This is a genomic window from Streptomyces sp. NPDC031445 (genome assembly GCF_055581365.1).
The window spans coordinates 1-55453 of sequence record NZ_JBVIJO010000016.1 but is presented as its reverse complement, the minus strand read 5'-3'; the positions used below and the strand labels follow the sequence as shown (position 1 = coordinate 55453).

The 55453-nt window shown below is 73.7% G+C and carries 51 protein-coding genes and 1 pseudogene (1 of these 52 cut by a window edge); 21 read left to right on the top strand and 31 right to left on the bottom strand.

Going from position 1 to position 55453, the window contains the following annotated elements:
* From ACZ5DC_RS33940 to ACZ5DC_RS33920, 5 genes are all read left to right on the top strand, one after another.
* Positions 1 to 677: the 3' portion of an FAD-dependent monooxygenase gene (locus ACZ5DC_RS33940; RefSeq protein ID WP_468659214.1), read on the top strand. 526 nt of this gene lie to the left of the window's left edge; only the last 677 of its 1203 coding nucleotides appear in the window; the start codon falls outside the window, past its left edge; the stop codon is at positions 675 to 677.
* 137 nt (positions 678 to 814) lie between these two features.
* Positions 815 to 2287 carry an MFS transporter gene (locus ACZ5DC_RS33935; protein ID WP_468659212.1) on the top strand — a complete coding sequence of 491 codons (1473 nt, stop codon included), beginning with the start codon at positions 815 to 817 and terminating at the stop codon, positions 2285 to 2287.
* A complete protein-coding gene (locus ACZ5DC_RS33930; protein ID WP_468659210.1) occupies positions 2284 to 2910 on the top strand; it encodes a TetR/AcrR family transcriptional regulator in 627 nt (208 codons plus the stop codon). Before ACZ5DC_RS33935 ends, ACZ5DC_RS33930 begins: the two co-directional genes overlap by 4 nt.
* Before the next feature lie 12 nt (positions 2911 to 2922).
* Complete coding sequence (locus tag ACZ5DC_RS33925) at positions 2923 to 3906, top strand: aldo/keto reductase (protein ID WP_366752999.1); 984 nt, start codon at positions 2923 to 2925, stop codon at positions 3904 to 3906.
* Positions 3907 to 3959: 53 nt separating this feature from the next.
* Positions 3960 to 4460, top strand: a complete 501-nt coding sequence (locus tag ACZ5DC_RS33920; RefSeq protein ID WP_468659207.1) for a DUF6328 family protein — start codon at positions 3960 to 3962, stop codon at positions 4458 to 4460.
* Here the strand turns inward: ACZ5DC_RS33920 and ACZ5DC_RS33915 are convergent.
* From ACZ5DC_RS33915 to ACZ5DC_RS33870, 10 genes are all read right to left on the bottom strand, one after another.
* Complete coding sequence (locus tag ACZ5DC_RS33915) at positions 4457 to 5065, bottom strand: DUF2238 domain-containing protein (RefSeq protein WP_468659518.1); 609 nt, start codon at positions 5063 to 5065, stop codon at positions 4457 to 4459. The two genes, ACZ5DC_RS33920 and ACZ5DC_RS33915, sit on opposite strands and share 4 nt — an antisense overlap.
* A 125-nt stretch (positions 5066 to 5190) precedes the next feature.
* Positions 5191 to 5619, bottom strand: coding sequence for an SsgA family sporulation/cell division regulator (locus ACZ5DC_RS33910; protein WP_468659205.1), 429 nt, complete (start codon positions 5617 to 5619; stop codon positions 5191 to 5193).
* A 171-nt stretch (positions 5620 to 5790) separates the two neighbouring features.
* Positions 5791 to 6762 (bottom strand): LLM class F420-dependent oxidoreductase, encoded by a 972-nt coding sequence (locus ACZ5DC_RS33905; RefSeq protein WP_468659203.1) that lies wholly within the window; start codon positions 6760 to 6762, stop codon positions 5791 to 5793.
* Between the two features lie 50 nt (positions 6763 to 6812).
* Entirely contained in the window at positions 6813 to 8393 is a 1581-nt protein-coding gene (locus ACZ5DC_RS33900; protein WP_468659201.1) for a serine/threonine-protein kinase, read from the bottom strand.
* A 137-nt stretch (positions 8394 to 8530) separates the two neighbouring features.
* Positions 8531 to 9490: a threonine/serine dehydratase gene (locus ACZ5DC_RS33895; protein ID WP_468659199.1), complete on the bottom strand. Its 960-nt coding sequence runs from the start codon at positions 9488 to 9490 to the stop codon at positions 8531 to 8533.
* 91 nt (positions 9491 to 9581) lie between these two features.
* A complete protein-coding gene (locus ACZ5DC_RS33890) occupies positions 9582 to 10607 on the bottom strand; it encodes a polyprenyl synthetase family protein (RefSeq protein ID WP_468659197.1) in 1026 nt (341 codons plus the stop codon).
* Positions 10604 to 11644, bottom strand: a complete 1041-nt coding sequence (locus ACZ5DC_RS33885; protein ID WP_468659195.1) for a tetratricopeptide repeat protein — start codon at positions 11642 to 11644, stop codon at positions 10604 to 10606. Before ACZ5DC_RS33885 ends, ACZ5DC_RS33890 begins: the two co-directional genes overlap by 4 nt.
* 164 nt (positions 11645 to 11808) lie before the next feature.
* The gene (locus ACZ5DC_RS33880) at positions 11809 to 12483 is read right to left on the bottom strand and encodes an AIM24 family protein (RefSeq protein ID WP_366753007.1); all 675 of its coding nucleotides are present in this window, start codon (positions 12481 to 12483) and stop codon (positions 11809 to 11811) included.
* Positions 12484 to 12605: 122 nt separating this feature from the next.
* Positions 12606 to 13451, bottom strand: coding sequence for a dioxygenase family protein (locus ACZ5DC_RS33875; RefSeq protein ID WP_468659193.1), 846 nt, complete (start codon positions 13449 to 13451; stop codon positions 12606 to 12608).
* 36 nt (positions 13452 to 13487) lie between these two features.
* Positions 13488 to 14426, bottom strand: a complete 939-nt coding sequence (locus ACZ5DC_RS33870) for a helix-turn-helix domain-containing protein (RefSeq protein ID WP_468659191.1) — start codon at positions 14424 to 14426, stop codon at positions 13488 to 13490.
* 126 nt (positions 14427 to 14552) lie between these two features.
* Between ACZ5DC_RS33870 and ACZ5DC_RS33865 the strand changes: the two genes are divergently transcribed.
* Together ACZ5DC_RS33865 and ACZ5DC_RS33860 are read left to right on the top strand one after the other, a co-directional pair.
* Complete coding sequence (locus tag ACZ5DC_RS33865; RefSeq protein ID WP_468659189.1) at positions 14553 to 15569, top strand: LysR family transcriptional regulator; 1017 nt, start codon at positions 14553 to 14555, stop codon at positions 15567 to 15569.
* Positions 15570 to 15661: 92 nt separating this feature from the next.
* A complete protein-coding gene (locus ACZ5DC_RS33860; RefSeq protein WP_468659186.1) occupies positions 15662 to 17029 on the top strand; it encodes a carbohydrate-binding protein in 1368 nt (455 codons plus the stop codon).
* A gap of 105 nt (positions 17030 to 17134) precedes the next feature.
* Here the strand turns inward: ACZ5DC_RS33860 and ACZ5DC_RS33855 are convergent, their stop codons facing one another.
* Entirely contained in the window at positions 17135 to 18301 is a 1167-nt protein-coding gene (locus ACZ5DC_RS33855; protein WP_468659184.1) for a serine hydrolase domain-containing protein, read from the bottom strand.
* Positions 18302 to 18635: 334 nt separating this feature from the next.
* On the opposite strand from ACZ5DC_RS33855, the gene ACZ5DC_RS33850 reads away from it, so the two are divergent.
* On the top strand, positions 18636 to 20432 hold the full coding sequence (locus tag ACZ5DC_RS33850) for a M4 family metallopeptidase (protein ID WP_468659182.1): 1797 nt from the start codon (positions 18636 to 18638) through the stop codon (positions 20430 to 20432).
* 81 nt (positions 20433 to 20513) lie between these two features.
* Here ACZ5DC_RS33850 and ACZ5DC_RS33845 read toward each other — a convergent pair whose 3' ends face one another.
* From ACZ5DC_RS33845 to ACZ5DC_RS33835, 3 genes are read right to left on the bottom strand one after another with little or no spacing between them, the layout of a single operon-like run.
* Positions 20514 to 20864: a UBP-type zinc finger domain-containing protein gene (locus tag ACZ5DC_RS33845; RefSeq protein WP_468659180.1), complete on the bottom strand. Its 351-nt coding sequence runs from the start codon at positions 20862 to 20864 to the stop codon at positions 20514 to 20516.
* Positions 20861 to 22312 (bottom strand): ATP-binding protein, encoded by a 1452-nt coding sequence (locus ACZ5DC_RS33840; RefSeq protein WP_468659178.1) that lies wholly within the window; start codon positions 22310 to 22312, stop codon positions 20861 to 20863. Before ACZ5DC_RS33840 ends, ACZ5DC_RS33845 begins: the two co-directional genes overlap by 4 nt.
* Positions 22309 to 23985, bottom strand: a complete 1677-nt coding sequence (locus tag ACZ5DC_RS33835) for an NAD(P)/FAD-dependent oxidoreductase (RefSeq protein ID WP_468659176.1) — start codon at positions 23983 to 23985, stop codon at positions 22309 to 22311. Before ACZ5DC_RS33835 ends, ACZ5DC_RS33840 begins: the two co-directional genes overlap by 4 nt.
* Positions 23986 to 24246: 261 nt before the next feature.
* Between ACZ5DC_RS33835 and ACZ5DC_RS33830 the strand changes: the two genes are divergently transcribed.
* Positions 24247 to 25110, top strand: coding sequence for a universal stress protein (locus ACZ5DC_RS33830; RefSeq protein ID WP_468659174.1), 864 nt, complete (start codon positions 24247 to 24249; stop codon positions 25108 to 25110).
* Between the two features lies 1 nt (position 25111).
* On the opposite strand, the gene ACZ5DC_RS33825 is transcribed toward ACZ5DC_RS33830, so the two are convergent.
* From ACZ5DC_RS33825 to ACZ5DC_RS33815, 3 genes are all read right to left on the bottom strand, one after another.
* Positions 25112 to 26350, bottom strand: coding sequence for a DUF4032 domain-containing protein (locus tag ACZ5DC_RS33825; protein WP_468659172.1), 1239 nt, complete (start codon positions 26348 to 26350; stop codon positions 25112 to 25114).
* A gap of 667 nt (positions 26351 to 27017) precedes the next feature.
* Positions 27018 to 27764: an MBL fold metallo-hydrolase gene (locus tag ACZ5DC_RS33820; RefSeq protein ID WP_468659170.1), complete on the bottom strand. Its 747-nt coding sequence runs from the start codon at positions 27762 to 27764 to the stop codon at positions 27018 to 27020.
* Between the two features lie 81 nt (positions 27765 to 27845).
* Positions 27846 to 28475, bottom strand: coding sequence for an alpha-ketoglutarate-dependent dioxygenase AlkB (locus ACZ5DC_RS33815; protein ID WP_468659168.1), 630 nt, complete (start codon positions 28473 to 28475; stop codon positions 27846 to 27848).
* Between the two features lie 135 nt (positions 28476 to 28610).
* Here ACZ5DC_RS33815 and ACZ5DC_RS33810 point away from each other — a divergent pair, with 135 nt between their 5' ends.
* Both ACZ5DC_RS33810 and ACZ5DC_RS33805 read left to right on the top strand, forming a co-directional pair.
* The gene (locus tag ACZ5DC_RS33810; RefSeq protein ID WP_468659167.1) at positions 28611 to 29231 is read left to right on the top strand and encodes a TetR/AcrR family transcriptional regulator; all 621 of its coding nucleotides are present in this window, start codon (positions 28611 to 28613) and stop codon (positions 29229 to 29231) included.
* 102 nt (positions 29232 to 29333) lie between these two features.
* Positions 29334 to 31007 (top strand): FAD-binding dehydrogenase, encoded by a 1674-nt coding sequence (locus tag ACZ5DC_RS33805; protein ID WP_468659165.1) that lies wholly within the window; start codon positions 29334 to 29336, stop codon positions 31005 to 31007.
* Positions 31008 to 31009: 2 nt separating this feature from the next.
* Here the strand turns inward: ACZ5DC_RS33805 and ACZ5DC_RS33800 are convergent, their stop codons facing one another.
* On the bottom strand, positions 31010 to 31357 hold the full coding sequence (locus ACZ5DC_RS33800; RefSeq protein ID WP_468659164.1) for a DUF488 domain-containing protein: 348 nt from the start codon (positions 31355 to 31357) through the stop codon (positions 31010 to 31012).
* A gap of 166 nt (positions 31358 to 31523) precedes the next feature.
* Between ACZ5DC_RS33800 and ACZ5DC_RS33795 the strand changes: the two genes are divergently transcribed.
* The 5 genes and pseudogenes from ACZ5DC_RS33795 to ACZ5DC_RS33775 all read left to right on the top strand — a co-directional run bounded on the left by ACZ5DC_RS33795 (position 31524) and on the right by ACZ5DC_RS33775 (position 36757).
* A complete protein-coding gene (locus ACZ5DC_RS33795; RefSeq protein WP_468659162.1) occupies positions 31524 to 32933 on the top strand; it encodes a M1 family metallopeptidase in 1410 nt (469 codons plus the stop codon).
* 69 nt (positions 32934 to 33002) lie between these two features.
* Positions 33003 to 33737 carry a L,D-transpeptidase family protein gene (locus tag ACZ5DC_RS33790; protein ID WP_468659160.1) on the top strand — a complete coding sequence of 245 codons (735 nt, stop codon included), beginning with the start codon at positions 33003 to 33005 and terminating at the stop codon, positions 33735 to 33737.
* A 20-nt stretch (positions 33738 to 33757) separates the two neighbouring features.
* The gene (locus ACZ5DC_RS33785) at positions 33758 to 34465 is read left to right on the top strand and encodes a response regulator transcription factor (protein WP_468659158.1); all 708 of its coding nucleotides are present in this window, start codon (positions 33758 to 33760) and stop codon (positions 34463 to 34465) included.
* Positions 34462 to 36297, top strand: coding sequence for a sensor histidine kinase (locus ACZ5DC_RS33780; protein ID WP_468659156.1), 1836 nt, complete (start codon positions 34462 to 34464; stop codon positions 36295 to 36297). Before ACZ5DC_RS33785 ends, ACZ5DC_RS33780 begins: the two co-directional genes overlap by 4 nt.
* Before the next feature lie 29 nt (positions 36298 to 36326).
* A pseudogene (locus tag ACZ5DC_RS33775) lies at positions 36327 to 36757 on the top strand (DUF6098 family protein).
* Positions 36758 to 36777: 20 nt separating this feature from the next.
* Here ACZ5DC_RS33775 and ACZ5DC_RS33770 read toward each other — a convergent pair.
* The gene (locus ACZ5DC_RS33770; protein WP_171160258.1) at positions 36778 to 37029 is read right to left on the bottom strand and encodes a WhiB family transcriptional regulator; all 252 of its coding nucleotides are present in this window, start codon (positions 37027 to 37029) and stop codon (positions 36778 to 36780) included.
* Positions 37030 to 37358: 329 nt separating this feature from the next.
* The gene (locus tag ACZ5DC_RS33765) at positions 37359 to 38246 is read right to left on the bottom strand and encodes a LysR family transcriptional regulator ArgP (RefSeq protein ID WP_468659154.1); all 888 of its coding nucleotides are present in this window, start codon (positions 38244 to 38246) and stop codon (positions 37359 to 37361) included.
* 66 nt (positions 38247 to 38312) lie between these two features.
* Between ACZ5DC_RS33765 and ACZ5DC_RS33760 the strand changes: the two genes are divergently transcribed.
* Both ACZ5DC_RS33760 and ACZ5DC_RS33755 read left to right on the top strand, forming a co-directional pair.
* Complete coding sequence (locus ACZ5DC_RS33760) at positions 38313 to 38927, top strand: LysE/ArgO family amino acid transporter (RefSeq protein ID WP_468659152.1); 615 nt, start codon at positions 38313 to 38315, stop codon at positions 38925 to 38927.
* Positions 38928 to 39009: 82 nt separating this feature from the next.
* Positions 39010 to 40329, top strand: a complete 1320-nt coding sequence (locus ACZ5DC_RS33755) for an MFS transporter (protein ID WP_468659150.1) — start codon at positions 39010 to 39012, stop codon at positions 40327 to 40329.
* Positions 40330 to 40406: 77 nt separating this feature from the next.
* Here the strand turns inward: ACZ5DC_RS33755 and ACZ5DC_RS33750 are convergent, their stop codons facing one another.
* Complete coding sequence (locus tag ACZ5DC_RS33750) at positions 40407 to 40865, bottom strand: cyclic nucleotide-binding domain-containing protein (RefSeq protein WP_366753032.1); 459 nt, start codon at positions 40863 to 40865, stop codon at positions 40407 to 40409.
* 276 nt (positions 40866 to 41141) lie between these two features.
* Positions 41142 to 41384: a hypothetical protein gene (locus ACZ5DC_RS33745; protein WP_468659147.1), complete on the bottom strand. Its 243-nt coding sequence runs from the start codon at positions 41382 to 41384 to the stop codon at positions 41142 to 41144.
* Between the two features lie 134 nt (positions 41385 to 41518).
* Here ACZ5DC_RS33745 and ACZ5DC_RS33740 point away from each other — a divergent pair, with 134 nt between their 5' ends.
* Together ACZ5DC_RS33740 and ACZ5DC_RS33735 are read left to right on the top strand one after the other, a co-directional pair.
* Complete coding sequence (locus ACZ5DC_RS33740; RefSeq protein WP_468659145.1) at positions 41519 to 41953, top strand: ATP-binding protein; 435 nt, start codon at positions 41519 to 41521, stop codon at positions 41951 to 41953.
* Positions 41954 to 42184: 231 nt separating this feature from the next.
* Positions 42185 to 43051, top strand: coding sequence for an RNA polymerase sigma factor SigF (locus tag ACZ5DC_RS33735; protein WP_468659143.1), 867 nt, complete (start codon positions 42185 to 42187; stop codon positions 43049 to 43051).
* Between the two features lie 7 nt (positions 43052 to 43058).
* On the opposite strand, the gene ACZ5DC_RS33730 is transcribed toward ACZ5DC_RS33735, so the two are convergent.
* The 5 genes from ACZ5DC_RS33730 to ACZ5DC_RS33710 form a co-directional block, all read right to left on the bottom strand.
* Complete coding sequence (locus tag ACZ5DC_RS33730) at positions 43059 to 45281, bottom strand: FUSC family protein (RefSeq protein WP_468659516.1); 2223 nt, start codon at positions 45279 to 45281, stop codon at positions 43059 to 43061.
* A gap of 96 nt (positions 45282 to 45377) precedes the next feature.
* A complete protein-coding gene (locus tag ACZ5DC_RS33725) occupies positions 45378 to 45587 on the bottom strand; it encodes a DUF4287 domain-containing protein (protein WP_468659141.1) in 210 nt (69 codons plus the stop codon).
* Between the two features lie 94 nt (positions 45588 to 45681).
* Positions 45682 to 47058 carry an NAD(P)/FAD-dependent oxidoreductase gene (locus ACZ5DC_RS33720; RefSeq protein WP_468659139.1) on the bottom strand — a complete coding sequence of 459 codons (1377 nt, stop codon included), beginning with the start codon at positions 47056 to 47058 and terminating at the stop codon, positions 45682 to 45684.
* A 196-nt stretch (positions 47059 to 47254) separates the two neighbouring features.
* Entirely contained in the window at positions 47255 to 47689 is a 435-nt protein-coding gene (locus ACZ5DC_RS33715) for an ATP-binding protein (RefSeq protein ID WP_468659137.1), read from the bottom strand.
* A 162-nt stretch (positions 47690 to 47851) separates the two neighbouring features.
* Positions 47852 to 49747, bottom strand: coding sequence for an AMP-dependent synthetase/ligase (locus tag ACZ5DC_RS33710; protein ID WP_468659135.1), 1896 nt, complete (start codon positions 49745 to 49747; stop codon positions 47852 to 47854).
* Between the two features lie 149 nt (positions 49748 to 49896).
* Here ACZ5DC_RS33710 and ACZ5DC_RS33705 point away from each other — a divergent pair, with 149 nt between their 5' ends.
* Positions 49897 to 50130 carry a DUF6480 family protein gene (locus ACZ5DC_RS33705; RefSeq protein WP_366753039.1) on the top strand — a complete coding sequence of 78 codons (234 nt, stop codon included), beginning with the start codon at positions 49897 to 49899 and terminating at the stop codon, positions 50128 to 50130.
* Between the two features lie 9 nt (positions 50131 to 50139).
* Here the strand turns inward: ACZ5DC_RS33705 and ACZ5DC_RS33700 are convergent, their stop codons facing one another.
* The 4 genes from ACZ5DC_RS33700 to ACZ5DC_RS33685 all read right to left on the bottom strand — a co-directional run.
* Positions 50140 to 51228 carry a glutamate--cysteine ligase 2 gene (locus ACZ5DC_RS33700; protein ID WP_468659133.1) on the bottom strand — a complete coding sequence of 363 codons (1089 nt, stop codon included), beginning with the start codon at positions 51226 to 51228 and terminating at the stop codon, positions 50140 to 50142.
* A gap of 91 nt (positions 51229 to 51319) precedes the next feature.
* Positions 51320 to 53521 carry a 1,4-alpha-glucan branching enzyme gene (gene glgB / locus ACZ5DC_RS33695; RefSeq protein WP_468659131.1) on the bottom strand — a complete coding sequence of 734 codons (2202 nt, stop codon included), beginning with the start codon at positions 53519 to 53521 and terminating at the stop codon, positions 51320 to 51322.
* Between the two features lie 3 nt (positions 53522 to 53524).
* Positions 53525 to 54889, bottom strand: a complete 1365-nt coding sequence (locus ACZ5DC_RS33690; RefSeq protein ID WP_468659129.1) for a maltokinase N-terminal cap-like domain-containing protein — start codon at positions 54887 to 54889, stop codon at positions 53525 to 53527.
* Between the two features lie 31 nt (positions 54890 to 54920).
* Positions 54921 to 55453 (bottom strand): alpha-glucosidase C-terminal domain-containing protein (locus ACZ5DC_RS33685; protein ID WP_452991532.1); only part of this gene is annotated, 533 nt, incomplete at its 5' end.

Genomic DNA, 55453 nt, shown 5'->3' with positions numbered 1-55453 from the left:
CCTTCACCGAGACCGAGCACGGCTGGATCTGGGCCTACGGCTACGGCTACAGCGGCGAGCGCAGCACCTGTGTCGTCGAGTGCTCCCCACAGACCTTCACCGGCCTCGGACTGGACCGGGCCGACGCGGACCAGGGCACCGCAGTGCTGGAGAAGCTCTTCGCCGGTGTCCTGGACGGCCACCCCCTGACCGCACGCCCCGGCGCCTCCTGGCTGACCTTCCGCACCGTGACCAACGAGACCTGGCACGACGGCAACCTGGTCCTGCTCGGCGACGCGGCCCACACCACCCACTACTCCATCGGCGCCGGCACCACCCTCGCCCTGGAGGACGCCATGTGCCTCGCCGGCGCCCTGGGCGCACACGCCGCCCTGCCCGACGCCCTCGCCGCGTACCAGCGCCGGCGCCAGGCCGAACTGCTGTCCGTGCAGAGCGCGGCCCGCCACAGCGCCCAGTGGTACGAGAACCTGCCCCGCTACATCCACCTGCCACCGCACCGGATGTTCGCCCTGCTCGGCCAGCGGCACTCGCCCCTGCTGCCGTACGTCCCGCCCCAGCTCTACTACGGCCTGGACAAGGCGGCCGGACGACTGGAGGCGCTGCGCCGGCTCAAGCGCTGGCTGGGCCCGCGCGCCGCCCGCGCCCTGCACGCCCGCGCCACGGCCCGCCGTGACTAGGGCCTCTCGTCCGGATCACGCGCGTCCGAACGAAAGACCTCAGCCCCGTTCGGGTCAGGAGGCGTTGGTGAATGCCTATTCACTCGATAAGGTGAATGCGTATTCACCCCGTCACCGTGCCGCCCGCAGGAGCGCCGATGGACCAGCCCGCCCCGATATCCCCGCAGCCCCGGCTGCGCGACCGGCTCACCATTCCCGTGCTGGCGTCCGGCGGCATCCTCATGGCGGTCATGCAGACCGTGGTCGTCCCGCTCCTGCCCGACCTGCCCCGGCTCACCGGCGCGTCGGCCGCCGCCGTCTCCTGGACGGTCACCGCGACCCTGCTCTCCGGCGCCGTCCTCACCCCCGTCCTCGGCCGGGCCGGCGACATGTACGGCAAGCGCCGGGTGCTCACCGCCGCGCTCGCCCTGATGACCGTCGGCTCCGTGATGTGCGCGCTCTCCTCCGACATCGGCGTCCTCATCGCCGCCCGCGCCCTCCAGGGCGCCGCCGCCTCCGTGGTCCCGCTGTCCATCAGCATCCTGCGCGACGAACTCCCGCCGGAACGCCGGGGCTCGGCGGTGGCGCTGATGAGTTCCACCGTCGGCATCGGCGCCGCGCTCGGCCTGCCGCTCGCCGCGCTGGTCGTGCAGTACGCCGACTGGCACACCATGTTCTGGCTGACCAGCGCCCTCGGCGCGGCGGGCGTCACGGCGACCTGGTGGGCGGTCAAGGAGTCGCCGGTGCGCGAACCCGGCCGGTTCGACGTCCCCGGCGCCCTCGGCCTCGCCGCCGGCCTGGTCTGCCTGCTGCTGGGCGTCTCCCAGGGCGGCACCTGGGGCTGGGGGAGCGCACGGGTCCTCGGACTGTTCCTCGCGGCGGCCGTCGTGCTCGCCCTGTGGTGCCTGCAGCAACTGCGCACCGCCCGGCCCCTGGTGGACCTGCGGCTGGTCGGCCGGCCGCGGGTGGGCCTGTCCCATGTGGCGGCCCTGCTGACCGGGTTCGCCTTCTACGCCAACTCCCTGGTCACCGCCCAGCTGGTGCAGGCGCCGAAGGCCAGCGGCTACGGCCTCGGCCTGTCCATCGTCGCCACCGGCCTCTGCCTGCTGCCCGGCGGCGTCACCATGCTGCTGTTCTCCCCGCTGTCGGCCCGCATCTCGGCCGCGCGCGGCCCCCGGATCACGCTGGCGCTGGGCGCCGCCGTCATCGCCTGCGGGTACGCGCTGCGCATCGCCGACAGCCGCGACCTGTGGATGATCATCCTGGGCGCCACCGTGGTGGCGACCGGCACCACCCTCGCCTACTCCGCGCTGCCGACCCTCATCCTGCGCGCCGTGCCGGCCGCCCAGACCGCCTCCGCCAACGGCGTCAACGTCCTCATGCGGACCATCGGCCAGGCCGTCTCCAGCGCCGCCGTCGCCGCCGTCCTCGTCCACCACAGCAGCCCCCTCGGCGGCGTCCCGGTACCCAGCCTCCACGGCTACGAGCTCGCCTTCGCCATGGCGGGCGCCGTCGCCCTCGCGGCCTGCGCGGCGGCCCTGTCCATCCCCGGCGACGGCCCCGCGCCCGGCGCCCGGCGGGCCCGCAGCGCCACCCGGGGCGCCCGCGACGAGGCGATGGAGGGAGCATGAGGACCATGACCACGCCGTCCGGTGAGGCGCCCGCACCCGCACGCCGGGACGCGGAGGCCACCAAGGCCGCCATCCTGAGAGCCGCGCGCCACCTCCTGGCCCGGCACCCGCACGCCGACATCACCCTCAAGGCCGTCGCCGAGCGCGCCGGGGTGAGCCCGCCGCTGATCCTGAAGTACTTCGGCAACAAGGACGCCCTGTTCGCCCGCGTGATGTCCTTCGACACCGACGCCGACGCCCTGCTGGACGCGCCGCTGGACGCGCTCGGCCGGCACATGGTCCGGCACGTCGTGTCCAGTCAGCGCGAGCGGGGCGCCGACCCGCTGCTGCGCATCGTCTTCGCCCCGCTGCACGGCGACCACGGCGACGTCCTGCGCGCCAACTTCCGCGCCCAGGTCACCGAACGCCTCGCCGCCCGGCTCACCGGCGCCGACGCGGGCCTGCGCGCCGAACTCGCCGTCGCCGCCCTGGTCGGCCTCGGCGTGATGTACGGCATCGCCCGCGGCCCCCACCTGCGCGGGACCGACGCCGACGACCTCGCCGAGCGCTACGGGCCCGCCGTCCAGGCCCAGCTGACGCCCGGCGCCGGGGCGGCCGCCGACGCGGGCCCGCCGGCCGGATGACAGACTGACGCCATGGACGAACGCGTAATCGGCAGGTCGGGTCAGTGGGCATCGGTGGTCGGGCTCGGCACATGGCAGCTGGGCGCCGACTGGGGCGAGGTGGACGACAAGGAGGCGCTGTCCGTCCTGGAGGCGGCGGCCGAGGCCGGGGTGACCTTCTTCGACACGGCCGATGTGTACGGCGACGGGCGCAGCGAGGCCACCATCTCCGCGTTCCTGCGCGGCCGGCCCGATCTGCACGTGCTGGTGGCCACCAAGATGGGCCGCCGGGTCGAACAGGTCCCGGAGAACTACGTCCTGGACAACTTCCGCGCCTGGAACGACCGTTCGCGCCGCAACCTCGGCGTCGACCGCATCGACCTGGTGCAGCTGCACTGCCCGCCCACCCCGGTCTACTCCTCGGACGCGGTGTTCGACGCCCTTGACACCCTGGTCGAGGAGGAGCGGATCGCCGCCTACGGCGTGAGCGTGGAGACCTGCGCCGAGGCGCTCACCGCCATCGCCCGGCCGAACGTGGCGAGCGTGCAGATCATCCTCAACCCCTTCCGGATGAAGCCCCTGTACGAGGTGCTGCCCGCCGCCCGCGCGGCCGGCGTCGGCATCATCGCGCGGGTGCCCCTCGCCTCCGGGCTGCTGTCCGGCAAGTACACGAAGGACACCGTGTTCGCGGCCGACGACCACCGCACCTACAACCGGCACGGCGAGGCCTTCGACCAGGGCGAGACCTTCTCCGGCGTCGACTACGCGACCGGCGTCGAGGCCGCCGCCGAGTTCGCCGCCCTCGCCCCGGAGGGATACACCCCGGCCCAGCTGGCGCTGCGCTGGATCATCGAGCAGGACGGCGTGACCACGGTGATCCCGGGCGCCCGCAACCCCGGGCAGGCCCGCGCCAACGCCGCCGCGGCGAAGCTGCCGCCGCTGCCGGCGCAGACGTCGGCCGCGATCCGCGAGCTGTACGAACGCCGGATCAAGGACCAGGTCGAGCACCGCTGGTAGCCGCGGGCACGCGGACCGTTTGAAGGGACGACCGGGCGGTTACACGCAACCGCATGACGGAGGCGGCACGGCGCAGAGGACGCAATGAGACCGAGGAGGAGCGGGCCGACCGGATGTGGGGCGAGCTCATCCAGGAGGTCCGGGTGGCGCAGACGGGCGTACAGATCCTGTTCGGCTTCCTGCTGACGGTCGTCTTCCAGCCGAAGTACGGCAAGCTCGCCACCGCCGACCAGGTGATCTACATCGTGACCGTCGTCCTGGGCGCCTGCGCGACCGGCGCCCTCATCGGCCCGGTCTCCCTGCACCGCCTGGTCTCCGGCCGCCGGGTCAAGCCGCAGGCGGTACGGCTGGCGTCCCGGATGACCTTCGTCGGCCTGGTGCTGCTGCTCGCCACGATGACCTCGTCCCTGCTGCTGATCCTCCGGGTGGCCACCCACGACGGCTACGTTCCGTACCTCGTGGCGGCCGTCGTCGCCTGGTACCTGCTGTGCTGGTACGCCCTGCCGCTGTGGGCCCGCCGCCGCCACACGTCCGGGACGGACGAGACGCCCTAGGACCGGCGGGCGGCCAGGGCCCTGAGGTGCCGGTCGTGCGTCCTGCCGAGCAGCAGTACGGAGAGCACCGCCCCGATCAGGGCGCAGAACATGTCCCACTGGGTGTCCCACACATCGCCCTGCGTCGCGAGGAACGCGTCCGCGCCGTGCCCGCCGATCTCGGCCGCCAGCCACTCCAGCAGCTCGAAGCAGGCGCTGAACGCCAGGCAGGCGCACACGGTGAGCGGCGCCAGCCAGCGGCTGCCGCGCAACGGCGAGGTGCGGCTGAGCAGTTCGCGGACCAGCACGGCCGGGACGAAGCCCTGCACCAGGTGGCCGAACCGGTCGTACGGGTTGCGCTCCAGGCCGAAGGCGTCGCGCACCCAGTCGCCCGCCGGGACCTGCGCGTAGGTGTAGTGGCCGCCGACCGCGAGGACCAGCGCGTGGGCGGTCAGCAGTCCGCACAGCAGCCCGGTCAGGGGGAAGCGCCGCCAGAGCAGCACCACCAGGGGCAGCCCGGCCAGCGCCCACACCGTCTCCAGGAACCAGGTGGTGCGGTCGCGCGCGCCCCACGCCGACACGGCCAGCCCGACGGCCACCACGCCGGCGAAGAGGGCGGGCGGCACGCGGCGCGGCGTGCGGAGCGGGGCGGGGTGCACTGCGGTCACGGCGGACTCCTTGCCCGGGGGCGGCCTGCGGATCGTAGGAGGCCCATGGTGGCGCCCGGCCGGAGCCGCCGGCATGAGTACGGCTACTCAGCCGCGGAGAGGATCTCCGCCAGCAGCTCGTCCACCGCCACGCGCTCTTGGCCCGGCGGGACGATCTGGTAGGTCTCGCGCAGGAACGCGGCGACGGCGGGCGCCCAGACGAAGACCACCGCGTGGTGCCGGCTGCCGTCCGGCCGGGTGTCCCCGAGGAACTCCAGGCGAAGCTCGTGCCACGGGCCGGTGGCCTCCGGGCGCATCCGCACGTCGCCGACGCCGACCGGCCCGGCCAGTCCGTCGGCGAGCATCTGCCGGTCCAGCCGCCAGCAGGCCAGCGCCCGGCCGTCGTGGGCGAAGACGGCGCTGACGGCGAACGGGTCGTCGGCGTCGTAGCTGAGGTGGGCCAGCACCGGACACCTGCCGGTGCCCTGCGCGAGGAGCTGCACCACCAGGGTCTTGTGCACGAACGAGTTCACGCGGGGGCCTCCGGGACGATGGGCGTAGAGACCTCTAGTACCCCCGCAGCGCCCGGAATGCTCACCCGGGTGACCGAATCCGAAAGAGGGCGCTCCGCACGGCCGGGCGGCAGCCGGGGCCGCCCGGCCCGAGAGCGCAGGCAGGAGGCGCGCCGCGCGGCGGGTACGCCGTCAGGCGAAGGCCTCCCGCAGCGCCGGCAGCAGGGTCTTGGCCGACCAGTCCAGGAACTCGGGCTGCGAGTCACCGCCGATCTGGACCAGGGCGACCTCCCCGAACCCGGCCTCCGCGTAGGGCCGTACGGCCTCCACGAAGGCGTCGGGGTCGTCACCGCACGGGATGGAGGAGGCGACGTCGTCCTCGGTCACGAACTGGGTCGCGGACTCGAAGGAGTCCGGGTGCGGCAGTTCGGCGTTCACCTTCCAGCCGAGCCCGAACCAGCGGAACTGGGAGTGGGCGCGCTTGATCGCCGTGTCCCGGTCGGGGTCGTAGCACACCGGCAACTGGCCGACCCGGGGCTTGCCGGTGCCGCCGTGCCGGTCGAACGCCTCCAGCAGGCCCGCCTTCGGCTCGGTCGCGATCACCAGGTCGGCGAGGTGGCCGGCCAGCTTGCAGGACTGGTCGCCGGAGACGGCGATGCCGATCGGCGGCGCCTGCTCCGGCAGGTCCCACAGCCGTGCCGACTCCACGTCGTAGTGCTCCCCGTGATGCGTGACATGGCCGCCCTCGAACAGCGCCCGGATGATCCGCACCGCCTCTTCGAGCATCTCGTGGCGCACGTCCACCGGTGGCCAGCCGCCGCCCACGACATGCTCGTTCAGGTTCTCCCCGGCGCCCAGGCCGAGCCGGAACCTGCCCTCCGACAGCAACTGCACGGTCGCCGCCTTCTGCGCCACGATCGCCGGGTGGTAGCGCAGGATGGGGCAGGTCACGTACGTCATCAGGGGGATGCGCGACGTGGCCTGGGCGGCGGCGCCCAGCACGCTCCACGCGTACGAGGCGTGCCCCTGCGAACGCAGCCACGGGAAGTAGTGGTCCGAGATCACCGAGAAGTCGAAACCCGCCTCCTCGGCCTTCACCACGTGGTCCACCAGGTCCCGGGGACCTGCCTGCTCGGTCATCATCGTGTATCCGATTCGCACCATAGGGGCCGAGTCCCCGGCTCGGCGCCCGGAAAACGGCCCACGCGCGCGGGTCACCCCTCCGGCGTGCGGAACGTCTTGAGGAACGTCTTCAGCGCCAGCCGGTTGGCCGCGTCGTCCCAGGCCGCGGCCGGGGTGGTGAAGCGCAGCGAGAAGCCCCGCCCCCCGCCCAGCAGCAAGCCCCGCCCGAAGGTGTGCACCCGGGCGCCCCCCAAGCCCGTCAGCCACTCCAGGTCGGCGGCGCTGCGGCCCTGGTACGTGGTGGCCCGCACGGCGCCGACACGGGCGTACCCGGTGAGCCTCCGCAGCCCGGGCTCGACGTCGTCCCGCCAGACGGCGACCGGGTCGGAGCCGACGCGCTCGCTGTAGGTCACGGCGAGCGTGGGGGAGCCGCCGCCCCGGCCGAAGGTGACGCGGTAGGCCAGGCCGGACACCCGGGAGGTGGTCAGCCGCCGCCAGCCGCCGGGCAGCGCCACCGAGAAGCCCTCCGGCGCGGTGTACCGGCGGTAACCGGCCGGCAGGGCGGCAGTCGGCTTCGAGGAGGGGGCCGGGGCGGGCGCGGAGGCGGGCGGGGCGCCGCCGCCCGGCTGCCGGGCCGCGGGGCCGGTCGGGGTGGCCCGCGGCGGCGCCCCCGCCGTGTCCGTGCCTTGGGACAGCGCGCCGGACGCGGCCAGCGCCGCCACGGCCACGGTGACCACGGCCAGCGCGGTACCGGCGATCAGGGCCCGGCCGCCCCGCAGCGGTCCCGTGGGGCGCACGGCCCGGTACGCGCCGCGCAGCCGGGGCTCGGGGGCCGGTGGCCGCTCCGCGTCCGTGTCCTCGCGCAGCGCCCGGGTCAGCGCCTCGCGCACCACCGGCCGGGTCAGCCGCTCCCGTGCGTTCTTGCGCAGCAGACCCTGCACGGCCTGGGTGAGCGGCCCGGCGCGCAGCGGGGTGCGCAACGGCAGCCGGTCCACCGCCTTCAGCGTGGCGTCGGGCCGGCCGCGGTCCCGGAACGGCGGCCGGCCCTCCACCATCGTGTAGAGCAGCGCGCCCAGCGCCCACAGGTCGGCGGCCGGGCCGATGCGCTCGTCGCGGGCCTGCTCCGGGGAGGCGTACGACGGTGCCGTCAGCCGGGGCACGAGCGTCGCGCCCGCCAGCCCGAACCCGGTGACCACGACCGGGCCGCCGTCCCGCACGAAGACCTGGCCGGGGCTCAGCTCGCCGTGGGTGACGCCCTCGTCGTGCGCGGCCTCCAGCACGTCCAGCAGCTCCAGGCCGAGCCGGGCCGCCCGCACCGGGTGGAACGAGCCCTCCCGCGCGAGGAGTTCGCCCAGGGGCGTGCCGTCGACCCACTCGGTGACCGTCCACAGGGCGCCCGCCTCCACCACGGCGTCGACGACCGCCGCCACCCGGCCGGGGCGCAGCAGCCGCATGGTTTCCGAGGTGCGGACGACCCGTGCCGTGACGCGGCGCGCGGCGTCCCGGCCGGCGGGCTCCGGCAGGGCCGTCTGCGCCACCAGGCGGGGCTGCCGCGACGCCACGTCCTCGGCGTACCACCACAGGCGGTTCGTCTCGCGGGAGAAGACTTCCAGGAGCCGGTACCGTCCGGCGACCAACCCGTGTGCGGAGACGTGCGCCTTGGCCGTGGTCATCCCTCGCTGCACCCCCTGCCTCGTCCTTCCCAGAGGTACGCGGGGCGGGCGGGGGTGCGTTCAGGGGTGCGCCCAAAAGCTGTGACGGCGCGGTCCCGGCGCGCGGCGCCGGCGGCGGAGCCGGGACAGCGGCGCCGTCACAGCAGTCCGAAGCGGCCGGCCCAGTCGGTGACTTCCCGGGGTGTCGTGTTGCCCCCGCACACCACGAGCCCGATCCGCGCCCCGTCGCCGACCCGCTCCAGCACCTTCCGGGCCGCCGGCAGCAGACAGCCCGCGGCCGGCTCGGCCCACACCTTGGCGTGCTCGGCGAGGTCCAGACAGCCCCGCACCGCGTCCCGGTCCGGTACCACCAGCACCTCCTCGACGAGCGCGGCCACATGGTCGTACGTCAGCGGTGACACCGAGGGCGCGCTCAACGTGGTGACCAGGGAGGAGAGCGGGACCGGCACCGGGCCGCCGGCCTCCAGCGCGGCGGACATCGCCTCCGCGCCACCGGTCTCCACGCCCCACACGCGCACCCCCGGCCGCCGGGCGCGCAGGGCCGCCGCCACCCCGGCGATCAGACCGCCGCCGCCCACGCTGACCACGACGTCCGTCAGCTCCCCTGCGTCCTCGGCCAGCTCAAGCCCCACGGTGCCCTGTCCGGCGATCACGACCGGGTCGTCGAACGGGTGGACCAGGGTCAGGCCCTCGTCCCGCAGCCGCGTCACCAGTTCGAAGGCGCTGTCCATGCCGTCGGTCAGCCGCACCACCGCCCCGGCCTCCTCGGCGAGCGCCAGGGAACGCGCGGGCGCGGTGCGCGGCATGACCACGGTCGCCTTCACGTCGAGGGCCGCCGCCATCACCGCGAGCGCGATCCCGTGGTTGCCTCCGCTCACCGCGACCACGCCCGCCGCCCGCTCGGCCTCGCTCAGCGACAGCAGCTTCGCCGTGGCCCCGCGGGCCTTGAACGAGCCGGTGCGCTGGAGCAGTTCGAGCTTGGCGGTGACGGGCACGCCGAGCAGCGTGCCGAGGCCGGGGCTCGGTACCGTCGGCGTGCGGACGACGTGCCCGGCGATCCGCCGGGCGGCGGTTTCGATGTCCGAGATCTCGATCACGGTGCTCCACCCTTCCGGCGCGGATCGGGACCGCGCCGCTCGCACCTTCACCCGCCGGGGGGCCGGAGGTCAACGCCCTTCCGGATCATGGCTACAGCGCCCGGCCCACCAGGGACTCCAGCAGCTCCGTCAGCTCCCGCGCGGCCCCGGCGGCCAGCGGCGCGGCGGTGAGCAGCTCCCGTGCCGCGGCCGTCTGGGCGCGGGCCTCGGCCAGGGCCGCCGTCCGGCCCCCCGCCGCCTCGATCAGCGCGGCGGCCTGCTCGGCGTGCCCGTCCGGGCCGAGCAGCGCGGGCAGTTTGCGGGCCGCCGGGGAGCCGAGCGCGGCCAGCACCGGGAACGTCTTCTTCCGCTCCCGCAGGTCGCCGCCCACGGGCTTGCCGGTGACGGCCGGATCGCCCCAGATGCCGAGCACGTCGTCCACCAGCTGGAAGGCGATCCCGAGGTGGCGGCCGGCCCGGTCGAGCGCGTCGGCCGTGTCCCGGGGCGCCCCGCCGAGCGTGGCGCCCAGTGCCGCGGCGCAGCCCAGCAGCGCGCCGGTCTTGCCCTCCGCCATCGTCCGGTACTCCTCGGGCGTCACCCGCTCCGGGCCGGTCCAGGGCCGGGTGGCGAACAGCAGGTCGTCGGCCTGTCCGCGGACCAGGTCGGCGAGGGCGCGGGAGAGGAGCCGCACCGCGCCGGGGCCCCCGGGCGCGGCGGCCAGGGTGTCGACCGCCAGCGCGAACAGCGCGTCCCCGGCCAGTACGGCCGGACCCGTGCCGTAGGCCTGCCAGACGGCGGGGCGGCGCCGCCGGGTCGCGTCGCGGTCCATGATGTCGTCGTGCAGCAGCGAGAAGGCGTGCACCAGCTCCACCGCGACCGCCGCGGGGATCCCGGCCCGGCCGCCGGCGCCCGCCGCCTCGGCCCCGAGGACGGCCAGTGCCTGCCGTACGCCCTTGCCTCCCGGCGCGGTGGCGGGCGCCCCGCCGACCTCGCACCAGCCGAAGGAGTACGCGGCCATCTCGGCGACCCACGGGTGCAGCCGCCCCACCGCGTCCCGCAGGTGCGGCCGCACCAGCTCGCGGCTGCGGGCGAGGACGTGCCGGGCGGACTCCCGCACCGGCGTGACGGGCGCCGTCATCGCACGGCCTCCGCGTCGAGACCGAACTCCCGCTGGGCACGGGCCACCATCTCCCGCGCGTGCCGCAGCCCGCTGCGCTCCAGGGTCCGGGCCAGGTCGGCGAGTTCGGCGGCGGTCTCGGCACGGTCGCGGCCGAGCCGGGCGAGCGACTTGGCGAGGCCCAGCCGGGACAGCGCCTCGCCGCGCGGTTCGCTCATCGCCCGGAACTCGCTCAGCGCCAGCTCGTAGGCCGCGCGGGCCTCGGCGTGCCGGCCCGCGCGGTACAGGACGTTGCCCCGCATCTTGTGGTTGTAGGCGAGCGCGCTGGAGAGGTTCATCTCCCGGCAGGTCTCCTCCGCCTCGGCCAGCAGCTCCAGCGCCCGCTCGGTGGCGCCGTCGCGCACCGAGAGGATGTCCGCGAGTCCGCGCAGCGCCCAGGCGTGCCCGCGCCGGTCCTCGGCCCGTTCCGCTATCTGCGCCGCCTCCTCGAACAGGGCGTACGCCCTGTCGTAGTCCCCGGTGTTGCGGTGCATCTGGGCGATGCCCTCCAGGGCCCACACCGTGTGCCGGGCCTCGCCCCGCTCACGGGCCTCGGCCAGCAGCCGCTCGTGCAGCCGGCCGACGGCCGCGTAGTCGCCCTGGATGCGGCCGGTCTCGGCGAGGCCGGCCAGCGAGTAGCCGCGCACGACGACGTCCCCGCCGCGCTCGCCGAGTCCGGCCGCGAGCCCCAGCAGCCGCCAGGCCAGCGGGAAGGCCCCGCGCTGCCGGGCGAGCGTGCCCCCGCTCCACAGCGCCCAGGCCATCGCGGCCCTGTCGCCGGCCTCCCGGGCGGCGCGGTAACTCGCCTTCCAGGCGCGGTCGGCCTCCCGTACCTGGCCGAGCCGCCGGTGTGCCTCGGCGACGGCGAGTCCGCAGCGCGCCGCCTCGCCGGGGCGTCCGGCGCGCTCGGCCTCGCGCAGCCGCTCGGTGCCCGCGGCCAGCACGTCGAACAGCGAGGAGTTCACGGACAGGGTGGTCAGGGTGCCCTGGTACTCCGGGGCGAAAGCCTTGCCGTACATGCGTACCTTTCTACACACGGAGTGTATACACAGAGTGTATACATGGCGTGTATAGCGTCTCGGGAAAATGCCCCGGCCCGAGGGCCGGGGCTCGGTCTGTCGACGATCAAGACGCCGGTACGGCGGCGCGGGTTGCCCGCCCGTCCAGGATCACCCGTGGGGGTTCAGTGCTGGTCCTTCTGGGGCGTCACCTCGCTGGGCCGCACCACGACGAAGCCCTCACCCTGGAGCATCAGCTGCACGGCCTCGCCCGAACCGCCGCGCAGCATCGAGCCGATGGACTGCGAGCGGTGCAGCGAGGTCTCCAGGTGCGCGGTCCAGCCGACCACGGCGTCCGTGTCGACGTACACCGGCGCCTGCGCCGACACCGGGATGACCAGCGGGTTGCCCTCGCAGACCAGACCGAGCCGGCCCTGCCCGCTGAAGACGCTGTTGAACAGGCCGCCGCCGGCGATGCCGGAGCCTTTCACCGTCTTGATCTCGTACGAGAGCGAGGCGTCGAAACACAGCACGTTGCGGCCGTTGACGGTGAACCGGTCACCGGCCTCGACCTCCACGATGAAGCAGTTCTGCGCCTCGTGCGCGAACCACGCCTCGCCCTGTCCGCGCACCGCCATGAGGGGCAGTCCCTCACCGGTGACCGCGCGCTTGAGCATGCCGCCGACGCCCTGCCCCTTGCGCTCGAACTTGAGGCCGCCGCGGTAGGCCACCATCGCGCCCTGCCGGGCGTACATCTCGCCGTTCACCGTGTACTTGATGCACTTGGCGTTCTCGACGGACATTCCCGGCTCCACGGCCGGCTGCACCACGTGCTGACTGGAAAAGAGATCACCCTTCATGCGGGGCATGGTGTCCCGGAGGATGCCGTTCCGCCAAGATCACGGAACATACCGGTTCTTCCGGGGCAGGCGCCCGCCCGTGCCGGCGCGCGTCGTCCGGCACGGGCGGGCCCCCCTCCCCGTCAGGCGGCCTGCCACAGCGCCGGAACCGCCGGGGGCTCCCAGCCCGGCTGGGACGTGTGCGGCTGGAGGCAGACGTACGCGCGCGCCGCGTACGTGACCCAGTCACCCGTCCGGTAAGCGGTCCCCGGTATCCAGGTGTTCTCCGGCGAGGAGGGACCGGGACCCGGGCCGGGGTCCTGCGGGACGTCGAGGACGAAGTCGAACGCCGCCTCCCGGCCGCCGCTCCCGTCGCGCACCGCCATCAGCAGGCGGGAGTCGAAGATGGTGTCGGTGTTGTTGCGCGGTTCGTTCGGGAAGTACAGCTGCGTGGTCAGCACGGGACGGTGCGGTGCCTGCACCTTGACGTGGAGGTGGCGGGTCCGGCCCGGATACAGGCCCGGCACGATCGTCGTCAGCGCGAAGGAGCCGCGGGAGTCGGTGAACTGGTGACCGCGCAGCCGGAAACCGGTGCCATCGTACGCGCCGTTGGTGTCGGCCTGCCAGAAGTCCAGCAGGACGCCGGACAGGGGGAGGCAGGCCCGGCCGAAGACGTAGCCGGTCACGGTGAGCCGGGTGCCCGGCAGGCCCGGCTCCAGCAGACTCGTGCGCTCCGGCGAGTTGGGTTTGAAGTAGGGGCCCTCGATCTGCTCCGGAGTGGGGTGGTCGCCGTCGTCGCACGACGGGGTGAGCCCGGGCGCCGTGCCGCCCGCGACGAACGTGCGGGCGAGCGCCGGACCGCCGATCAGGGCGACGGGCACCGCGGCGGTGGCGGCGAGCGCCGCGCGCAGCACCGTCTTGCGGGGGACGAGCCGTCCGGACCCCGGCTGCTCCTGCGCCCCGGCGCCGTCCCTGCCTGCTCCGTCCATGTCTCCTCCTCGTGGGGGGTCGGATGCGGAACGAAACTAGGGGCGCGCGGGCGGCACTTCGATGGACTGGTCGCGGTGGCTGTGGTGTTTTCGGAAGTCACCGGGGCTGCTGCCCGTCTCCCGCCGGAAGAACCGGCTGAAGTAGGCCGGGTCGGTGAAGCCGGTGCGGGCGGCCACCTGCCGCACCGACAGCCGGGTGTGGGCGAGCAGTTGCTGCGCCTGGTACACCCGGGCCTCGATGAGCAGCCGTCCCGGCGGACGGCCGGTGGCGGCCCGTACCGCCTGGGTGAGGTAGCCGGGCGTCACGCCGAGGCGGCTCGCACACTCCCGCACCGTCCACCCGGCCGCCTCCGGGCGCGCGATCAGCCGCGTGAAGCCCTCGGACACGGCGGCCGGCCGGCCCAGCACCCGTGCGTCGCGGTCGCGCTCGCCGGCCCGCGGCAGGCGGGCGGCGCGTACGACGAGCACATGGAGCAGCGAGCGCAGGACGCTCTCGTGACCCGGGGCGCGTTGCCGGTGCTCCGCGACGAGTTCGGCCATCAACCGCCCCACGGACCTGTCGTGTTCGGGGTCCAGCGCGAACCAGCCCCGCTCCCCGAGCCGCCGCAGCACCTCGCGGTCGCCGGGATGGTCGACCAGGAAGTCGTCGGTGAACAGCGCCAGCGTCCCCTCCGGGCCGCGGCCGCCTTCCCAGTGGTGCACCTGCCCGGGCAGGACCACGGCCAGCCGGGGCGGCCGGACCGGCCACCGCGCCAGGTCGACGACGTGGGTGCCGGAACCGGAGCTGACGTGGATGATCTCGTAGAAGGTGTGCCGGTGCGGACGGCCCCACCGGGACAGCGGCCCCACCGCGTCGAAGGAGCCGGCGGCGAACGGCGGGGCCCCCGGCCCGGCCACCTCCAGCCGGTGCAGGGGCACGTCCCCGGCGGCTGTCGGCAGACCGGGCGCTCCCGGTGGGACGGTGGTGCCGCGCATGGCTCGTGCTCCCCTCCTCCAGGCGGGCCGCTCGGCTCGCCGTTCCTCACGGGCAGGGATCACCTACCGCACTATGGTCTGTACCAACCCCTTGCCCCGTGCCCCACGGCGTCGCAAGCTCCCCTCATGGAGTTGGAGTTGCGGCATCTCAGGACCCTTCGGACCATCGCGGAGGCAGGCAGTCTGACCAGGGCGGCGACGGCGCTCGGGCTCGCGCAGCCCGCACTCAGCGCGCAGCTCAGGCGCATCGAGCGGACCCTGGGCGGCACCCTGTTCGAACGGGGGCGGAACGGGGTGCGGGCCACCGCGCTCGGCGAACTGGTCCTGGAACGCACCCGCATAGTGCTTCCCGCGGTCAGCGAACTGCAGCAGGAGGCGGCAGAGTTCGCCCGCGGGCGCGGGGAGGAGGAGCGGCTGCGGCTCGGCGGCACCCACGGGCCGCTGCTCGGCGCGCTGGTGGACCGGCTCGCCGACGCGGCCCCCGGCACCAGCCTGACCACCCGCGCCTCCTGGTCGGAACGGGAACTGGCCGGTCTGCTCGCCGAGGGGCGCCTGGACTTCGCCCTCGCCGGCACCTGCGGATCCGCGCCCCCGCCCGACGGCACGCACCTGGTCTGGGAGGAGATCGCCGTCGACCCGGTCTTCGTCATGCTCGCCGACACCCATCCGCTCGCCCGCGGGCGGGAGATCGGCCTGGCCGCGCTCGCGGACGAGGCGTGGGCGTGCGTCCCGGGCGACGGCTGTTTCGGCGACTGCTTCACCGCGGCCTGCGCCCGGGCCGGCTTCACCCCCCGCCGCATGTACGAGACGGACACGGCGTCCTGCGTCCACCTGGTGCAGGTCGGCCGGGCCGTGGGCCTGTGCCGGGCCACTTTCCCGTCGACGCCCGGCCTCACCACCCGCCCGCTCGCCGGCACCCCGCTGGTCTGGCGGCACCTGCTCGGCTGGCGCCCGGCCGGCCAGCGGCCGGGCACGGCGGCCACGGTGCTCGCGCAGAGCCGCAAGGCGCACGAGGACGCGGCGGCGCGCAGCGACGGCTACGCCCGCTGGCTCGCCCACCGCGGGGAACCGGCGGCCACGGCGCACCGCCGGACCGGGCGCGTGCCCTTGACGGCACGGGGGCGGGACGCGCGGCTGCCATAACACCGGGGCAGGGGGTCGGTTGACGTCTTACGGCAACGGGCGGGCGCTCCGTACGGTTTCCGGCACTCCACCGAATCCGAGGAGACCTCCCCATGCTCCAACGACCCCTCACAGCCGCGTGCGCCGCCGCCGCGGCGGCGGGTGCCCTGCTCGTGGCCGGGCTCAGCGGCTCCGCGAGCGCCCGTCCGTCCGGCCTGCCGGCCGCGCCCACGGCGGCCGAGACGCTGCGCACCGAAGCGGCCCCACCCGCCCTCCTGCGGGCGCTGCAAAGGGACTTGGGCCTGAACCGGCAGCAGGCCGAACGCCGCCTGGGCAACGAGGCGGAGGCGGGCGCCGCCTCCGGCCGTCTGCGGGCCGCACTGGGCGCGCACTACGCGGGCGCCTGGGTGCGCGGCGCGGAGTCGGACACGCTGACCGTCGCCACCACGGACCCGGCCGACGTGCCGGCGATCCGGGCCCAGGGCGCCGTCGCGCGCGTGGTGGACCACTCCCTGACCGCGCTCGACGCGGCCAAGGCACGCCTGGACCGGGTCGCCGCCCGGCGCGCCACCACCGACACCCCGGTCTGGTACGTCGACGTCCCGACCAACACGCTGGTGGTACGGGCGGTACGCGCGGACGCCGCCCGTTCCCTGCTCGCCGCGGCCCGCGTCGACGCCTCCCTCGCCCGCATAGTGAAGTCCGCCGAGCACCCCCGCCCGCTCTACGACCTGCGCGGCGGCGACGCCTACTACATCGACGGCAGCACCCGCTGCTCGATCGGCTTCCCGGTGACCCGCGGCACCCAGCAGGGCTTCGCCACGGCCGGCCACTGCGGCCGGGCCGGCAGCACCACCACCGGCGCCAATCAGGTCGCGCAGGGCACTTTCCAGGCGTCCGTCTTCCCCGGCAACGACATGGCGTGGGTCGCCGCGAACGCCAGCTGGACGGCGACGCCGTACGTCAACGGTTCCAGCGCGCAGGTCACCGGTTCCACCCAGGCCACGGTGGGCTCCTCCGTGTGCCGTTCCGGTTCGACGACGGGCTGGCACTGCGGGACGGTGCAGCAGCTGAACAGCAGCGTCACCTACCAGGAGGGCACCGTCACCGGGGTCACCCGCACCTCGGTGTGCGCCGAACCGGGCGACTCGGGCGGCTCGTTCATCTCCGGCAGCCAGGCACAGGGCGTCACCTCGGGCGGCACGGGCAACTGCACCAGCGGCGGCACGACGTACTTCCAGCCGGTCAACCCGATCCTCCAGTCGTACGGCCTGACGCTGAAGACGACCGCGAGCGGCCCGGGCGACCCGGGCGATCCCGGTGATCCGGGCAACCCGGGCGGCACCTGGTCGGCCGGCACCGTCTACCAGGCGGGCGCCACGGTCACCTACGGCGGCGCCACGTACCGTTGTCTGCAGACCCACCAGGCCCAGCAGGGCTGGGAGCCGCCGAACACCCCGGCGCTGTGGCAGCGGCAGTGAGCGGCTGATCCCGGACACCGCCGTCCGCCCGAACACTCCGGATGTCCCGAGCACTCGGGACGTCACGACCGGAGCGTCCCGGCGGACGGCACCGTCGCGCGCCGGCTAGCCCCCGGCCGTTGCCGGCTTGCCGCAGAACGCCGATTCCAGGGCACCCGCCAGCGTGTCCAGCACCCTGGCGTTGTTGGACGTGTTGGCCACGGCCGTCAGACTGCGCCCCCCGTCCTTCGTGCTGAACGCGTACGTGTAGTACCCCTGCACCGCCCCCGTGTGCCCGTACACCCGCACCCCGCAGGACAGCTCCCGCCGCCGCAGCCCGAGTCCGTACGCGGTCGTGCCGGTCACCCGGGTGAACCGCTCCATCTCGGCGAGCCGCGCGGCGGACATCAGCTTCCCCCCGAGCAGCGCGCCGTAGAAGACGTCGAGGTCCCGCGCGCTGGAGATGACCGCCCCGGCGCTCTGCGCCCAGGACACGGTCTGCGCGGTCGCGTCGACCAGCGGGGCGCCCGCCGTGTCCGGTGTCAGGTACCCGCGGGCGTACCGGCCCGGGATCGCGGTGTCCGGATGGACGTAGAAGGTGTCCTTGAGCTTCAGCGGCCCGATGACGCGCTTCTCGTACGCCGTCCGCACGGACTGCCCGGTGAGCTTCTCGATGAGCAGCCCGGCGACGACGAAGTTGGTGTTGGAGTAGGAGTACGCGGCGCCCGGCGCGTTGGTGCGCGGCTTCTTCAGGGACAGGGCGACGAGCTGCCGGTAGGTGAAGACCTTCTTCCGGACCGCCTCGAAGCCGGAGACACTGCTCGCGAACATGTCGTCGGTGTAGTCGTACAGTCCGCTGCGGTGGCCGAGCACATGACGGACCGTGATCCGGTCGTCCGGCAGCAGGTCCGGCAGATAGCGGTTGACCGGCGCGTCGAGCGAGAGCCGGTGCTCGTCCACGAGCTGGAGCAGCACGACGGCCGAGAAGGTCTTGGTGACGCTGCCGATCCGGAACCGGTCGTCGGTGCTGATGGGCCGCCGGGTGGCGCGGTCGGCGACGCCCCGGGTGACCCGGTACGTCCTGCCCCGGTCGTCGATCCGGGCCAGCGCCCCCGGCGCGCCCTGCGCCACCGCCGACCGCAGCACCGCGGCCAGGCCCGCGGTGTCGGGTGCCGGCAGTGCCGCCGGCGCCGGTGTGCCCGGGCCCCCGGCCGCCGCCCGCGCCGGGACCGCGAGCAGGGACAGCGCGACCGTCGCGAGGACCGCTCCCCGCCCCACCGTTGCTGAGACCATGCCCTGCCCACTCCCATCGGCCGGTTCCTGATGCGATATCGGTCACATTCCGCCCTGGGAACCTAGGGGATCGAGCCCGCGTCTCCACAGCCGACACACAGTTGGTCACCCCGTGATCACTCTGCGGCTTCCATTCGTAAAGGATTGCCATAGAAGTTCGCGAAATGGATCATTCCGGCTTTACGTGCGCATGACTGATCCGCAAGGGTGGCCCCTCGGGGCCTGACCGGCCCCCGTGGCGCCCAACCGCGCCGCGCCCCAAGGCGGTTGGGCAGTCCGGCCGCCTTCGAACGGAGGACCCCTGATCAGATTGCGTAGACCGCACATACGCTCCGTGGCCGTCGCCATCGCGGTGACGACCGCTGCCACGGGCCTGGCCGGTACGGCCTTCGCGGCTCCTTCCACGGGGGTGGAGCGGTCCGCCGCCTCCGCCGCCCCGAGCGCCACGACGGTGGTGGAGGCGGCGCGCACCGCGGCCTTCGCGCACGCCTCGGCGACCGGTGTCTCCCAGGGCGACGAACTGCACGCGCAGGACGTCATGATCGACCCCGAGGGCGCCCGGCACGTCCGTTTCGTCCGCACTCACAACGACCTGCCGGTGCTCGGTGGCGACCTCGTCGTCCATCTCGACCGCCGGCTCGGCTACACGGGCGTGACCCGTGCGGCCGACCACGCCGTCAAGCCGGCCGCCGCCAAGGCGAGGCTGACCGCGAGCCAGGCCGCCGCCAAGGCGAGGCTGACCGCGAGCCAGGCCGCCGCCAAGGCCGCCCAGGCCGCGAAGGGCGACGCCGGCGGCGCGCAGCTCGTCGTCGACGCCCGCGGCGGTGCCTCCGCGCTCGCCTACCAGGTCACCGTCACCGACAAGGGCAGCGCCCGCACGGTCGTCGTCGACGCGGTCACCGGCAAGGTGCGCAGCAACACGCCGACCAGGGACGAGTTCCTGTCGCCGAAGCTGCTCGACGCCCTGCGCGAACGCGGCGAGACCCTCGACCCGGCCACCGGCACCGGCTCCGACGCCGCCGTCTCCGGCCTGGTCGGCTCCCGCGGCGCCGGCGCCGCTGCCTACCCGTCGGCCGCCAAGGGCACCGGCAAGACCCTCTTCGTGGGCACCGTCCCGCTGACCACCACGCAGACCTCGCGCGGCCACTACCAGCTCAAGGACCCGAACCGGTACGGCACCGAGACGCGGGACGCCAAGGGCTCGTACACGGAGAAGTTCAGCGCCGGCACGAAGCTGACCAACACGACCAACGTGTGGGGCAACGGCAAGACCACCAGCCGGGTCAGCGCCGCCGCGGACGCCCAGTACGGCATCACCAAGACGCTGGACTTCTACAAGTCCACGTTCAAGCGCAAGGGCATCGCCGACAACAGCAAGGCCGCGCAGGGCATGGTCCACTGGGGCAAGCAGGTCGCCAACGCCTTCTGGGACCCGACCTGCAACTGCATGCTGTACGGCGACGGCGACGGCGACCTGTTCAAGAAGCCGCTCGTCGTGCTCGACGTCACGGGTCACGAGCTGACCCACGGCGTGGTCGAGGCGACCGCCAACCTCCAGCCGACCTTCGTCGACTCCGACGGCAACCAGTACGGCGAGCCCGGCTCGCTGAACGAGTCGCTCGCGGACATCTTCGGCTCGAACGTCGAGTTCTACGCCAAGAACACGAAGGACACGCCGGACTACCTGATCGGTGAGAAGCTGGGCCTCGCGCAGAAGTTCCTGCGCCGCCTGGACCACCCGTCCCTCGACAAGCTCGAAGGCACGATCGACTACTGGTCGGAGGACACCTACTACACCGAGGTGCACGCCGGTTCGGGTGTCTCCTCGCACGCCTACTACCTCCTCGCCGAGGGAAGCGGCAAGAAGACGATCAACGGCGTCAACTACAACTCGCCGACGTACCACAACATCGCGGTCAAGGGCATCGGCCGCACCAAGGCGACGGCCATCTACTACCGTGCGCTCACCCGCTACATGGTCTCCACGACCGACTTCCACCAGGCGCGCACCGCGACGCTGAAGGCGGCCAAGGACCTGTACGGCGCGAACAGCACCGAGTACAAGACCGTGGACAAGTCGTGGGCCGCGGTCAACGTCACCGCCGCCAACACGCCGAGCGCCCGTCACTGACGGACACCGGACCCCACCGGCACCACCGGATGCCCCGCCCCGTGCGGGGCATCCGCGTGTCCGGGGAGCCGTCGCGCGTTGTCAGCGCAGGGTCCGCGCCCAGTCCGCCGGCACCCGGCCCGCCGGGCCCGGCACCGGCTGGTCGGCGGGATGGCAGTCCGGCGGGGCGAGTTCGGGCCCGGAGCCGTACAGCCGGCCGGTGCCGAAGTCCCAGAACCAGTCCTCGCCCGGCTCGAAGCTCTGGATGACGGGGTGTCCCGTCTCGCGGTAGTGGGCGCTGGCGTGCTTCGAGGGGGAGTCGTCGCAGCAGCCGACGTGCCCGCACTGCGCGCACCGGCGGAGGTGGAACCACCAGCCGCCGCCCTCCACGCACTCGACGCAGCCCGTGCCGCTGGGCGCGGCGCTGGGGTCGATTCCGTCGATGTCGTTCATACCGGCTCCTCGTCGGGCGTCTCGGCGGTCAGGGGAAGCAGCACCTGGAAGCGGGTGTCACCGGGCACCGACTCCACCCGCAGGGCGCCGTGGTGCTTGTTGACGACGATCCGCCAGGAGATGTCCAGGCCGAGCCCGGTTCCCTCGCCGACCGGTTTGGTGGTGAAGAACGGGTCGAAGATCCGGTCCTCGATCTCCGGCGGCACACCGGGACCGGTGTCCCGGAACTCGACCAGCAACTGTTCGTTGTGGAGCGCCGTCCGCACGGTCAGCGTGCCCTGGCCGCCGGCGCTGTTCATGGCCGAGACGGCGTTGTCCACCAGGTTGGTCCACACCTGGTTCAGCTCGGCCGGGTAGGCGGGCACCGGCGGGAGCGTGCGGTCGTACTCCTTGACGACCTGGATGCCCCGCCCGATCTTCCCGGAGAGCATCAGCAGCGTGCTGTCGAGGAGTTCGTGCACGTCCACCACCCGGTACGGCGCGCGGTCCAGCTGCGAGTACTGCTTGGCCGCGTCGACGAGGTGCGAGATGCGGGTGGTGGAGTCCTGGATCTCGTTCATCAGCAGCTCGGTCTCGATGGTGTAGTTGAGCCACCCGACCGCGTTCGGCAGGATCTCCTCGTCCACCGCCGCCGCGACCTGCTCCAGCCAGTCCACGTCGACCCCGGCCTGCACGAAGGTGGGCGCCAGCTGCCAGCCCTGCTCGACGCCGTGGTCCTCCAGCCAGTCGGTGAGGGTGTCCTCCCGGTCGCTGGCCTCCAGCGGGCTGAGCGCCGGGGCCTTCGCCACCCGCTCCGCGGTGCGCTCCTGGATCTCGACCAGGCGCGCCAGCACCTCGCGGGAGAACGGGCCCTCGGCGATCAGGCCGAGCTTGCGCCGCATCTTCGCGACCCGCTCCCGCAGGGTCGAGGTGGCCCGGACCGCCGCCGCGGCCGGGTTGTTCAGCTCGTGCGTGAGCCCCGCCGACAGCGAGCCCAGCGCCAGCAGCCGCTCCCGCTGCCCGATCATCGCCTGGGTGTTCTTCGTCCCGAAGAACAGGCCCTCCAGCAGGTGCACGGCCATCGGGAACCACTCGTGCATGACCTCGCAGAACACCTGCGCCGGCAGCACGAAGAACCGCGTCGGTTCGGTGACCCGCATGGAGTTGTTGTAGACCTGCTGGACCCGGTCGCCGAGGTACGCCTGCATCGCGCCCGCGTACACCCCGGGCTGCGAGGTCCGGATGACCTCCACGTCGTCGCCGCCGACCCGGCGCGACAGCACGACCGTGCCCTCGATCATCACGTAGAAGCAGGTGGCCGGCTCGCCCTCGGCGTAGACCGGGCCGGGCTGGAACAGCTCCACCCGCCCCTGGGCGCACAGCCGGCCCAGCTGCTCGTCGCCGAGCTTCTCGAAGAGGAACAGCGAGCCGACCTCCTGCGGGCTGCATGCCACGACCTGCCCGCTCACGACTGCTCCAGGTACCGGTGGACGAGCATCACGGCCATGGCTCCCTCTCCGACGGCGGACGCGACACGCTTGGCGGACTCGGAGCGGGCGTCACCCGCCACGAACACCCCGGGGACGCTGGTCTCCAGGTGGTACGGCGGCCGGTCCAGCTCCCAGCCGGCCGGCGGCCGCCCGTCGTCGGTCAGGTCGGGCCCGGCCAGGATGAACCCGCGCCGGTCGCGCAGCACCGTCTCGCCCAGCCAGTCGGTCAGCGGGGCGGCGCCGATGAACACGAACATCCACTGCGCGTCGACCCGTTCCGTCTCCCCGCTCACCGTGTCGCGCAGGGTCAGCTGCTCCAGGTGCTCGGCGCCGTGCGCCTCCTCGACGACCGTGTGGCAGCGCACCGCGATGTTCGGGGCCTCGCCGATCTGCTGGATCAGGTAGTGCGACATGGACGCCGACAGGTCCGGGCCGCGCACCAGCAGCGTCACCGACTTCGCGCCCCGCGACAGGTACATGGCCGCCTGGCCCGCCGAGTTGGCGCCGCCGACGATGTACACGTCCTGGCCCTGGCAGGAGGCCGCCTCGGTCAGCGCCGAGCCGTAGAACACCCCGCAGCCGGTCAGGTCGGTGCAGCCCGCCGCCTCCAGCTGGCGGTACTGCACCCCGGTCGCGAGGATCACGCTGTGCGCGGCGATCGCCGAGCCGTCCGCGAACCGTACGACGCGTGCGGCGCCGTTGACCTCCAGGCCCGTCACCTCCCGGGCGGTCAGCATCTCGGCGCCGAACTTGGCGGCCTGCCGCCGCGCCCGGTCGGTGAGCTGGGCGCCGGAGACCCCGTCGGGGAAGCCGAGGTAGTTCTCGATCCGGGAACTCTGCCCGGCCTGCCCGCCGGTCGCCGAGCGCTCCACCAGCACGGTCCGCAGGCCCTCGGAGGCCCCGTACACGGCCGCGCCGAGCCCGGCCGGACCGCCGCCGATCACGACGAGGTCGTAGAAGTCGGCCGTCGGTGTGGTGGCCAGGCCCACGTGCGCGGCGAGCTCGGGCGCCTCGGGTTCCACCAGGACCGTGCAGTCCGGGGTGATCACCAGCGGCAGCCGCTGCCCGTCCTGCCCGGCCGCCGCCAGCAGCCGCTGTCCCTCCGGCTCGTCCACCGAGTACCAGCGGTACGGCACCTGGTTGCGGGCCAGGAACTCCCGCACGTCCGAGGAGCGCGCCGACCAGCGGTGCCCGACGACCTTGGTGCTGGGCACCGGCTTGTAGGCGCTGGTGCGCCACGCCTCCAGCAGATCGTCCAGGACCGGGTAGAGCTTCTCCTCCGGCGGGTCCCAGGGCTTGAGCAGATAGTGGTCCAGGTCGACCACGTTGATCGCGTCGATCGCCGCGTTGGTGTCGGCGTACGCGGTCAGCAGCACCCGGCGCGCCCCCGGGTACACGTCGAGCGCCTGCTCCAGGAACTCGATGCCGTTCATCTGCGGCATGCGGTAGTCGGCCAGGATCACCGCGACGAGGTCGCCGCGCAGCTTCAGCTCGCGCAGCGCGTCCAGCGCGGACTCGCCCGACTCCGCGCGCACGATGCGGTACGTCCCGCCGTAGCGCCGTCTGAGGTCGCGGGCGACGGCACGGGAGACCCCCGGGTCGTCGTCCACGGTCAGGATGACGGTCCGCGCGGTGTCGGCGGCCTGTGTCATACGTCTCCCACCCGAGTGTCGGTTCCCCCGCCGGTCGGTGTCGTGCGGACCACCGCACCGGTTCCAGGCCATCGTATGTGCGGTCGAGCCGGACGCGCTTGTCCGACGGAGACCGGTACTTGCCCGACAGCGACCAGCGAGCGCGCCCCGCCGTCCGGGGGACCGGCGCGACGGGTCGTGGGAGGGATCATCGGGACGGTGCGCGGGCGCCCGGCAGCGGGCACCCGGTACCCGAGGACACGACGACGAGGAGGCCCACGGATGACACGCCCGATCACGGCAGGGGTGGACGGTACGGCGGAGAGCCTGGCCGCTTTGGACTGGGCGGCCCGGGAGGCCGTGCGCCGGGAGCTGCCGCTGCGGGTGGTCCATGCCTGGCGGTACGCCGAGGCGCTCGCCGCCGACCGGGACACCCAGCGCGGGTGGGTGTCCGCGGGTGTCGAGGAGGCCGCGCGCACCGTCTCGGAGCGGCACCCCGGGCTGACGGTGACCACCGACGTGGCGGAGGGTGCGGCCGGGCACGCGCTGGCCGACGCGGCGGCCGGCGCCGAGATGCTGGTGCTCGGCTCGCGCGGCCACGGACCCGTCGTCGGGTTCCTGCTGGGCTCGGTCGGCCAGCAGGTGATCGCGGAGGCGGCCCGGCCCGTGGTCCTCGTCCGCGCCGAGGACCAGCCCGCGGGGGAGGCGGCCGGCCGGGACGTGGTGGTCGGCCAGCACGGCGGCCCCGAGGACAGCGCGGCGGCGCTGCGGTTCGCGTTCGAGACGGCGGCGTCCCGTGGCGCCGCCGTCCGTGCCGTCCGTGCCTGGACCCTGCCGCCGGTCTTCGCCTACAGCCCCGGTTCGCTCAAGCTGCTCGACGACGCGGGCGGTCTCGAACCGTACGAGAAGCAGGCGCTGGCCGATGCCCTCCAGCCGTGGCGGGAACGGTTCCCCGAGGTGCCCGTGGCCGAGCACGTCGAGATGGGCAGTGCCGGCCAGGTGCTGCTGTCGATGTCCGGCCGGGCCCAGCTGATGGTCGTCGGGCGCCGGGCGCGCCGCACGGCCGTCGGCGCCCGGATCGGTTCGGTCGCGCACGGGGTGCTGCACCACGCCGGCTGCCCGGTGGCCGTGGTCCCGCACGAGTGACCTACTCCGGGCCGGCCGCCGTCTCCAGGCCGGCCCGGGCCTTGGGCAGGACGTTGTCGATGTAGTCCTGGACGGCGGTGTCCAGGCCTATGTCGTGCTGGGCGCGCTCGGACAGGTACCAGCGGTGTTCCAGGAGCTCGTGGTAGATCTCGGCCGGGTCCATGGAGCCGCGCAGCTCCGGCGGCACCGCCCGCACGGTGGGCCGGAACACGTCCCGCACCCAGCGGTGGGCGAGCACCTCCGGGCGGGCGGCGAGGGGATCGCCGGGCGCGTAGTCCTCCTGGGTGGCCATCCAGCTCTCCAGGTCGTTCAGCAGCCGCCGGGCCTGGTTCTCCTCGGCGTCCAGACCGGTCAGCCGGAGGAGCTGCCGCTGGTGGTGGCCGGCGTCGACGACCTTCGGCACGAAGGTGACCGTGTCGCCGTTGGAGGAGTGCTCGATCTGCATCTCGGCGACGTCGAAGCCGAGGTCGTTCAGGCGGCGGATGCGGCGCTCGATGTAGTGGTACTTGCCCGCCGGGTACACCGAGGTGCGGGTCAGCTCCTGCCACAGGCCGTGGTAGCGGGTGCAGATCTCGTGGCCGAACTCGACCGGGTCGACGGACGGGTGCAGCGCGCCGGACGCCTCCAGGTCCAGCAGCTCCCCGCTGATGTTCACGCGGGCCAGGTCCAGGTCGTAGTCCCGCTGTCCGGGGCTGAGCCGGGGGTGCAGGTCGCCGGTCTCCGCGTCGACCAGGTAGGCCGCGTAGGCGCCCGCGTCCCGCCGGAACAGGGTGTTGGACAGCGAGCAGTCGCCCCACGCGAACCCCGCCAGGTGCAGGCGGACCAGCAGCACGGCGAGGGCGTCCATGAGCCGGTGCATGGTCGCCGGGCGCATGGTCGTCTCGAACATGGACCGGTACGGCATCGAGCCGCGCAGGTGCCGGGTGACGAGGACCGGCTCCAGCGGGTCGCCGGAGGCGTCGGTGCGGCCGGTGACCACGGCGAGCGGGTCGACGGCGGGGATGCCGAGCCGGTCCAGGTCGCGCAGCAGCTCGTACTCGCGCAGCGCGGGCCGCTCGGCCAGCTCCTTGACGGCGATCACCTCGTCGCCGGCGTGGGCGTAGCGCACCACGTGCCGGGAGATGCCGCGGGGGAGCGGCACGAGGTACTCCTCGGGCCACTTCTCCAGCGGGGTGTCCCAGGGGAGCGCGAGCAGGAGCGCGGGATGCTCCGGGTTCGTGGCGCTGATCTGCAAGGCCATGGCACGAACCCTAAGGCCCCGCATGTCCGTTCGAGGAGCCCGGCCCCCGCGGGGGGCTCCGCGCGGTTCGGACGGTTCGGGTTTCCGCGGCGCCGGCGGCGGCTGGAGGGGGCCGGTTCTTCCGCGCGGTCGGGTGCGGGTGCGGCTCGGTCGCTCCGCGCGGCTCGGTCCTCCGCGTGTTCCGGTCCGGCCGTAGGACTCGACAGGGTCCGGGCGGGCCCGGCGCGTGCGGGAGGCTCGGCGCGTTCGGGGCGGTGCGGCCCCCGCGGGAGGCACGGCACGCTTCGGCGGGGGTCGGTTCTGCCGCGTGGCCCGGCGCTCCGGACGGCTCCCTACCCCCGTGGCCTGGTCCCTCCGGGAGGCCCGTTCCCCCCGGGAAGTCGGCGCGCTTCGGGCGGTCAGGGCCTTCTGAGGGGGCAGGCCCCGCAGGGGTACGGCTCCTTCGCGCGGTCCGGCGCTCCGGGCGGCTCCGCTCTCCGCGCGGCCGGCCCCTCCGGGAGGCTGGACGCGCTTCGGGCGGTTCCGTTCCTCCGCGCGGGCCGGTCCCTCCAAGACTCGGCGCGCCCAGGGCGGCCCCGCCCCTCCGGGAGACCCGGCGCACCCGAGGCGCGCCGGGGCCTCCCGGGAGGGCGGTGTCCCGGGGTGGGCCGGTGTCTTCGGGGGGCGGTCAGGACGCCCGGTCCCGGGCCTGTTCGGCCGCGGCTCGTACCGAACCGTGGTGGAGCGGCCCGTGGCCGGGCAGGAGCGTGTCGCCGTCGAGCGCCGCGACCACGTCCAGGGAGGCCAGCGTCCGCGCGCGGTCGTGGTGGAAGAAGTCGGGCAGCAGTTGCGGGCCCTTGACCCGGGAGGTGGCGTGCCCGCTGACCAGGGCGTCCCCGGAGATCACGATGCCGGCGTCGGGCAGGTGGTAGACGCAGTGGCCGTCCGTGTGGCCGGGGGTGTGCACGGGCACCGGCCGCCCCGGCAGGTCGAGCGCCCCCTCGGTGGGGAACGGCTCGGGGGCCGTGACGGGGTGTTGCTCCGTGCCGCCCACCCGGATCACGTGCACGGCCCAGGGCAGCACGCCGGGCCGCCAGGCGTTGCGCACCACGTTGGCGATGGTCGCCTGCTGGAGGAAGTCGCGCCGGGCGTGCGGGACCTCGGCCGGGTGGAGATAGACCGGGGTTCTGTGGGCGGCGCGCAGGTACTCGGCGGAGCCCAGGTGGTCGTTGTGCGCGTGGGTGATCAGGACGGCGGTGACCGCCTCCGGTGAACTGCCCACCTCCGCGAGGGACTCCAGCAGTCCCGCCCGGTCCCCGGGATAGCCGGTGTCCACCAGCGTGACGGCGTCGCCGTCCTTCAGGATCACCCAGTTGGTGTTGTGGCCGTGCACCAGGTAGGTGCCGTCGGCGACTTGTCTTACCTCTGCCCGCATGATCTCTCCGAGCCCTCAGCGGCGGATCGTCGGGGACAGCCAACCAGACGGGCGCCCGGCCCGCGCGAGCGGGCCCGGTCGTCAGCGCACACCGTGCGGACGGAACTGGATGCTGATGCGCGGTCCCGTGGCCCGGCTGGTCTTGGGGACGCAGTGCTCCCAGGTGCGCTGGCAGGAGCCGCCCATCACGATGAGGTCGCCGTGGCCGAGCGGGCGCCGGACCGCCGTGCCGCCCCCGCCGGCCGGCCGCAGCAGCAGGTCGCGGGGTTCGCCGACGGAGAGGATCGCGACCATCGTGTTCTCCCGGGAGCCCCGGCCGATCCGGTCGCCGTGCCAGGCGACGCTGTCCCGGCCGTCGCGGTAGTAGCACAGCCCGGCCGTGGCGAACGGCTCGCCGAGTTCGTCGGCGTAGTGCCGGGACAGGGCGGTGCGGGCCTCGTCGAGGACCGGGTGGGGCAGCGGGTCCTCCGCCCGGTAGAAGGCGAGCAGGCGCGGCACGGACACCACGTTGTCGTACATCTTGCGCTGCTCGGCCCGCCAGGGGACCTCCGCCGCCAGGTGTTCGAACAGGTCGTCGGCGCCGCTCAGCCAGCCCGGCAGGACGTCGATCCAGGCGCCCGAGCCCAGTTCCGTCCGGTGCAGCCCGCCGAGCGGGCCGAGCCGCAGCTCGTCGGTCTGGTCGAACAGGGAGCCCTGGAGGTGCGTGGACATGGGTTCAGCGTACCTCTTAATCGAAAGTACGTTCCTATTGATCAATGGGGGCCCCGGGGGACCGGCGGGTGACCGGAGGCTTTCGATACAGCGGTGTATCCGATACATTCGCGTATCCAGCGGGAGGAGACAGCCATGGAGACGGCCGGACGCGTCACCCGGCGCCGGGTCCACACCCGCGCCCGGCTGCTCGACGCCGCGTTCGCGGTGTTCGCGGCCAAGGGCTACGGCCGCGTCTCCATCGAGGAGGTCTGCGAGGCGGCCGGGTTCAGCCGGGGCGCGTTCTACTCGAACTTCGCCACCCTGGACGAGCTGTTCTTCGCCCTGTACCAGCAGCGCGCCGACCTCATCGCCGCGCAGGTGGCCGACGCCCTCGCCATGGACGGCCCCGGCCTCGACGTGCCCGCCGCCGTGGACCGGGTCACCGAGGTGCTGCTGCTGGACGTCGACTGGCTGCTCGTGAAGACCGACTTCCTGGTGCACGCGGCCCGGCACCCGGCCGTCGCCCGGGCCCTCCTCGACCACCGCGCCCGGCTCCGGCAGGCCATCGCCGACCGGCTCTCCCGGGCGCGCGGCCACACCGCACTGCCCGCCGTGCTCGGCGACGTCGACGGTGCCGCGCACGCCGTGGTCGCCGCCTACGACGGGGTCACCACCCAGCTGCTGCTGGACCGGGACGTCGAGGCCGCCCGGATCTGGCTGAAGCAGCTGCTCACCGCGCTGCTCACGGACGGCAGCCGCACCCCCGTCACCTGAGCACAGCCGGAACGGCACCGCCGTACGAGCGCACGCGCGCCGGCGCGGGCCGGCACCGGACCGAGTACACCGCCGAGCACCGTCAGGAAGGACACAGTCGTCATGGACGCGGACGTCATCGTCGTCGGAGCGGGTCTCGCCGGCCTGGTCGCGGCGCACGAACTCACCAGCCGGGGCCGCCGGGTGGCCCTGGTCGACCAGGAGAACGCCGCCAACCTCGGCGGCCAGGCGTTCTGGGCCTTCGGCGGGCTCTTCCTCGTGGACTCGCCCGAGCAGCGCCGCCTCGGCGTCAAGGACTCCTTCGCCCTCGCCTGGAACGACTGGCAGGGCAGCGCGCGGTTCGACCGGCTCGCCGACGAGGACTCCTGGGCGGTGCGCTGGGCCCGCGCCTACGTCGAGTTCGCGGCCGGCGAGAAGCGGTCCTGGCTCCAGGGACACGGCATCGAGCTGCTGCCGACGGTGGGCTGGGCCGAGCGCGGTGACCTGCGGGCGGACGGACACGGCAACTCCGTACCCCGCTTCCACATCGCCTGGGGCAGCGGCACCGGCGTGGTCGAGCCTTTCGTGCGGTACGCCCGGCAGGCCGCCCGGGACGGGCTGCTGGCCTTCCACCACCGCCACCGGGTGGACGAGCTGGTCATCGAGGGCGGCACGGCACGCGGTGTGCGCGGTACCGTCCTCGCCCCCGACGACTCCCCGCGCGGCGTCGCCTCCAGCCGTGACCGCGCCGGCGACTTCGAACTCACCGCCCAGGCGGTGGTCGTCACCACCGGCGGCATCGGCGCCGACCACGACATGGTCCGCCGCCACTGGCCCGAACGGCTCGGCACACCCCCCGCAGAGATGGTCACCGGCGTCCCCGCCTACGTGGACGGCCGCATGCTCGACATCAGCGCCGAGGCCGGCGTACGCCTCGTCAACCGCGACCGCATGTGGCACTACACCGAGGGCCTGCAGAACTGGGACCCGATATGGCCGGGCCACGGCATCCGCCTGCTGCCCGGCCCGTCCTCCATATGGCTCGACGCCCTCGGCCGCCGGCTGCCCGACCCCTGCCTGCCCGGCTACGACACGCTCAGCACCCTCAGGTACCTGCGCACCACCGAGGACATCGCCGGGTACGACCACTCCTGGTTCGTCCTCACCCGGAAGATCATCGAGAAGGAGTTCGCGCTCTCCGGCTCCGAGCAGAACCCCGACGTCACCGCCAAGGACCGCAAGGCCGTGCTGCGCGACCGGCTGCTCGGCAAGGGCGCCCCCCCACCGGTGCGGGCCTTCCTCGAACACGGCGCCGACTTCGTCACCGCCGGGAACCTGGAGCAGCTCGTCGGGAAGATGAACGCCCTGACCGGCGAGCCGCTGCTGGACGCGGCCGTGGTGCGCCGCCAGATCGAGGCCCGCGACCTCCAGATCGCCCACCCCTACAGCAAGGACGCCCAGGTCCAGGGCATCCGCAACGCCCGCCGCTACATCGGCGACCGCCTCGCCCGCGTCGCCGCCCCCCACCGCCTCCTCGACCCGGCCGCGGGCCCCCTCATCGCGGTCCGGCTGCACGTGCTGACCCGCAAGACCCTCGGCGGCATCCAGACCGACCTGGACTCCCGGGCGCTCGGCACCGACGGCACGCCGGTCGAGGGACTGTACGCGGCCGGTGAGGTCGCCGGGTTCGGCGGTGGCGGTGTCCACGGCTACAACGCCCTGGAGGGCACCTTCCTCGGCGGCTGCCTCTTCTCCGGCCGCGCGGCGGGCCGGCACGCGGCCCGGCAGACCGGCTGACCTCAGCCCTCCACCAGCTCCGCCAGGACGTGCGCGTGGCTCTCCTCCGTCTTCTTGGACGCCGTGAGGAGGGTCACCGTGCCTTTGCGGGCCGACTCCCTCAGGCGGTCCAGCAGTTCGGCGGCCCGGGGGGCCTCCAGCTCCTGCTCGTAGCGGCTGCGGAACTCCTCGTAGGAGCCCCCGCCGTGGTACCACGTGCGCAGTTCGCTCGACGGGGTCAGTTCCTTCGGCCACTCGTCCACCCGCACCGCGTCCTTGGCGAGGCCGCGCGGCCACAGCCGGTCGACCAGGACGCGCAGGCCGTCGTCGGGCTCGGGCGGTTCGTAGATCCGGCGCACACGCACGCTCACGGTCGGGCCCCTCTCGGGTCGTGGACGGTCGTGCGAGCGTACTGCGCCGGTCGCCGCCCACCCGGCGGCGACGCGGCACGACTTGACCGGAACAAGGGGGAAACCGGGCCCGGGCGGCGCCTACTCTGACGGCCAGTCGATCACCGGCCACTTCCGAGGAGCGCATGTGACGCCACCCCGCAGACAGCCCGCCCGCCGCCGTACCGCCGTCCTGGCCACCGTCCCCGTCGCCGTGGCCGCCCTCCTCGGCGCCGCGGGCCCCACGGCCCCGGGCGCCACCGGGGCGCCCGGCGCGGGCGACCCGTACTTCCCGCTCAGCGGCAACGGCGGCTACGACGTCCGCCACTACGACCTGACCCTGCGTTACGACACCGCGGCCCGCCGCCTGGACGCCACCGCGGTGCTCACCGCCCGCGCCACCCAGCGGCTCGGCCGCTTCGACCTCGACCTCAAGGGCCTGACGGTCACCGCCGTCACCGTCGGCCGCACGCAGGCGTCCTTCCGGCGCGACGGCCAAGAACTCGTCGTCACCCCGCGCCACCCCCTGCGCGCCGGGCAGGACTTCCGCGTCACCGTCGCCTACCACGGCACCCCGAAGCCGGTCACCGACCCCGACGGATCGGCGGACGGCTGGATCCCCACCGACGACGGCGCGTTCGTCGCCGGCGAGCCGCAGGGCGCGATGACGTGGTTCCCGGCCAACGCCCACCCGAAGGACAAGGCGTCGTACGACTTCACCCTCACCGTCCCCGAGGGGCGCACCGCCGTCGCCAACGGCGTCCTGCTCGGGCAGCGCACCACCGGCGGGAAGACGACCTTCCGGTGGCGCGAGACCCAGCCCATGGCCGCCTACCTGGCGACCGCCTCCATAGGGAAGTTCCAGGTCGAGCGGTACACCACCCGCGACGGCATCCAGGTGTACAACGCGGTGGACGCCCGCGAGGCCCGCGCCGCGGCGCCCGCGCTGAAGAAGCTGCCCTCCGTGCTGGAGTGGGAGAGCAAGCTCTTCGGGCCGTACCCGTTCCGGGCCGCCGGGGCCATCGTCGACCACGCCCCGGACGTCGGCTACGCCCTGGAGACCCAGACCCGGCCGGTCTACGACTCCGCACCCGACCTCGGCACCCTCGTCCACGAGAGCGCCCACCAGTGGTTCGGCGACTCCGTCACCCTCACCGCGTGGAAGGACATCTGGCTCAACGAGGGCTTCGCCACCTACGCCGAGTGGCTCTACGAGGAGCAGCACGGCGGCCGCAGCGCCCAGCAGGCCTTCGACTCCCTCTACGCCCGCCCCGCGAGCGACGAGTTGTGGGCCTACCCGCCCGGCGACCCGGGCAGCGGCGAGAACATCTTCGGCACCCCCGTCTACGCCCGGGGCGCCATGGTCCTGCACGAGCTGCGCCGGGCCGTCGGCGACCGGGACTTCTTCCGCACCCTGCGCGCCTGGGCGACCGGACACCGCGGCGGGCACGGGACCACGGCACAGTTCGTCCGGCTCGCCGAGAAGACCTCGGGGAAGCGGTTGGACGGGCTGTTCCGCACCTGGCTCTACTCGGCGGGCAAGCCGAACCGGCCCTGAAACACCGGAAGTTCGCTCCACACTCGGGACGCTGACCGGTTCCAAACAACTACCGGTCAAGATCGACTCATGATCCGACGCAGAACCGCCGTCGCTCTCCTCGCCTCCCCGCTGCTGCTCACCGGCTGCGGCGGCGGAGCCGAGGCGACCGAAGTCCGGACCCCGGCCCGCCGTCCGGCACCGGCGCCCACCCCCGGCACGCCCAGCCCGTCGGCCCCGCGCGGCATACCCGGCCTCGGGCCCGAGCGGACCGCGGCGATACCCGAGCGCTGCACCCAGGCCGTGGTCGTCACCGGGCGCGGCGAGAACTCCCCGCTCTGCACCGTCGTGCTGCACCGGCGCACCGCCACCGGCTGGCAGGCCGGGCCCGCCTGGCCCGGCCACAACGCGCTGCACGGCTGGAGCGCCCACCACATGCTCGGCGACCTGCGCTCCCCGCTCGGCGTCTACACCCTCTCCGACGCCGGCGGCCTGCTCCCGGACCCCGGCGGCAAGCTCCCCTACCACCACTCCAGCGGGTTCCACTCGCCCGGCACCGGCTTCGAGGGCGAATCCCTGGAGGGCTCCTTCGACTACGTCATCGCCATCGACTACAACCGCCGGCCCGGCACCTCGCCCCTGGACTGGACCCGGCCCCTCGGCCCGGGACGCGGCGGGGGAGTGTGGCTGCACGTCGACCACGGCGGACCCACCCACGGCTGCGTCAGCGTCGCCAAGGCGCACATGAAGGACCTCCTGCGCACCCTCGACCCCGGCCGGCACCCGGTCGTCGTCATGGGGCACGCCGACTGGCTCGCGCACTGAGCCGCTTAGGATCCGAACTCGTGTGCGCACATGTGCTGGTCGCCGAGGACGACGAGAAACAGGCCGAACTGCTCCGCCGCTCCCTGCTGGCCGAGGGCCACACCGCCACCGTCGTGCACGACGGCGCGGCGGCACTCGACGCCGCCCGCCGGCTGCGGCCCGACCTCGTCGTCCTTGACCTGATGCTGCCGGTCCTCGACGGCTTCGGCGTCTGCCGGGCGCTGCGCGCCGGCCCGGAGCGGCCGGACATCCCGGTGGTCATGCTCACCGCCCGCTCCGCCGAGGACGACGTCCTGCTCGGCCTCGACGTCGGCGCCGACGACTACCTGACCAAGCCGTACAGCCCGCGCGAGCTGATGGCCCGCATCCGCACGGTCCTGCGGCGCAGCGGGCGGGGCGTCGGCGCCCGGGACGACGACCCGGTCGTGCGGGCCGCCGGGATCAGCGTCGACCCGGTACGGCACGAGGTGCGCTGCGACGGCGCGCCGGTGGAGTGCACACCGGCCGAGTTCCAGATCCTGCTGGCCATGGCGGGGGAGCCGGAGCGGGTTTTCACCCGGCGGCAACTGCTGCACTGCACCCGCGGCTTCGACCGGGCCTCCACCGAGCGGGCCGTCGACGTGCACATCATGAACCTGCGCCGCAAGATCGAGGCCGACCCGCGGCGGCCGGTGCGGCTGCTGACCGTGTTCGGCGTCGGCTACAAGCTGAGCGGCGGCCGGCGGTGAGGCGCCGCATCCCGGTGCGCAAACGGCTGGTCGTCCGGCTGCTGTTCGTGTCCGCGCTGATCGCCGTCTGTTCCGTGGCGGCCACCGCCTGGCTCGCCGTGACCACCACCACCAGCGCCCTGAAGGAGGAACAGGGGCAGGACCTCGCCGCCGGCAACCGCATCCTCGCCCAGCTCAGCGGCTACGCGGCCACCCACTCGGACTGGGCGGGCATCCGGCCCGCCCTGCGGGAGCTGGCCGCCCGCACCGGCCGCCGGATCGCCCTCACCACCGCCGACCGCACCCTGGTCGCCGACTCCGCGCCCCCCGGCACCCCGCTGCCGCCCCGCCCCGCCGCCACCGTCGACCCGCTGCGCACCGACACCTACACCGAGACCGGCGCCCAGCTCAGCGGCATCGACCCGCGCGTGGTGGGCCCCTACCTGCTGCCGGCCGCGGAACGCGTCAGACTCGACTCGCTGGCCGCGCAACGCGCACACTGCTACGAACGCCACGGCCTCCAGGCCCGTACCGAACGGACCGAGAGCGGGCGGCCGGTGGTCACCGTCGCGGACGGCGCCGACCCTTCCGCCTACGGCGCCGACGTGTGCGAGGACGGCCGGCTCAACACCCCCACCGCGACCGAGCAGAAGGCCCTGGACGCCCTGTCCGACCTGGTGCGCCCCTGTCTGCGCAAGGACGGACTGGCCCTCGACGGACGGCTGTTCTTCACGTTCGACCCCCGCGGCAAGGACCCCTTCGGCGGCGGTTTCCTGGTCGCCAAGCTCGCCAGGCTCGGCACCGGCGAGGCCACGCGGACCGCCCAGCGCTGTGTCCAGACCGCCCGCCGCACCCAGCTCCAGCCCTATGTCGCCCCGGTGGCCGAGCTGTTCCTCGGCATCGGCGACCAGAACCCCGCCCGCTTCGACATGTCACCGGCCAACAAGGCCAAGGTGGTCGGCGTGGCCGGGCTGGTCCTCGCCGTCACCGTGGCCGTGACCGCCGTCGTCGCCGTCCGGCTGGTACGGCCGCTGCGCGCGCTGACCCTCGCCGCCCAGCAGCCGCCCGAGCTGCATGTGCGCGTGCCGGTGACCACCCGGGACGAGACCGGCATCCTCGCCGAGGCGTTCAACGACCTCACCGAGCGCCGCGCCCGCCTGGAGGCGCAGCGCAAGGCCATGGTCAGCGACATCGCGCACGAACTGCGCAGCCCGCTCACCAACATCCGGGGCTGGCTCGAGGTCGTCCGGGACGGCGTCGTCGAGCCCGACCCGGCGCTGCTGGACTCTCTGCACGAGGAGGCGCTCGTCCTCCAGCGGATCATCGACGACCTCCAGGACCTCGCCGCGGCCGACGCCGGCACCCTGCGCCTGCACCGCGAGCCGCTGCCGGCCGGCGACCTGCTCGACCAGGTCGCCGCCGCCCACCGCGTCGCCGCCGACGCCGCCGGGGTCGCCCTGCGCACCGGGGCCGACGCCGGCGCCTGGCTGGATGCCGACCCGGTGCGGATGCGGCAGGTCCTCGGGAACCTGGTCTCCAACGCGCTGCGGCACACCCCCGCCGACGGCAGCGTCACGCTCGCCGCACACCGGGACGGCGACGAGGTGGTCCTCACCGTCGCCGACACCGGCTCGGGCATCGCGCCCGAGGACCTGCCGCACGTCTTCGAGCGGTTCTGGCGCGCGGAGAAGTCCCGCAGCCGCCGCACCGGGGGCAGCGGGCTCGGGCTGCCGATCGTCCGCCACCTGGTGGCCGCCCACGGCGGCACGGCCGGGGTGGAGAGCGAGCCGGGGACGGGAACGGTCTTCACGCTGCGGCTGCCGGCCGCGCCGCCGCCAGGCGACGAGCTCTGAGAGCGGTGTCGGGCATCAAGAGCGGAGCAGTGGAATCCGATTCCGGGGCAGACCGGGGGTACTCCGTTCGCGCGAGCGCGGCACTGCTGTACGTGCGCTGGTCCAAAGGTCCGGGCACCGACCTCGACGCCGTCTCCGGCACCGACGAACTGACCGGCGTCCCCATGCCCGGGCTGTCCGCCAACCCGCTCGACGTCGAGAAGTGGTGGGAGGACCGGCCGGTGGAGCTGTGGGTGGCGCGCCGCCTGTACGACTACGCGCACCTGCCGCACGACAAGGGCCCCGGCGTGCGCCCCTGGGTCCTGCGGGGCCGCGAGATGGGCCGGGGCCCGGACAACGAGCCGCTGGTGGCGGAGGTCGAGCCGTTGTGCTGGATCGCCGGCGAGGTGATCGACGCGGCCCGGGACGAGAGGGCCCGGCAGGAACGGGAGTGGGGGCCCTGCGCCGCGGTGGCCGCTGAGCCCCCCCTCGCCCCGCCGGTCAGCCCGAGCGTTGCCGGGAGCGGGCGCGGCGCCGCAGCGCCCGCCGTTCCAGTTCCGTCGTACCGCCCCAGACCCCGATGCTCTGGCCCGTGTCCAGCGCCCAGTCCAGGCACTGTTCGCGGACCGGGCAGCGCCCGCACACCGCCTTGGCCTGCTGCGCCTGCACCTGCGCGGGTCCGGTCGTGCCGATCGGGAAGAACAGATCGGGGTCCTCGTGACGGCACGCGGCATGTTCGCGCCAGTTCTCCATCGGAATCTCCTGGTTCGGATCGAAGTCGTCCGTGCCTTGTCGCATGCGCCGCCGTTGGGGCGTGAGGGCGTTGCGCACACGTTCTCCGGTTCGGGTGACCGGTCAGGAAGGTGTGAAACGGCGGAACGCGCGGAGATAAGCGGAGATAACGTGACGGGCGCGGTGGTCGCCCCGGGCGGCGGCCCCAGGAGAACACCGCGGGAGCCGACAGGGCACCGTGGCCGAGGATGTGACGGGCCGCCGGGTGAGGCCCCCCGCACGCTCCCGCGACCGCCGGGCGCGCAGCGGCACTTGAGTGCTGGTCGGGCGGGGTTCTCCCGGAACCCGGGTCAGCCGCGCAGCGTCTCCGACGCCGTCCTCGTCACCGCATCGGCCAGGGAGGCCAGTGCCGGTGAGTCGAGCTTCCACTGCTGCCAGTACAGCGCGACGTCCATCCACGCGCCGGGGGCGAGAGCGACCAGCCGCGCCCGGTCCAGCAGCGGACCGGCCTGGACCTCCGGGACCATGCCCCAGCCGAGCCCCGCGGCGACGGCGTCCAGGAACCCCTCCGAGGTGGGCACGTGGTGCCGGAACGGGCCGGCGGAGGCGCTGCCGAGCCGGCGGGCGAAGGCGTCCTGGAAGTCGTCCTTGCGGTCGAAGACCACGACGGGGGCCCGGGACAGCGCCTCCGCGAGGGGCCGTCCGTCGAAGTGGGCCGAGGCGAACTCCGGGGCGGACACCGGAAGATAGCGCATCCGGCCGAGCGGACGGACCGCGCAGCCGGGCACCGGGTCCGGCGAGGAGGTCACCGCCGCCATCACCAGGCCCTCGCGCAGCAGCGCCGCCGTGTGGTCCTCGTCCTCCCGGCGCAGCTCGTAGCACAGGCCCGGGACCCGGGTCAGGGCCGGCAGGAACCAGGTCGCGAGCGAGTCCGCGTTCACCGCGACCGACACCCGCGTCGGCTCCCCGCCGCCGCTCAGCCCCAGCTCGCCCCAGGCGTCCCGCTCCAGCCGGGAGAGCTGCCGGGCGAACCGCACCAGCACGGCGCCGGACTCCGTGGGCCGTACCGGCCTGCCGCGCTGGAGCAGCACCCGGCCGGTCCGCTGTTCGAGGGCCTTGACCCGCTGGCTTACCGCGGACGGCGTCACGTGCAGCGCGGCGGCGGCCGCGTCGAAGGTGCCCTCGTCCACCACGGCCAGCAGCGTCCGCACCTGCTCCAGGGGCAGCTCTGACATCACGAGCGCTAATGGTACGTAAAAATCTTTAGCTGTACTTGTGACCGAGGCGTCCCTAGCGTCGACGGCATGAACCACGCCCTGTCCGCCGCGGCCGCCGGCTTCGGCACCGGCCTCTCCCTGATCGTCGCCATCGGCGCCCAGAACGCCTTCGTCCTGCGGCAGGGGGTGCGCCGGGACGCCGTCCTCGCCGTCGTGGGCATCTGCGCCCTGTCCGACGCGGTGCTCATCGCGCTCGGCGTCGGCGGGGTCGGCGCGGTCGTGGTCGCCTGGCCCGGCGCGCTGCGGGCGGTCGGGATCGTCGGCGGTGCGTTCCTGCTCTGCTACGGCGCCCTGGCCGCCCGCCGGGTGCTCAGCCCCGGCACCGGACTGCGCGCGGAGGGCGAGGCGGCCGGCTCACGCCGCCGGGCCGTGCTCATGTGCCTGGCGATGACCTGGCTGAACCCGCACGTCTACCTGGACACCGTGTTCCTGCTGGGCTCCCTGGCCGCCGACCGGGGCCCGCTGCGCTGGACGTTCGGGCTCGGCGCCGCGCTCGCCAGCCTGTGCTGGTTCGCCGCGCTCGGCTTCGGCGCCCGGCTGCTCGGCCGGTTCCTGGCCCGGCCCGGCGCCTGGCGGGTCCTGGACGGCCTGGTCGCCCTCACGATGCTCGCCCTCGGCACGGCCCTGGTCGCCGGCTCCTGAGAGACACCGTTCGCCGCGCACGGGACTTCCTGGAACAGTTAGGCTCTCGAACAAAAAGATGTAACGAGCAACCAGGACATCCGTGGACACGAGCGAGAGCAGCAGCACCGACACCGGCCGGACGGAGAGCCGGCCCGATCCCGACGCGCCGGCGGCCGAGGACCCGCCCCGGCGCGGCTGGCGCCGCTGGGCGATGGACACCCGCCCGCTGCGCATCCCCGCCTACCGGCGCCTGTGGTCGTCGACGATCGTCACCGCCGTCGGCAGCCAGCTCACCGCCGTCGCCGTGCCCAAGCAGATCTACGACATCACCCACTCCTCCGCCTGGGTCGGCTACGCGAGCCTCGCTGGCCTCGTGCCCATGGTGGCCTTCGCGCTGTGGGGCGGGGCGGTCGCCGACACCGTGGACCGGCGCAAGCTGCTGCTCGTCACCAACACCGGTATCGCGGTGACCTCGCTGCTGTTCTGGGCGCAGGCCGTCAGCGGTATGGACTCGGTCGTCGTCCTCATGGTGCTGCTCGCCCTGCAACAGGCGTTCTTCGGGCTCAACTCGCCCGCCCGCACCGCCTCCATCGCCCGGCTTGTCCCGGCGGAGCAGCTGCCGGCCGCCAACGCCCTCGGCTCCACGGTGATGCAGACCGGCCTGGTGGCCGGCCCGCTGCTCGCCGGTGTGCTCATCCCGGTCATCGGGCTGCCGGAGCTGTACCTGATCGACGCGCTCGCGCTGTGCGTGACGGTGTGGGCCGTCTTCCGGCTGCCCGCCCTGCCGCCGCTCGGCGCCACGGCCCGCCGGGCCGGGCTGCGCGAGATAGCGGAGGGCTTCCGTTACATCTCCCGGCACAAGGTGCTGTTGCTGTCCTTCCTCGCCGACATCGTCGCCATGGTGTTCGGCATGCCCCGCGCCCTGTTCCCGGAGCTGGCCGCGGACACGTACGGCTCCTACGGCGAGGGCCTGGCGCTCGGTGTGCTGTTCGCCGGCATCCCGGTCGGCGCGGTGCTCGGCGGCCTGTTCTCCGGTGTGTTCTCGCGGGCCCGCAGGCACGGCTGGATGGTCATCGGGGCGGTCGTCGGCTGGGGTGCGGCCGTCGCCGGGTTCGGGCTCAGCGGGAACCTCTGGGTCGCCGTGGCCTTCCTCGCCGTGGCCGGTGTCGCCGACATGGTCTCGATGGTGTTCCGCGGCGCCATCCTGCTGTCCGCCGCGACCGACGAGATGCGCGGCCGGATGCAGGGGGTGTTCACGGTGGTCGTCGCGGGCGGACCGCGCCTGGCCGACGTGCTGCACGGAACCGCCGGTTCGGCGTTCGGGCCGCGGGCCGCCGTCGCGGGCGGGGGCGCCCTGGTCGTCGTGGTGATGCTGGCCCTGGCCGCCGCGGTCCCGGCGCTGCGCCGCTACCGGATCTGAGCGCCCGGCGGACCGGACAGCACGCCTGGCCAGGGCCTCTCGTTCGGATCATGCCGGGCTCGTCCGAACGAAAGACCCTAGATCGGGCTGCTGCGCCGCCGGATCGCGTACTGCTCCATCAGCTTTCCCCGGGTGGTCTCCAGCCGGTGGGCGAGGATCTCGGCCACCGTCCGCACCAGCGAGAGCCCGAGCAGCGGATCCTCCACGCACAGCCCGAGCACCGAGGGCCCGTCGAACTCGTAGGCCCGTACGTTGCTGAAGGCGACCGCGCCGAAGTCCCACTGGTAGGGCGGGAACAGCCAGGACCAGCCGAGCATGTCGCCCGCGCCCAGCGTGGCCACCGTCACCCGCTGCCGCGAGGTGACCTGCTGGTCGAGGTGGACCGCGCCCGAGCGGATCACCCAGAACCGGTCGGCGGTGCCGCCGGCATCGAAGATGCGGGTGTCCTCCGGGAAGGACACCTCCTTCGCCAGCTCCATCAGGCGCTCGCGCTGCGCCTGGGGGAGGGCGGTCAGCAGTTTGATCGCTTTGGTCATGGCGCATGGCTCCTCGCCGGCGGCGGTTGCGGTGCGGGTGCTGTGCCTCTCAGCCCATTTCAGCCGCTGTGACCGTCCGGAGCACGTCGAGGGGGCCGGGTCTTCGGCCGCGTGTCGCGCCCAGGGCAGCAAAAAGCCCTGGCTGGACGGGGGAAACCAGCCAGGGCCGTATGCGGTGACGCACGGAGCGGGGAAGGAAGGCTTCCGCGCCGCTCCCGCGTCAGTTATGGGTGAACCATAAACCATCTCCCGTACTTTTGAGTAACCGGAAGCGGGTCAGGTGACCTGTTTCACTCCCTCCGTCCGCACCGGGCCCCCGCCCGGGCGGACGATCTCCTCCAGCACCCGCTGCACCGCCTCGAAGGCCCGGGCCCGGTCGGCCGCCTCCCGCGCGCCCTCCGGATCGGTCGCCGTCAGGCTCTGCGCCCGCTCCCGCCAGGCCCGCTCCTCCTCGGCCGCGTGCTCCTGGCCCCGCCGGATCCGCCGCAACAACTCGTCCGCGTCCACCACATCGGTCATGTACGGCGGGTACCCGCTCGGGCCGCCGTGATGACACGGGCACCGAGGGTGTTTGACGGCGTTCCGGCGGGTCAGTCGAAAGGGAGAGAACCCTGCAATCCGGGCACCGCTCAAGGAGTATCTGGGAGGAAGGGATGCTCGACAAGCACCGGACCACTTCCACCGCGACCCTGCCGCAGGCGCACGGCCACGTGCCGTGCCGTCCGGCCGAGGCCCGCAGAACGGTGGAACGCGTCATGACCGAGCGGTGCCGGGCCCGCGACCTGCCGTGTGCGCACGAGGTCGTCGAGGACGCCCTGCTGGTCACGTCGGAACTCACCACCAACGCCCTGCTGCACGGCGGCGGCATCACCGGCTTCGCCGTCGACGTCGACGGTGGCGGCGTCCGCGTCTCGGTGAGCGACGACAGCGACGACCTGCCGGTCACCGATCCGGCCGGCGACGAGCCCGGCCGCCCCCACCCCGGCGGCCGTGGCTGGCCCATCGTGTGCCGCCTGGCCAGCGACATCCGGGTCGCGGAACTGCCGAGCGGCGGCAAATGCATCACGGCCGTCGTACCCCTGCGCTGAAGCGGTCCGGGAAGTTCCGCTCAGCGTGTTTGCGCGTGGGGCCGAGGGGCAGACGGAGTTTCGTGCTTCGGACCGGAGGCGCCTGCCCCGCGGGACAGACCCGCTGCTGGGCCCCCTTCCGGCGGGCCTGGTGGCTCACCCGCGGAAAACCCTGACACCACCGTTCGGGCCAGGACCTGGAACCGCAGTTCCGGCCATGTGCCCTGAAACCCCGTTCAGGAGCGATTCCGCATGCTGACCGACATGTCGACAAGCCGTCCCGGCACGACCGCCACCACCAGCGACACCGCCGGCGCCGCCGCGGCGCCCAGCCGGCGGAACCACGACGACGCCCCGGACACGGCGGAGCTGTTCGTCCGGCTGGCGAAGCTGGAGGACGGACCCGAGCGGGACGCCGTACGCGACGAACTCGTCACCGCCTGGCTCCCCATGGCCCACCGGATCGCCGGCCGGTTCCGCGACCGGGGCGAGTCCGTCGAGGACCTGCGCCAGGTGGCGGCCCTGGGCCTGGTGAAGGCCATCGACCGTTTCGACCCCTCGCGCGGGGCCTTCGAGAGTTACGCCGTGCCGACCATCACCGGCGAGGTGAAGCGGCACTTCCGTGACCGGATGTGGGCCCTGAGGGTGCCGCGCCGGGTGCAGGAGCTGCGCAACCGGGTGCGGGTGGCCCGGCGCGAACTCACCCAGAACCCCGGCAGCCCCGAACCCACCGTCGCCGACATCGCCGCCCACACCGGGCTCAGCGAGGAGGACGTCAGCGCCGGCATGGAGGCGCTGGAGAGCTTCAGCACCCTCTCGCTGGACGCCGAGCTCTCCAGCGGCGACGACGGCTACAGCCTCGCCGACACCCTCGGTGCCACGGACACCTCCTACGACGTCGTGGTCGACCGCGAGGCCGCCAAGGAGGGACTGCGCCGACTGCCCGAGCGCGAGCGGGCCATCCTCTACATGCGCTTCTTCGAGGACATGACCCAGAGCCGCATCGCCGACCGGCTCGGCATCTCCCAGATGCACGTCTCCCGGCTGATCAGCCGCAGCTGCGCCCGCGTCCGCGACGAGGTGCTGGGCAGCCGCCGCCCCGGCGCCGACCCGAGGTGAGCGCCGCTCACCTCCGCGGCTGGGTGGGCCCTCCGGCCAGGCCCAGCGGCCGGGCGAGGCCGGAGACGGCCTCGTCCAGGCGCTGCAGATGGCGCAGCACCCGGTCGGTCACGCGGCCGTAGCGCGGGGTGCGCAGGGTTCCCGGCTCCAGCATCGACGCGATGCTGGGGCCGGTTTCGATCTGTGCGGCGGACCTCGGGTCCGTGACGTGCGCGGCGATCGCCTCGATGTTGTGCACGATCCGCCCGCCCGCCCCGCGCAGCCGGGGGTCCGCCGCGATCGACGGGTGCGTCGGCAGCAGCTCGGCGGTGGCCGCCAGGGACCGCCCGTGGTACGCGCAGGTCTCCAGCAGCGCCACCACGTACCGGACCGTGTTCCGGCGCGAGCGCAGCGGGGTGATCGGATGCGTGAGCGGCTGGGTGGCCGCGCGCAGGTCGGCCAGTGCCTGGTCCAGCTCGCGCGCCTGCTCCACCAGGTCGCCGCCCGCCCCGCCGCTGAGCTGGTCGACGGCGCCCCGGGTGACGTCGGCGAGCCGGTCAAGCACCGCGACCAGCAGCTCGTTGGTACGGCGGTCGGTGTGGACCGGCAGCACCACGGCCGCCGCGATCACCCCGCAGGCGGCGCCGAGCGCCGTCTCCTCGATCCGCAGCACCAGCACCGACAGGCTGTAGGTGTTCAGCAGGGTGTACAGCAGCCCCAGCATGGCCGTCACGAAGAACGACATCAGCGTGTAGGACAGGGGCGCGGTGTAGAACATCGCGAAGATGAACAGCAGCACCAGCGCGAACGCCGTCCACGTGTGATGCCCCACCAGGGCGGCGAGCCCGATGCCCGCCACCACACCGAGCACCGTGCCCAGCAGCCGCCGGTAGCCCTTCACCAGGATCTCGCCGGTGGAGGCGGTGTTCAGGAAGACGATCCAGCACGTCAGCACCGCCCAGTACCAGCGCTGGGCGGACAGCAGCTCACCGCCGACGATGGCCAGCGAGGAGCCCACGGCCACCTGGACGGCGGCCCGGGTGGTGGGCCGTTTCAGGCCGGCCGGCTGCGGCTCCTCCGCCTCGCTCTCCTCACTGACCTCGATCGCGGCGTCCTCCGCGTCCAGCTCCTCGCGGGAGCGGGCGGTCGCCGGAGTGTCGTCGGACTCGTCCTGCGGCCCGTCCAGGGCCAGCCGCAGGCCCAGGGCGGCCCGCGCGGTCTCGCCGAGGCCACGGAAGACGTCCTGCACGGCCGGGGAGGCCGGGGGCAGGTTCTCCTCCTCCCGGTAGCCGAGCAGCCGGTTGCGCACCTGCGCGAGCGCCGTCCCCGACGCCTCCCCGGCAGGCCGCAGCGTCAGCAGCCGCAGCGCCTGCAGATCCCGGCGCAGCGCGGCCGTCGCCTCGTCCCGCACCGGCAGCTCCCCGCCGGAGGGCAGCGGGGCGCCCGGCAGATGCAGGGTGAGGGTGTCGGTCCGCTGCGCACTGCGCGCGGTGAGCAGCAGCAGCCCGAGCCGCTCGGCGGCGATCTCCGCGTCCGCGATCCGGCGCTGGAGCAGCCGGGCCACCGCCGGGTCCGACGTGCCGTCCTCCAGCCGGCCCTGGATCAGCAACGCCGTCTCGTGCAGCCGCGCGGTGCCGGTGCGCAGGTCCTCGAGCACCTTCTCGGCCTCGTCGGGTCCGGCGTCCAGCAGCTCGGCCTGGGTGGCGAGCAGCTGGCCGAGCCGGGCGCGGAAGGCCCGCCGCAGCCGGTCCAGGGTGCCCGCCGGGGTCTGCGGGAGCAGCGCGAACCGGGCGGCCGCGCTGCACGCGAACGCCACGCAGATGACGCCGTACAGCTCCGGCAGCATGGACGCCGTCGCGCCCACGAACAGCGACAGGAAGTAGACCTGGAAGCCGATCAGCCCCAGTGCCGTGCCCCGGTCACCGAACCGGCGGCCGTAGACGGCGCAGAAGATCAGGACGACGAAGAACAGGTCGCCGGCGACGACCCGTTGGTTGAGCAGCGCGCCCAGGGACACCGAGGCCAGCGCCACCGGCAGGCCGAACGCCAGCGTCACGGCCTGCTGGGCGCGCTGCTTCTCCCGGATGGCGAAGGTGGCGACCATCGCCGCGATCGCCCCGGCGACCAGCTGGGGCACCGGGACGTTCAGCGCGGCGAGGACGGCGAGGGTGAGGGCGATCGCGGTGACCGTGCGCAGTCCCGCGGTCAGGCGGAGCAGCCCGGGGTCCGACGCCGCGAGCCGGTCCCACATCCGTACCCGTCCCGACCGTGCCACTGCCCTCACGCCGCCGCGCTCTCTCCCGTGCCGGAAATCGATCTACGGCCCAGCATCGCACGCGGCGCCGGCTCACCTCTCCCCGGCCAGGGTGGCGGCCACCAGCGCGTTGGCGTGCCCGTGGCCCATGCCGTGCTCGGACTTGAGCCAGCCGACCAGCTCCATGTGCTTCGTCAGCGGCGAGGAGCGGATCAGCTCCTGCCACTCGCCGACCGGGCGGCCGTACTTCTTCTCGATCGACGGGAAGTAGCTCGCCGGACCCTTGACGGTCTTCTCGGTCATGCCGGGGTGTCCCTCCGTGTGGTGTGTGTGAACACCAGGGAAGACCGCCGGTCCGCGGTGAAGTGACCGGCGGTCCCCTGTGATCCACATCACCTCACGGGTGGTCGATGCCCGCGCCCTCCACCCGGGCCCGGACCTCGTCCGGTGACAGGTAGGAATCGGTGAACTCGAAGTCCTTCAGCCGGGCGGGCTTGCGGGCCTGGAAGCCGGTGCGCACGAAGTCGTCACCCGCGACCGCGTTCAGCAGCCAGTTGGTCATCACCCGGGCCTTCGCGACGTTGGTGCGCAGCGCCGACCAGTGGTAGCCGCGGGCCACCGCCTGCGCGGGCACGCCGCGCAACTCGATCCCCAGCGGCTTGGACACCGCGTCCTTGCCGCCGAGGTCGACGACGAGACCCAGGTCCTTGTGCACGTACGGCTGCATCTGCTGCCCGCGCAGCGTCGCGATGACGTTGTCGGCGACCTTCCTGCCCTGCCGCATGGCGTGCTGGGCGGTGGGCGGGCACACCGCGCCCTCCTGGCCCTTGGCCAGGTCCGGCACGGCCGCCGAGTCGCCGAGCGCGAACACGCCGTCGTACCCCGGCAGGCACATCTCGGCGGTGACCGCCAGCCGGCCCTTGACCGTCTCCGCGCCGAGCGTCGCGATGAGCGGGCTGGCGACCACTCCGGCCGTCCAGATCAGCGTGTGCGTCGGCACCACGCGGCCGTCGGTGAAGGTGACCTCCTCCGGGCCGGCCTTGTCGATCGACACGCCCAGCGAGACCTCGACGCCGCGCCGCTTGAGGATCTCCTGCGCGCTGCGGCCGAGCTTGTCGCCCAGCTCGGGCATCAGCTTGGGCGCGATGTCGATCAGATGCCACTTGATCAGGCCCGGGTCCAGCCGCGGGTAGCGCTGTACGGCCGCGTGCGTCAGCCGCTGGAGGCAGGCCGCCGTCTCGGTGCCCGCGTAGCCGCCGCCGACCACCACGAACTGCAGCCGCGCGGCCCGCTCGGCGGGATCGTCGCTGGCGTCCGCCAGGTCGAGCTGCGAGATGACGTGGTCGCGGATGTAGGCGGCCTCGGCGAGGGTCTTCATCCCGAAGGCATGCTCGGTCAGTCCCGGGATGTCGAAGGTGCGGGTCACGCTCCCCGGCGCCAGCACGATGTAGTCGTAGCGCTCGTTGACGATCTTGTCGGTGATGGTGCGGATGACGCACACCTTGGCCTTCAGGTCCACCCCGATCGCGCCGCCGGGGATGATCCGGGTACGGTACTTCCTGCTGCGGCGCAGGGACAGGGCGATCGACTGCGGCGTGAGCACGCCGGAGGCGACCTGGGGCAGCAGCGGCAGGTAGAGCTGGTAGGCGAACGGCGTCACCAGGGTGACGTCGGCCTCGTCCGGGGCGAGTTTGCGCTCCAGGCGGCGGACGCAGTCGACTCCGGCGAAGCCTGCGCCAACCACCAGGATCCTGGGTCGTGTCACGGTGTTCATCCCTTTCTGCGGCTCCGGGCGGTCCGGCTCGACGCCGTTCGCATGCCCCGGATCGCTCTGCGCCAACTCCGATCCCACCGTCCCTCCAGCCGTTCCGCCAGCTGGGTGCGGCAGGCAGACGAACGCATGGGGACCAGCATGCCCCCACTGGGACGTGGAGTAACCGGCTGGCGCACACCTACACGTCGAACACCCGTCACCAGGGCAGGAACGCGTGGATGTCCTTGCCGCGGTCGTGCACGACCACACTGACCTGGGTGCACAGCGTGTGCACCAGGTGCCAGCCGATGCCGCCACCGCCCGTGCGGGGGTGGAACGGCCGGGGCTCCGGCCTGGTCGTGCTGGTGTCCCGCATCGTCACGTGCACCCCGTCGAAGGTGCGGCGCATCCGCAGGTCGAACGGACCGGGCGCGTACTGGATCGCGTTCGCGGCCAGTTCGGTCACGACCAGCAGGATGTCGTCCCAGTACTCGTGCGCGCCCGGCGGCGCGTCCCGGGCGAGGGCACAGAGGAACTCCTCCGCCGCGAGCCGCGCGCCCGTGACGTTGCGCAGCTCCCCGGGGAAGGAGAACGTACGCTCGTACTTCTCCTCCGAGGGCGGTGTGTCGTCCCAGCGCGGCTCCGTCACCATCTCGCATTCCCCGGTCCCGGCCCGGAACGGGCCGGCTCGGCCCCTTCCGACCGGAACGGTCGTCGTTGCTGATCTCTCGATGCGCTGCGGGTTCCCCCAGCCGCGCAGGCTATCCGTCTCCCTTCGGACCCGCCGGCCGTTCGCCGTGCTCCCGCGGCGCCGTCAGCGGAAGACATCGTCCGGTTCGTCCCACTCGGCCGGCTCCGGCGGATCCGGCCGCGGCCGGGAGCGCGCCTGGTACATCGCCTCGATCTCGGCCGCGTAGTGCCGCACGACGGCGTCCCGGCGCAGCTTCATGGACGGCGTCAACAGCCCGTTGTGCGGGGCGAACGGTTCCTGCAGGACGCGGTAGACCCTGATCGACTCCGCGCGGGACACCGCACTGTTGGCGGAGGCCACCGCCCGCGCGATCTCCTCCCGCAGGGCGTTCTCCTCCCGGGCCTCCCGTCCCTGGGCGTCGCCCGGCAGCGCCAGGGCGGCCCGCCAGTGCGCGAGGAACTCCGGGTCCAGGGTGATCAGGGCACCGACGCACGGCCGGTCGTCGCCGATCACCACCGCCTGGTGCACCAGCGGGTGCATCCGCAGCCGCTGCTCCAGCAGGGCCGGGGCCACGCTCTTGCCGCCGCTGGTGACGATGATGTCCTTCTTGCGCCCGGTGATCGTCAGATAGCCCTCGGCGTCCAGCCGGCCGATGTCCCCGGTGGCCAGCCAGCCGCCGCGCAGCGCGGCCCGGGTCGCGTGCTCGTCGCTGACGTAGCCCTGGAACACCGACGGACCGCGCACCAGGATCTCCCCGTCCTCGGCCACCCGGATCTCGGTGCCGGGCAGCGGCAGGCCCACGGTCCCCGACTTCTCCCGGCCCAGCGGCTGCATGGTGATCCCGCCGCTGGCCTCGGTGAGCCCGTACCCGTCGTGGAGGTAGACGCCGATGCCCTCGTAGAACAGGGACAGTTCGCGGTTGAGGGCGCTGCCGCCGGAGGTCCCGCGCACCACCCGGCCGCCGAGCGCGGCCCGCAGCCTGCGGTACACCGTCCGCTCGTACAGGGCGTGTTGCAGCTTCAGTTCGAGTCCGGGGCCCGGCCCGGCGCCCAGCCGCCGGCGCTCCTCGGCGGCGGCGAAGTCCCGCGCCGTCCGCGCGGCCCGCTCGAACAGGGCACCCCGCCCCGCCTGCTGCGCGGTGCGCAGGAACGTCTTGTACAGCTTCTCGAACACCGACGGCACACCGTAGAGGTACGTCGGCCGGAACGTGCCCAGGGCCGACGCCAGCGCCGGACCGGTCAGCTCCGGCTCGTGCGCCATCAGCACCCCGCCCCGCACGCACATCAGCATGATCATGATGCCGTAGACGTGCGAGAACGGCAGGAACGCCAGCACGGACGGCTGTTCGCCCGGCGGCGCGGCGGTGTGCGCCCAGCCGGCCAGCAGCGTGTCACAGGGGTAGGCCAGGCCGCGGTGGCTGAGCGCGCAGCCCATCGGGCGCCCGGAGGTGCCGGAGGTGTAGACGACGGCCGCCGTGGAGTCCGGCAGCACGATCCGGCGCAGCGACTCCACCGTGGTGCAGGGGACGGCCGCGCCCCGCTCCACGAGCTCCGCGACGGCGCCCGCGTCGAGCTGCCAGACGTGCCGCAGCCGTGGCAGCCGGGTGCACACGGTGCCGACGGTCATCACGCCCTGCTCGTCCTCCACGACCACGGCCACACAGCCCGCGTCGCGCAGCATCCACTCCACCTGGTCCCGCGAGGACGCCGGATGGACCGGCACGATCTCGGCCCCCACCGCCCACAGCGCGTGCGCGAGCACCGTCCACTCGTAGCGGGTGCGGGCCATCAGGGCCACCCGGTGGCCGGGCGAGACACCGGCGGCGATCAGGCCCTTGGCCAGGTCGATCACCTCGTCGCGCAGCTCGACCGCCGTCACCTCCCGCCAGGGGGCGGCGGGACCGTCCCGGCGCGCGAGGACCGGCAGCGCCGGATTCCGTTCCGCCGTCGCGAACACGCTGTCGGCGAGGCCGCCGGTGAGCGGCGGGGCGACGGCGGGAGCGGGGGCGGGGTTCCGCATGCGCTGCTCCTGGTGTACGGACGGTCACTCCGCCGGCCGGCTCGGTGCCGGCGGTGCTCGAATGTAGCCCAGGCAGGCGCGTTCGGTGAGGGGAACGAGGAAGTCGTGATCGGCTGATGATGTGGGCGTGTCCTGGGGACTCGGGACACATGAGTCATGTGAACCCCGATCCGGAGCCCGAGCGCACGACCGGCCTGGAACCAGGCGGGGGAGTGCCGCCCGGCGAGACCCCGCCGGCCGAGAGCAGCATGCCCGAGGCCGGCCCCCGCGAACCGCACGTCCAGCGCAGGGGCTGGGCCAAGGCGCCGCTGACCCTGATCCTGCTGCTGGTCGTGCTGATCGCGGCCTTCTTCCTGGCCTACGCCCTGGTACTGATCCTCTGACCGGTCCGCTCAGCCCTGCGTGCGCCGCACGCACTCGGCGACGACGTCCCGCAGGCTGCCGGTGTGCTCCAGCAGCCTGCGCTGCTCCCGCGCGCCGTTGCCCGTGCGCAGCAGCTCCTCGACGGCCCGCTCGGCGCGGGCCGCGTCACCGGACTCGGTGAGCGCGTCCCCCGTGTACTCCAGCAGGGAGCGCAGCACCCGGGGCGCGGGCCGCGGCCGCATGGTCACCGGGTCGAGCAGGTCCTCCTCCAGGCCGTACCGGGCCGCCTGCCAGTCGGCCAGCCGGAGCAGGCTCACACCGGGGTCGGGCACCGCCCGGTCCGCCCGCCACTCCCGGGCGGCCGTCTCCACGAGGGCACGGCAGAGCGTCGCGATCAGCACCGCGCTCTCCGCGCCCAGGCACACGTCCGCCACCCGGATCTCCACCGTCGGGTACCGGGCCGACAGCCGGGCGTCGAAGTAGGCCATGGCCTCGTCCAGGATCACCCCGGTGTCCACCATCTCGGCCACCCGGCGGTGGTACCGCTCGGCCGTCTCGAACGGCTCGGTCGGGCCGGCCGACGGCCACCGGTTCCACACCCGGCTGCGATAACTGGCGTAGCCGGAGTTCCGGCCCTGCCAGAACGGGGAGTTCGCGCTGATCGCCCGCAGCACCGGCAGCCACGGGCGGATCCGGTCGAGGACCGCGACGCCCTCCTCGTCGGACTCCACCGACACATGGACGTGGCAGCCGCAGACCAGCTGCTCCCACGTGGGTATCCCGTACCGCTGGGCCAGCCACTGGTAGCGGTCGTTCACGCTGAGGGCGGGACTGACCGGCAGCGGGGACGTGGCCAGGGCGGCGACCCCGCAGCCGATCTGCCCGGCGTGCCGGGCCGCCTCCTTGCGGCAGCGGACGATCTCGTCGCCGAGGTCCGCCATGTCCGACTGCGGATGCGTGGCGAACTCCAGCATCTGCCCGAACAGCTCCTTCTCGAAGACGTCCTGGCCGGGATCGTCCTGGGCGGCCCGTGCGAGGACCGCCGCCGCCAGTGCCTTCGGGTCGCCGCTGTCCGGATCGACCAGAAGGAGTTCCTCCTCCACTCCGACGGTGCGCACCTGGGTGCCGCCCTTCTGTCCGTGCCACGGGGGCAGTCGCTGTCTGTACGACCCCGACTGCCCCTCGCACGGTCGCCGACACCTGCGGCTTTCAGCCCTCCGGCGTCAGCCAGACGGTGGCGAGCGGGGGCAGCGTCAGGTGCAGGAATCCCTCCTCGGGCTTGACGGGACCCGCGGTGCGGACGCCGCCGCCGCCGTACCGGGTGTCGTCGGTGTTCAGCTCCTCGCGCCAGGCGGCGAAGCCGTCGGGGACCCACAGGCGGTAGTCGTGCCGGACGACCGGGGAGAAGTTCGACACCGCCAGCAGCGGGCCGCCGTCCGCGGCGAAGCGCAGGAACGCCAGCACGTTGTCGTCGGCCGCGTCGCACAGCACCCACCGGAAGCCGCCCGGGTCGGTGTCCCGCTGCCACAGCGCCGGCGTCGCCCGGTACACCGTGTTCAGGTCCCGCACCAGGGCCTGCACGCCCCGGTGGTCGCCGGCCGAGTGGTAGTCGTCGCAGAGCAGCCACCACTCGGGGCCGTGGGTGTGCGACCACTCGGCCCCCTGGGCGAACTCCTGCCCCATGAACAACAGCTGTTTGCCGGGGTGGGCCCACATGAAGCCGAGGTAGGCGCGATGGTTGGCCCGCTGCTGCCACCAGTCGCCGGGCATCTTCGACACCAGCGCCCGCTTGCCGTGGACGACCTCGTCGTGGGAGATCGGCAGGACGTAGTTCTCGCTGTAGGCGTACACCATCGAGAAGGTCATCTCGTTGTGGTGGTACTTGCGGTGCACCGGCTCCTTCTGGATGTACTCCAGCGAGTCGTGCATCCAGCCCATGTTCCACTTCAGCCCGAACCCGAGCCCGCCGCCGTCCGTCGGCCGGGTCACCCCGTCCCACGCGGTGGACTCCTCGGCGATGGTCACCACGCCCGGGCAGCGCCGGTACACGGTGGCGTTCATCTCCTGGAGGAAGGCCACCGCGTCCAGGTCCTCCCGGCCGCCGAAGACGTTGGGCTCCCACTGGCCGGAGTCGCGCGAGTAGTCCAGGTAGAGCATGGAGGCGACGGCGTCCACGCGCAGCCCGTCGATGTGGAACTCCTCGCACCAGTACACCGCGTTGGCGACGAGGAAGTTGCGCACCTCGGTGCGGCCGTAGTCGAACTCGTACGTCCCCCAGTCCGGGTGCTCCGCCCGCAGCGCGTTCCCGGGCTCGTACAGCGGGTCCCCGTCGAACCGGGCCAGCGCCCAGTCGTCCTTGGGGAAGTGCGCCGGCACCCAGTCCATGATCACGCCGAGGCCGGCGCGGTGACAGGCGTCCACGAAGTACCGGAAGTCGTCCGGCGAGCCGAGCCGGGGCGTCGGCGCGTAGTAGGAGGTGACCTGGTAGCCCCAGGAGCCGCTGAACGGGTACCCGGCCACCGGCATCAGCTCCACGTGCGTGAAGCCCATCCCCTTGACGTACGGAGGGAGTTCATCGGCGAGCTGACGGTAGGTCAGCCCGGGCCGCCAGGACGGCAGGTGCACCTCGTAGACCGAGAACGGCGCCTGGTGCACGGGGGTGTCACCGCGGTGCGCCATCCACTCGGCGTCACCCCACTCGTAGTGCGAGGACGTCACGACCGACGCCGTGTCCGGCGGCACCTCCGTGCCCCGCGCCATCGGGTCCGCCTTCAGGAACCGGTGCCCGTACCGGGAGGTGATCTCGAACTTGTACCGGGTGCCCTCGCCGATCCCGGGCAGGAACAGCTCCCACACCCCGGACGCGCCGAGCGACCGCATGGGGTACTGCGTGCCGTCCCAGTACGTGAAGTCCCCGGCCACCCGCACCCCCTGGGCGTTGGGCGCCCACACGGTGAAGCGGGTGCCGGACACGCCCTGGTGGACCATCGGCTCGGCCCCGAGCGCCCGCCACAGCTGCTCGTGCCGGCCCTCGCGGATCAGGTGCAGGTCCAGCTCGCCGAGGGCGGGCAGGAAGCGGTACGGATCGTGCACCTCCTGCTCGGTGTCGTCGTACGCCACCAGCAGCGTGTACGACGGGACCTGCGCGCGGGGCAGGACGGCGGCGAACAGACCGTCGCCCTCCGGCCGCAGCGCGGTCGGCGTGCCGTCGATCACGACGCTCACCGCCCGGGCGTTCGGGCGCAGCGCCCGGAACAGCGTGCCGCCCGGCACCGGGTGGGCGCCCAGCAGGGAGTGCGGATCGTGGTGCGCGCCGGCCAGCAGCCGGCCGCGGTCGGCGGCCTCCAGGGCCACGGGCGCGGCCGGCGTGGGCCCGGCGGCCTCGGGGCGCGTGGTGTCCTTCAGTGCCATGGGTCAGCCTCCCCACACGGCGAGCCGTTTGATCGCCGCCATCGGTACCGGCAGCCAGTCGGGCCGGTGTCTCGCCTCGTACAGCACCTCGTAGACCGCCCTGTCCGTCTCGTGCGCGCGCAACAGCGCGTGCTTCTTGCGTGGGTCCCAGCCGGCGCGGGCCGCGTAGCCCGCGCAGAACGCCTCCCGGCAGCGGCGCGCCCACTCGGGTCGCCAGGGGCGGCGCTGCCGGGCCGCGTAGTCGAAGGAGCGCAGCATCCCGGCGACGTCCCGCACCGGGGACTGCGGGGCGCGCCGCTCGGCGAGCGGACGGGACGGCTCGCCCTCGAAGTCGATGACGAACCAGTCGCGGCCGGCCCGCAGCACCTGCCCGAGGTGCAGATCGCCGTGGATGCGCTGGGCGGGCGGCCCGGTGTCGCACGTGGCGAGCGCCCCGAAGGCGGCCCGCAGTCCGGGTACGTAGGGCAGCAGCGCGGGGACGGCGTGCGCGGCCGCGTCGAGCCGCGCGCACATCGCCTCGGCCGTACGGCCGTTCTCGCCCGGCCCGGCCGGCGGGAAGGCCTCGGCCAGCGCCAGGTGCACCTCGGCCATGGCCCGGCCCAGCGCGCGGGCCTCGGTGGTGAAGTGGTCGCCCGCGGCGAGTGCGCGCAGCGCCAGCGTCCAGCCGTCGGTGGCGTCCGGCAGGAACGGTTGCAGCACACCGAGGGTGGCCGGGCGCGGTGCGGCCGTGGTGAACCAGGCCACCGGCGCCGGCACCCGGGTGCAGCCCTGCGCGGTCAGCGCGGCCGGCACCTCCAGGTCCGGGTTGACGCCCGGCTGGATCCGGCGGAACAGCTTCAGGATGTACGCGTCGCCGTACACGATGGAGGAGTTGGACTGTTCGGCGTCCAGCAGCCGCGGCGGCAGACCGCCGGGCACATGGGCGGCCGGGTCCGTCTGGAAGCGCAGCGGGCCCGCCGTGCCGGGCTGCCGCAGCCGTTCCAGCAGCAGATGGGCCGAGCGCGGGTCGTGCAGGGCGTCGTACACCGCGAGCCCGGCCAGCGGGCCGCCGACGGCCCGCCCGATGAACGCCCGCTCCAGCCGTGGGGCGAGGTGCTGGCGCAGGCCGAGCAGCAGCTGGTAGCAGTCCCCGGGCGGGGGAGTGCCGCCGGGGGTGGGCACCGGCACGTGCGAGGCGTGCACCAGCAGGTGCAGACACCCCGGGAACAGCTCCGTCACGGACAGCACCGACAGATCGGTGACCGGCCGGTCCTTTCCCGCGAACCAGCGTTGGCTCGGCAGCCAGTCGCGCAGCAGCCCGCCCAACGAGGCCAGTGGCCCGTCGGGCCCGGCCGCGGTGCGCGGTCGGGGGGTGATGGTCTTCGGCATGGTGACGCGTCCTTTCCTCGGCGCCGGGCGTTCAGCGGCGGCGGCCGATGCGGGATGCGACTCGGGTGAGCCGGAACCAGTAGAAGCCGTGGCCTTGCAGGGTGAGCAGGTAGGGCAGTTCGCCGATCGCGGGGAAGCGCACTCCGCCGATCAGCTCCACCGGGTGCCGTCCGTCGTAGGCCCGCAGGTCGAGCTCGGTGGGCTGGGCGAAGCGGGAGAAGTTGTTCACGCACAGCACCAGGTCGTCGCCGTACTCGCGCAGGAACGCCAGGACCGCCGGGTTGGAGGAGGTCAGTTCCGTGAACGAGCCGAGTCCGAACGCGGGGTTCTGCTTGCGGATCTCGATCATGCGGCGGGTCCAGTGCAGCAGGCTGGACGGGGACGACATGGAGGCTTCCACGTTGGTGACCTGGTAGCCGTAGACCGGGTCCATGATCGTGGGGAGGTAGAGCCTGCCGGGGTCGCACGCCGAGAAGCCGGCGTTGCGGTCGGGGGTCCACTGCATGGGGGTGCGCACGGCGTCGCGGTCGCCGAGCCAGATGTTGTCGCCCATGCCGATCTCGT

What these genes read in the sequence shown, in the direction of transcription:
- ACZ5DC_RS33935 (WP_468659212.1), top strand. Translation starts at nt 815, where the DNA reads ATGGACCAGCCCGCCCCGATATCCCCGCAGCCCCGGCTGCGCGACCGG.
- ACZ5DC_RS33930 (WP_468659210.1), top strand. Translation starts at nt 2,284, where the DNA reads ATGAGGACCATGACCACGCCGTCCGGTGAGGCGCCCGCACCCGCACGC.
- ACZ5DC_RS33925 (WP_366752999.1), top strand. Translation starts at nt 2,923, where the DNA reads ATGGACGAACGCGTAATCGGCAGGTCGGGTCAGTGGGCATCGGTGGTC.
- ACZ5DC_RS33920 (WP_468659207.1), top strand. Translation starts at nt 3,960, where the DNA reads ATGACGGAGGCGGCACGGCGCAGAGGACGCAATGAGACCGAGGAGGAG.
- ACZ5DC_RS33905 (WP_468659203.1), bottom strand. Translation starts at nt 6,762, where the DNA reads ATGGTGCGAATCGGATACACGATGATGACCGAGCAGGCAGGTCCCCGG.
- ACZ5DC_RS33900 (WP_468659201.1), bottom strand. Translation starts at nt 8,393, where the DNA reads ATGACCACGGCCAAGGCGCACGTCTCCGCACACGGGTTGGTCGCCGGA.
- ACZ5DC_RS33890 (WP_468659197.1), bottom strand. Translation starts at nt 10,607, where the DNA reads ATGACGGCGCCCGTCACGCCGGTGCGGGAGTCCGCCCGGCACGTCCTC.
- ACZ5DC_RS33885 (WP_468659195.1), bottom strand. Translation starts at nt 11,644, where the DNA reads ATGTACGGCAAGGCTTTCGCCCCGGAGTACCAGGGCACCCTGACCACC.
- ACZ5DC_RS33880 (WP_366753007.1), bottom strand. Translation starts at nt 12,483, where the DNA reads ATGAAGGGTGATCTCTTTTCCAGTCAGCACGTGGTGCAGCCGGCCGTG.
- ACZ5DC_RS33875 (WP_468659193.1), bottom strand. Translation starts at nt 13,451, where the DNA reads ATGGACGGAGCAGGCAGGGACGGCGCCGGGGCGCAGGAGCAGCCGGGG.
- ACZ5DC_RS33870 (WP_468659191.1), bottom strand. Translation starts at nt 14,426, where the DNA reads ATGCGCGGCACCACCGTCCCACCGGGAGCGCCCGGTCTGCCGACAGCC.
- ACZ5DC_RS33865 (WP_468659189.1), top strand. Translation starts at nt 14,553, where the DNA reads ATGGAGTTGGAGTTGCGGCATCTCAGGACCCTTCGGACCATCGCGGAG.
- ACZ5DC_RS33860 (WP_468659186.1), top strand. Translation starts at nt 15,662, where the DNA reads ATGCTCCAACGACCCCTCACAGCCGCGTGCGCCGCCGCCGCGGCGGCG.
- ACZ5DC_RS33855 (WP_468659184.1), bottom strand. Translation starts at nt 18,301, where the DNA reads ATGGTCTCAGCAACGGTGGGGCGGGGAGCGGTCCTCGCGACGGTCGCG.
- ACZ5DC_RS33845 (WP_468659180.1), bottom strand. Translation starts at nt 20,864, where the DNA reads ATGAACGACATCGACGGAATCGACCCCAGCGCCGCGCCCAGCGGCACG.
- ACZ5DC_RS33835 (WP_468659176.1), bottom strand. Translation starts at nt 23,985, where the DNA reads ATGACACAGGCCGCCGACACCGCGCGGACCGTCATCCTGACCGTGGAC.
- ACZ5DC_RS33830 (WP_468659174.1), top strand. Translation starts at nt 24,247, where the DNA reads ATGACACGCCCGATCACGGCAGGGGTGGACGGTACGGCGGAGAGCCTG.
- ACZ5DC_RS33825 (WP_468659172.1), bottom strand. Translation starts at nt 26,350, where the DNA reads ATGGCCTTGCAGATCAGCGCCACGAACCCGGAGCATCCCGCGCTCCTG.
- ACZ5DC_RS33820 (WP_468659170.1), bottom strand. Translation starts at nt 27,764, where the DNA reads ATGCGGGCAGAGGTAAGACAAGTCGCCGACGGCACCTACCTGGTGCAC.
- ACZ5DC_RS33815 (WP_468659168.1), bottom strand. Translation starts at nt 28,475, where the DNA reads ATGTCCACGCACCTCCAGGGCTCCCTGTTCGACCAGACCGACGAGCTG.
- ACZ5DC_RS33810 (WP_468659167.1), top strand. Translation starts at nt 28,611, where the DNA reads ATGGAGACGGCCGGACGCGTCACCCGGCGCCGGGTCCACACCCGCGCC.
- ACZ5DC_RS33805 (WP_468659165.1), top strand. Translation starts at nt 29,334, where the DNA reads ATGGACGCGGACGTCATCGTCGTCGGAGCGGGTCTCGCCGGCCTGGTC.
- ACZ5DC_RS33790 (WP_468659160.1), top strand. Translation starts at nt 33,003, where the DNA reads ATGATCCGACGCAGAACCGCCGTCGCTCTCCTCGCCTCCCCGCTGCTG.
- ACZ5DC_RS33770 (WP_171160258.1), bottom strand. Translation starts at nt 37,029, where the DNA reads ATGGAGAACTGGCGCGAACATGCCGCGTGCCGTCACGAGGACCCCGAT.
- ACZ5DC_RS33760 (WP_468659152.1), top strand. Translation starts at nt 38,313, where the DNA reads ATGAACCACGCCCTGTCCGCCGCGGCCGCCGGCTTCGGCACCGGCCTC.
- ACZ5DC_RS33750 (WP_366753032.1), bottom strand. Translation starts at nt 40,865, where the DNA reads ATGACCAAAGCGATCAAACTGCTGACCGCCCTCCCCCAGGCGCAGCGC.
- ACZ5DC_RS33745 (WP_468659147.1), bottom strand. Translation starts at nt 41,384, where the DNA reads ATGACCGATGTGGTGGACGCGGACGAGTTGTTGCGGCGGATCCGGCGG.
- ACZ5DC_RS33740 (WP_468659145.1), top strand. Translation starts at nt 41,519, where the DNA reads ATGCTCGACAAGCACCGGACCACTTCCACCGCGACCCTGCCGCAGGCG.
- ACZ5DC_RS33735 (WP_468659143.1), top strand. Translation starts at nt 42,185, where the DNA reads ATGCTGACCGACATGTCGACAAGCCGTCCCGGCACGACCGCCACCACC.
- ACZ5DC_RS33730 (WP_468659516.1), bottom strand. Translation starts at nt 45,281, where the DNA reads ATGTGGGACCGGCTCGCGGCGTCGGACCCCGGGCTGCTCCGCCTGACC.
- ACZ5DC_RS33725 (WP_468659141.1), bottom strand. Translation starts at nt 45,587, where the DNA reads ATGACCGAGAAGACCGTCAAGGGTCCGGCGAGCTACTTCCCGTCGATC.
- ACZ5DC_RS33720 (WP_468659139.1), bottom strand. Translation starts at nt 47,058, where the DNA reads ATGAACACCGTGACACGACCCAGGATCCTGGTGGTTGGCGCAGGCTTC.
- ACZ5DC_RS33715 (WP_468659137.1), bottom strand. Translation starts at nt 47,689, where the DNA reads ATGGTGACGGAGCCGCGCTGGGACGACACACCGCCCTCGGAGGAGAAG.
- ACZ5DC_RS33710 (WP_468659135.1), bottom strand. Translation starts at nt 49,747, where the DNA reads ATGCGGAACCCCGCCCCCGCTCCCGCCGTCGCCCCGCCGCTCACCGGC.
- ACZ5DC_RS33705 (WP_366753039.1), top strand. Translation starts at nt 49,897, where the DNA reads ATGAGTCATGTGAACCCCGATCCGGAGCCCGAGCGCACGACCGGCCTG.
- glgB (WP_468659131.1), bottom strand. Translation starts at nt 53,521, where the DNA reads ATGGCACTGAAGGACACCACGCGCCCCGAGGCCGCCGGGCCCACGCCG.
- ACZ5DC_RS33690 (WP_468659129.1), bottom strand. Translation starts at nt 54,889, where the DNA reads ATGCCGAAGACCATCACCCCCCGACCGCGCACCGCGGCCGGGCCCGAC.